We start from the raw sequence: 56,340 nt of genomic DNA on the forward strand, positions 1-56,340 counted from the left end.
TCCTGCCGCCCGTGCTGGCGAGCAGCCGGGATTTCATCGTGCGCGGCTATGGAGAGAACGATCGCATTGTCTACGGAACCGGCGCCGTGACGCCGACCGGCGATATCGCAGCCTATGCGGCTTCGCTGCTGGAACGTCCCGACATCGCCTATATCCACGTCCGCTCGGCGCGCAATAATTGCTATCAATGCAGGATCGACAAGGTGGAGGTGCCGGCACATGCCGATGCTGGCGCCTCCACTTGATTGATATTACGCGACGTTGAGGACGCTTTCGGGTGCTGCGGCCTCATAGCCGAGCGCTTCGGCCACCGGCTTGTTGGTAACGCGGCCCTTGTGAACATTGAGGCCATTGCGGAGGTGCTTGTCTTCCGCGATGGCGCGCAGGCCGCGATCAGCCAGGGCAAGGCCATGATAAATCGTGGCGTTGTTCAGAGCATGTGCCGAAGTGACGGGAACGGCACCCGGCATGTTGGCGACACAGTAATGCACGACGCCTTCGACGACGTAGGTCGGATCGGAATGCGTCGTCGCATGCGAGGTCTCGAAGCAACCACCCTGGTCGATGGCGACGTCGACGATGACCGAGCCCTTCTTCATGCCGGACAGCATTTCGCGCGTCACCAGCTTCGGCGCTGCCGCACCGGGGATCAGAACGGCGCCGATGACGAGATCTGCGGAGAAGACCTCTTCTTCCAGCGCCTGAATGCTGGAATAGCGCGTGTGGACGCGGCCGTTGAAGATATCATCGAGCTGGCGCAGACGCGGCAGCGAGCGATCGAGGATGCTGACGTCGGCGCCGAGGCCGGCCGCCATCTTGGCAGCATGCAGGCCGACGACGCCGCCGCCGATGATCGTCACCTTGGCCGGCAGCACGCCCGGCACGCCGCCGAGGAGGATGCCGAGGCCGCCATTGGCCTTCTGCAGCGCCGTTGCACCGGCCTGGATCGACAGACGACCGGCGACCTCAGACATCGGCGCCAGCAGCGGCAGGCCGCCGCGCTCGTCGGTCACGGTCTCATAGGCGATGGCGGTCACGCCGGAAGCGAGCAGGCCCTTGGTCTGCTCCGGATCGGGCGCGAGATGCAGATAGGTGTAGAGAAGCTGGCCTTCGCGGAGCTGCGTCCATTCGGAGGGCTGCGGCTCCTTGACCTTTACGATCATGTCGCACTTCTCGAAAATATCCTTGGCGCTTGCCGCGATCTTGGCGCCGGCGGCCACGTAGGCATGATCGTCGGCACCGATGCCGGCACCGGCTTTCGTTTCCACCCAGACCTCGTGGCCGTGGGCGATATATTCACGAACGGACGCCGGTGTCAGGCCGACGCGATATTCATGGTTCTTGATTTCCTTGGGGCAACCAACGCGCATTTCACTCCTCCTCGAACGCTTGTGCGTCTCATATTTTCTCCGCCTGAGATCAGACCACCACAGCCCCGCAATGTCCTTGCAAAGACAAATTGCGCTGCAGTCATTTTTCGTGATTTATTGCGTGGATAGGAGTTTTTTCGAAAGATCTTCGAATGTCCGACCTTGATGCCATAGATCATTCGATTCTGCGGATGCTGCAGCAGAACGCGCGGATCACCAATGCGGAACTGGCCGAAAAGGTCGGCCTATCGCCCTCGGCCTGCTCCCGCCGGCTCGATATCCTCGAAAAGAGCGGCGTCATCGCCGGCTATCACGCGCATCTGTCGCAGAAGGCGCTGGACTACAAGATGATCGCCATCGTGCACATCTCGCTATCCGGCCAGTTCGCCAAGACGCTTTCGGAATTCGAGGTGGCGGTAAAGCGCTGCCCGAACGTGCTGGCCTGCTACCTGATGTCTGGGGAATACGACTACATATTGCGCGTCGCCGCCCGGGATCTTGAGGACTACGAGCGCATTCACCGCGACTGGCTCTCGGCGCTGCCGCATGTCGTGAAGATCAATTCGAGCTTTGCCCTGCGCGAAGTCATAGAGAGGCCGAATGTCGGCCTCTGATCATTTTCAACGCAGATCCAGCAGCAGCGCGCGGTGATCTGAGACTTCGGGCTCGGCGACGGGATCGAAGCCGATCACCTCGACATTCGAGGTCACCAGCATGTAGTCGGCAAAGCGCGGCTGCTTTCGGTAATGAGACGTGCGCGTGTCGTCATGTCCCAGTGAGGTGACCAGATCGACGAGCCCGAGGCTGCCGAGGATTTCGAAGGTTTCGCTATCAGGAAGCACGTAGAAATCGCCGCAGACGACCAGCCGGTCGCCGTCCTGTTTCACCTGCCGGATGAGTTCGACAAACGCATTTGCCTGATGGCGGCGTGCAGCCGTGTCGCCCTTGCCTTCCAAGTCACGCAGGCCATGCATATGGGCGATGGTGACGGGATAGCCGTGTTCATAGTCGAAAAGGCGGATGCAATGAGCGTTGCGCGAGCGCGGATGCGGCCCGTAGCCATCGCCCGAAAATTCGCCATGGATGAAGCCGGCTGCTTGGCCGATGATCGGATAGGTCTTGCGCACGAAGGTCGCCAAGCCGAATTCGGAATGAAACCGTCGGTCCCCATCGAAAAGGTCGCCCCGTGCTACGGGGAGGAAGAAGGCATCGTAAGCCGGCAAAGCAACCTTCAGCTCCTCGAAGAGATTGGCGCGCTGCGGAAGCTCCACGCCGTGATCGCGATAGACCAGCCATCCGGTGTCCGCATCCTGCGTGCGAACCACTTCCTGCAGGCACAGAACATCCGCATCAACGTCGACAAGATAGGGCATCAGCGGCCCATACAGCCTGCCGCCCCACGCATTTAACGACACGATACGCATGTTCTGCACCTCTCAATAGTCACATCGCGGGTCGCGTTCAGGCACCTGGGTGCCGGTACCGATTCGGGACGACCGCCTACAATTTTAGCGACTATGCTAAGCATCCCTCAATGCACGCCTGCTATCCAGAAGGGGAAAAAGATGTATGAGCCGGGATAACATCATGCAGTTCTCTTCGAAATCTCTCGTCCAAGGCAATCTGAAAATCAAGACACGAGGTTCGCCGCGCCAACACGCCCGGCTGATGGGTCAGGTTCGCTATTTCACCAAGCTCGTCGCCGGTCGCGTCGTCGATATTTCCACCAGCGGGATCGCACTCGATCTGCAGTCGCCGCTCTATGCCGCGGCAGGCAGCAAGGTTCGCGTCGAATGCGACGATATCGGCCTGCTCGATGGTTTCGTGCGCTGGGCCCATAATGGCCGCATCGGCATCGAGTTCGATCGCTCGTCCAATGCCGCGGCAAAGGTCGCTTCCTATTTTCGCTTTTTCCACAAGGACATAAAGCCGGTTCTGAAACGCTGAACAAATGTTGGCACCGACTGGCATATAACCACAATAAGCCTGTCACATTCCTGGTGCACACCTTCGAAAATAGTCCTAGTCTCCCTTCACCCGAGAGATGATCGACGGACAATAGCCCTATCGTTGAAGGAGTGTTTCATGTCTTCCATTCTGGATTTGCCCAGCATGTCGCGCCGCTCACTGCTGCAAGGCCTCAGCGCCACGGCGGCGCTGATCGTGCTGCATCCTTTCGCCGCGCGCGCAGCCGGCAACCAGGCGCATCTGCGTCTCATGGAAACGACCGACATCCACGTCAACGTCTTCCCTTATGACTATTATGCCGACAAGCCGAACGACACGATGGGTCTGACGCGTACGGCAACGATCATCGACAATATCCGCGCCGAAGCCACCAACTCGCTCCTCATCGACAACGGCGACGTGCTGCAGGGCAACCCGATGGGCGACTACATGGCCTATCAGCACGGCATGAAGGACGGCGACGTCCATCCCGTCATCAAGGCGATGAACACGCTCGGCTATTCTGTGGGAACGCTCGGCAACCACGAATTCAACTACGGCCTCGACTTCATGTTCAAGGTCTTGGGTGGTGCAAACTTCCCGTTCGTGTGCGCCAACCTGACCAAGGGTCAGCTTGCCTCCGACCCGACGAAAGACGACTTGTTCTTCAAGCCCTATCTGATCCTCGAAAAGAAGATCAAGGACGGCTCCGGCAATGAAAGCCCGATCAAGATCGGCTTCATCGGCTTCGTGCCGCCGCAGATCATGCTCTGGGACATCAAGAACCTCGAAGGCAAGGCGCAGACCCGCGATATCGTCGAAGCCGCCAAGGCCTGGGTCCCGGTCATGAAGGCCGAAGGTGCCGATATCGTCATCGCCCTTTCGCATTCGGGCATTGACGGCAGCGGCCCGAGCGAGAAAATGGAAAACGCCTCGCTCTACGTGGCCGCGGTCGATGGCATCGATGCCGTCTTCACCGGCCACCAGCATCTCGTCTTCCCCGGCCCGAAGACCTGGGACGGCATCAAGGATGCCGATCCGGTGAAGGGCACGCTGCACGGCAAGCCCACCGTCATGGCCGGCTTCTGGGGCTCGCATCTTGGCTTGATCGATCTTCTGCTGGAGAAGGACGGCAAGAGCTGGAAGATCGTCGACTTCACCTCTGAAGCACGGCCGATCTATCATCGCGACGACAAGAAGAAGGTCGTCGCCGACGTCGCCGACAAGAAGGAAGTGGTCGAAGCCGCTAAGGCCGAGCATGAGGCGACGCTGACCTATGTCCGCACGCCCGTCGGCAAGACCTCCGCGCCGCTCTACTCCTACTTCGCGCTGGTCGCCGACGATCCGTCGGTGCAGATCGTCAGCCAGGCGCAGGTCTGGTATATCAAGGAGATGCTGAAGGAGACGCAGTACAAGGACCTGCCGGTTCTTTCGGCTGCAGCACCCTTCAAGTGCGGCGGCCGCAACGGCGCCGACTATTATACGGACGTTCCCGCCGGCAATATCGCCATCAAGAACGTCGCAGACCTCTATCTTTATCCGAATACGGTGCAGGCCGTCGTCATCAACGGCGCGCAGGTCAAGAACTGGCTGGAAATGTCGGCTGCGATGTTCAACCAGGTCAAGCCGGGCGCCAAGGACGCGGATATCATCAACGGCAGCTTCCCGTCCTACAACTTCGACGTCATCGACGGCGTCACCTACCAGATCGATGTCTCGCAGCCGCGCCGCTTCGGCGATGACGGCAAGCTCCTGAATGCCGATTCGAACCGCATCGAGAACCTGCAGTTCAATGGCAAACCGATCGACCCCGCGCAGAAGTTCGTTGTTGTCACCAACAATTACCGCGCCGGCGGCGGCGGCAACTTCCCGGAAATCCGGGCCGACAAGGTCATCTACCAGGCGCCCGACACCAACCGCGACGTCATCGTGCGCTATGTCCACGATCAGGGCACGATCAACCCGACCGCCGACGGCAACTGGACCTTCAAGCCGCTGCCGGGCACGACCGTCCTGTTCCAGAGCTCGCCAAAGGCCAAGGATTTCCTCGCTCAGGTCAAGAGCGTGAAGATCGAGGACGCCGGCGAAGGCACGGACGGCTTCCGCAACTACCGTCTGGTGCTGTAAGTCCCAACAATATGGTCCTCTCCTCCTTGCGGGGAGAGGACTTTCATTCAGCGGCCAGCCGCTTGTCTCCCGGATGGAACATCTCGACCGCCGCCTTGAAATCCGCCTGGTTCGGACATTGAGACAGGCGTGAACGGAAGGCTTCGATCATCCAGGCCGCCGCCGGGCCGGGCGGATTGTCGAGCTTGCGGATCGCATAGATCGGGTATTCGCTCTGATCGTAGGCGTCGAGAGGCAGCGGCACGAGCCGCCCTTTCTGCAAATCTTCCATGATAAAGGATGCCGGCAACCCACCCCAACCGAGGCCACCTCGGATCAGCTGATGCTTGGTGGCGATATCGCTGACGCGCCATGTCTTGTAAGACAGGACATTGAAATCCTTGCCATTCGTCAGGCTTGAGGCGTCGGTGACGACCAGTTGGACCTCCTCGCGGACATCGGCAAGCGTCAGCGGCCCTCCGATCTGTGCCAGCGGGTGCGTCGGTGCTGCGACGGGCATCATGAAGGAATGGCCGATACGCTCGATCATCAACGCATCGTCCTGCCTGATCACCGCCCCGCCAATGCCGATCGTCGACTTGCCGCTCGCGACAAGTTCCAACATCGTGCCGAGTTCGCCGGTGTCGAGACGCAGCGAAACGTAAGGAAAGCGATCGCGGAATTCGCGTAGCACCTCGACCGTGGCATGGACGGGCACCATGACGCTGATGGCGACAGCCACTTCTGCCTCCAGCCCGGTCTTCAAACCCTTCACTCTGGCGCGCATCACCTGAAGATCGGAGAGGATGCGGCGCGCATCCTCCAGCATCGCCCTGCCCGCATCCGTCAGCTTCGGCTGGCGGGAGCCAGAACGCTCGAAAAGCGGCATTTCCAGCTGAGCCTCCAGATTGGCGATCGTGTAGCTGATGACCGATTGGGCACGATTGAGCGCACGCGAAGCCGCGGAAAAACTGCCGGACTCTGCGACGGTCAGGAACACCTGCAATTGGTCAAGGGTGGGATTGGGAAGCATCGGCCATCCATTCTATCGATAATTACAATCCATATTATCACAGTTTCTCTCGATAGCACTGAGGACTTATCTATTGAATCGAACGTGATCGGATTCTCCCAGCCGATTTTCGCAACCCATTGAAAAGGAAAACGGATATGTCCTCCATTCTGCTTCTGACCTCCAGCCCCCGCTCGGATTCGCTCTCCAGCAAGATCGCCGTCGAGCTTGCAGAGAAGATCAAGGCCAATAACCCGGGCAAGACGCTTGTTCGTCGCGATCTCGCCGCCGACAACCTGCCACATATCGACGGCCCCTTCACGGCCGCTATCCGCACGCCGGCCGACGCCCGCACGCCCGAGCAGAACGAAGCCATCAAGGTTTCCGAAGCGCTCGTTGACGAGCTGCTCGCCGCCGACACGCTGGTCATCGGCACCGGCCTCATCAACTTCAACATCTACTCTTCGCTGAAGACCTGGATCGACAACATCGCCCGCGCCGGCCGCACCTTCACCTACACGGAAACCGGCCCGAAGGGCCTGGCGACCGGCAAAAAGGCCTACATCGTGCTCGCCTCCGGCGGCGTTTACTCCGAAGGCCCGGCTGCTCCGCTGAACCATGCCGTTCCCTATCTGAAGTCGGTTCTCGCCTTCATCGGCATCACCGATGTCGAGACCGTCTATGTCGAAGGCGTCGCTTTTGGTCCGGAAGCCGCCGAAAAGGCTGTCGGCGCCGCTCAGGCCCGCGCTTCCGAGCTGGCTCTCGCCGCTTAATCGACAGCATTATTCTGATGATGACAGGCGGCCGGCTCCAACCGGCCGCTTTGCTATTTTGCCTGTGGCAGCTCCTTCACGAACTGCTTCACGGTCTCCAGAATTTCACTGGAAAGCGCTTCGTCGTTCGCCACGCGCGCAAGGCCGAGCGCGCCGGTCATGAGGCAGGAGGCGATGATTGCCTTCCGTCTGGCTTCGGCGGTTTCGGGCTGTGGCATGCGCGCCGTCATGGTCTCGAAATTTCTTTGTAAGCCCTCAGTCGCCACGGTGCGGACCGCATCGTTGCTGCGCGCCATATCTGCCGTCAATGCCGCATAGGCGCAGCCCTCGCCGCAATGATCCCGGTGACGTTCGCTGAGATAGCTGTCGACATAGTCGTTCAGCGAGATGCTCGCGGGGTCAATCCCCTGTTCCTCCTGCTGCCGTCGCCATGACCCGATGGCCGATTCCATAGCTTCCGCCACGAGTTCGTCGCGGGAGGCGAAATGCTTGTAAAAGCCCCCGACGGTCAAACCGGCTTCCTTCATGAGATCGGCGACGCCGATTCCCTCCAATCCCTCCTCGCGCAGACGTTTGGCGGCAAGCGTCACGATGCGTTCGTGCGTCTTCTGCTTTTCGAGTTGTGAGCGGCCCATCGAAAATCCTTTCGCACCCGGCTTGACAAAATGGATTACGATCATAATCCTTATAGATAACGACCATAATCCAGATCGTGACAAAAGCCAACAGGAGCTACGAACATGCGTCTCAAGAACAAGGTTGCCCTCATCACTGGCGGAAACAGCGGTATCGGCTTCGCCACCGCCCGCCTCTTCCTCGCTGAAGGCGCCAAGGTCGCCATCACCGGCCGCAATGCCAAGACGCTTGCTGCGGCAGCCGAGGAGCTCGGCGGCGACGTGCTGGCGTTACAGGCCGACACGACAGACATCCCGGCCATGGAGAAGGCGTTTGCCGAGGCTGCAGAGAAGCTTGGAAAATTCGATGTCGTCTTCGCCAATGCCGGAATTGCCGGCGAAACCGCACTCGGCAAAACCACGCTTGAGCAATTCGAGACCATCGTACGGGTCAACTTCACCGGCGTCTTCTTCACCGTGCAGGCGGCGCTGCCGCATCTGAACGACGGCGGTTCGGTGGTCCTGAACGGGTCGGTGCACGCCGTCCTCGGCATTCCCGGCTATTCCGCCTATGCGGGCACGAAGAGCGCCGTTCGCGCCATGACCCGCAATCTCGCCTCTGAACTCGCCCCCCGCGGCATCCGCGTCAACCAGGTGACGCCGGGCGCCACCAAGACGCCAATCTGGGGTACGCGCGCTGCCACACCGGAGGCCATGGATGCGCTGGAGGCGCGCTTCGGCAGTCTTAGCCCGCTCGGCCGCATGAGCGAAGCCGACGAAATCGCCAAGGCCGCGCTCTATCTGGCCTCCGACGATTCCGCCAACGTTACGGCCATCGAAATCACGGTCGACGGCGGCGCCGTCAATGCGCCCTCCGGCGCAAAGCTGTTCCGCACGGCCTAAGCCTGAGAAAATCCAACAGCCATCGATTTCAGTAGGTGTTATGGGCCGCCAAAAGCAGATGCGGGAGGCGGCCCCTGCATCAGAGGCACAATAAAGGAATCCGCCTGCTATTAAACCTGGCGGGTCTTTTCGCCATCGCCGAACAGCGAGGCGCCGTTCTGGTCGATGATCTGCTGCGCCTTGCGGAACGCCGATTCCACAGCATCGTCCGACGAGGTAAAAACATCGGCGCGAATGAACGTGCGCACCAGCATCTCGCCGTTCACATCCTTCTCGATCCGGCCCATGAGGCGGAACTGATTGCCCTCGCGCTGCGGCGTCGCATAGATCGTGCAGCCGGCATGCAACTGCGGTTCGGCGCTGACGGCCGGAGCGGTAGACTTTTCAGTGCCCGGCTGCGCTGCGCCGCCGGTGAAGATCGAGATGATATTTGAAAAGAACGAAGCCATGGATCGCCTTTAGCATGAAGGTTGCGGGGTCGCAAAGTCAAATGATCAGGTTTGCCAGGATCTCGTTTTCGGTGATGTCCTCATAGCCCATACCGGAGCTTTCGAAGTTGGCGATAAGCTGCTTGAAATTATCCGGATTCTTCGTCTCGATGCCGATCAGGATGGAGCCGAAATTGCGGGCGCTCTTCTTCAGATATTCGAAGCGGGCGATATCGTCCTCCGGGCCGAGCATGTTGAGGAAATCCCGAAGCGCGCCGGGGCGCTGCGCCAGACGCAGAATGAAGTATTTCTTCAGCCCGGCATAGCGCATGGCGCGCTCCTTGACGTCGGGCAGGCGCTCGAAGTCGAAATTGCCGCCGGAGACGACGGCGACGATGGTCTTGCCGCGGATGCTGTCGCGATCGAGCTTTTCCAACGCCGTGATCGCCAGCGCACCGGCAGGCTCCAACACGACGCCCTCAACGTTCAGCATATCGGTGATGGTGACGCAGATGGCGTTTTCCGCGATGAGCTTGACCTGATCGGCTGCAAAGCCCTTCAAGGCGGCGAAGTTCAGCTCGCCGATACGGCCGACGGCAGCGCCATCGACAAAATTGTCGACCTTAGCCAGCGTGATCACATGTCCCGCCTCGATGCTGCGGCGCAGGCTCGGCGCCCCCGCAGGTTCTGCAAAAACGAAGGCGTCGCGGGAAAGCTTGTCGGCGAAATAGCCGGTGATGCCGGCTGCAAGACCGCCACCGCCGACAGGAAGAAGGACATGGTCGGGGACAACGCCCTCGGGGAGCTGCTCTGCGATCTCGGCTGCAACGGTCGCCTGCCCCTCGATGATATCGACATGATCGAAGGGTGGCACCATGACGCCGTCGATGCGCTCAACATGTTCGCGCGCGGCCTGATAGCATTGGTCGAAGAAATCGCCGAAGAGCTTGATGGTGATGAACTCGCCGCCGAAGATGCGGGTCTTGTCGATCTTCTGCTGCGGCGTCGTCACCGGCATATAGACCACGCCCGGCACGCCGAAATGGCGGCAGACGAAGGCAAAACCCTGGGCATGGTTGCCGGCGGATGCGCAGACGAAGGTCTTTTCCGTACCGCCTTCGGCGATCACCTTGCGGAGGAAATTAAAGGCGCCGCGGATCTTGTAGGAACGCACCGGCGTCAGATCCTCGCGCTTCAGCCAGATATCAGCGCCATAGCGGGCGGAAAGATGCTCGTTCAGCTGTAGCGGCGTTGCGGGAAAAAGGCCACGCATGGCCTCGGTTGCGTCGAGAACAGTCTGTTTGTCCAAGGCTTATCCGTCCTTCTTCAATCCATCCCTGCTATGACACAGGAAACATGAGCAAAGAAAGCCTGTTTGTCGCGCTTTCAGACCTGCCGTCGCGATATCATTGCCGCAAACGGGCAGTTAACCATTTATGCCTCTGATAGAGGAATTCCCAAAATCTGCGAGTTGACAGCAAAGCTCCCCCTGCGTCCAATATGACACAGCCATCATGACGATGGTTAGAGGCCCGCCCAACACCGATCCGTCGGCGCCGGCGGGCTTCGCCTGACTCACTTCGCATGCGTGCGATGCTTCCAATCGCCTGATTGCTCCATTTCCGGTGAGTCCGCTGTCTCGAAGACAGCCTTTGACCGTTGCGCAGCCAGCGAGATGACCTCGTTTTGCTGACATGTGTCTTGCAAGGCCCTGATCAATTCCGGGCGCAAACCGTCTCCACGCTTTGCCGCGATCTCATGCAGATGAAGGAAGATGGACATGGCATACTCCGATCCGGTTGATTGGATCAGATTCGCCATCGGCCAAAGCGGCAGCCACCCGTTTCCTGATAAGCCGATGGTGCGGACGACGGGGGTCGAACCCGTACAGCCAAAGGCCGAGGGATTTTAAGTCCCTTGCGTCTACCAGTTTCGCCACGTCCGCGCTGGGCGATTTCAATATCTTGCGTTGTGTGATTTGGAAAGCGTCGCGCAATCGTTTTTTGAATTGGACTGCAGCTTTCTGAGATACGCGCCTCTGGCGCCTTCAACCCGGCTGGTGAGCGCGGTCAAGTCGATGCAAGTGCCGCAGATCGCCGGCTGCTATCGCTCAAACAAAAGGCGCGGCTTTCGCCGCGCCCCGTCCGGATTTCCGTTAGATCAGATCAAGCAGTGAGCTTGGCAGCGATCTTGGCGACGTGGGCGCCCTGATACTTTGCTGCTTCCAGCTCGATTTCGGACGGCTGGCGCGAGCCGTCGCCGTTGGTGATGGTGGAAGCGCCGTAGGGCGAGCCGCCCTTGACTTCTTCCGTGCCCATCTGGCCCTGGAAAGCATAGGGAAGGCCGACAACGGCCATACCCTGATGCAAAAAGGTTGGGATGAAGCCAAGAATGGTCGATTCCTGGCCGCCGTGCTGGGTCGCGGACGATGTGAAGACCGAGCCGACCTTGCCGACGAGCTTGCCAGCGAACCAGAGGCCACCCGTCTGATCCCAGAAATTGCGCATCTGCGAGGCGACGGTGCCGAAACGGGTGCCGGAGCCGACGATGATCGCATCGTACTCGGCCAGTTCGTCCGGCGTTGCAATCGGAGCTTCCTGATCGAGCTTGAAGTAAGAGGCTTTCGCAACTTCTTCCGGCACGAGTTCCGGCACGCGCTTGACGGTGACTTCGGCACCTGCGGACTTTGCGCCTTCTGCGACGGCATAGGCCATCTTCTCGATGTGACCGTAAGCGGAATAGTAGAGAACCAGAACCTTAGCCATAAGAACGTCTCCTGTTTGCTGGACGCGTTAAGTGTTGCACTAGGTTTTATCAGCGATACGACAGCCGAGCAGCCCCCATGCTCAGAACGCACTGTTCATTCTGCGTAGACGAGAATTCATTTGCAACATCTTGCGATCACTGATGGCGATGTGAAAACGAGCGTTTGCATTCGCAGTAAACAGCGCTACCTATTTCGAACTTTTTGCGAACGCGCCAATGCGCATTTTCCTGGATGTCTTCATGTCAAACGAAACCATTGTCACAGCCGCCATGCTGGCCATCGGCGACGAATTGCTCTCCGGCCGGACCAAGGACAAGAATATCGGCCATCTCGCCGACGTACTGCTACTGGCTGGCATCGACCTGAAGGAAGTTCGCATCGTTGCCGACGACGAGGATGCCATCGTGTCAGCTCTGAACGCCTTGCGCAGCCAATATGACTATGTCTTCACCTCAGGCGGCATCGGCCCGACGCATGACGATATTACCGCTGATGCCATTGCCAAGGCTTTCGGCGTGCCCTGCGAGCACGATGCCGAGGCGATGCGGCTGATGGGCGAAATGTATGCCCGGCGTGAGATGGAGTTCACCGAGGCTCGCCAGCGCATGGCTCGCATGCCTTTGGGATCGAAGCATATCGCCAATCCGGTCTCGACGGCCCCCGGCTTCAACATCGGCAACGTCTATGTCATGGCCGGCGTGCCGCAGGTTTTCCAGGCGATGCTCGACAATGTTATCCCGACGCTTAAGACCGGCGCGCGGGTGTTGTCGACCGCCATTTCCTGCCCCTATGGCGAGGGCGAGATCGGCACGCCGCTCGGCCTCATCCAGAAGGCGCATCCCGATACCAGCATCGGCTCCTACCCGCGCTACGTCGGTCAATTCTTCTCGACCGAGATCGTCGTGAGGGGCCGCTCGGCCGAGCTGGTTGAAAATGTCGCGGCGGAAGTGCGCGCAATGATCGAAACCATCCGGCAATCGAAAGCCAAGGAAAATCAGTCGGCTGAAGCGTGACATTCAACGACGGCGTGCATGTTGCGGGGAACCAGGAACGTATTCTGGGCATTATCTTGTAGCGGAATGCTGATATCATGATCCGATCCAACCCTTCCGCGTGGGAGATCTCTTCATGTCCTACAAAACGATAGTGACCGTTCTCGATAATCCCAACAATACGCGGGTCGCTGCCGAGTTTGCGGCGGCGCTCGCCAAGGAGCATGGCGCCCATGTCGTCGGCCTCCATGCGGAAATCGTCTCGACCGTGCCGCTCGTGGCACCGATGGAGATCCCCGATCCCGTCGCAGTTCAGGCATTGCAGGATGTTGCGCACAATCAGGCGGTCGAAATCGAGCGCCTGTTCCGCAGGAAAATGGAGAGCGCGGGTCTCGACTATGATTGGTATAGTTTTGCCAGCACGATCGGTTACGGCACAGAGCCCTTGGTCGAGACCGCCCGCAGCGCAGATCTGCTGGTTGCCGTGCAGCCCGACCCGTCGAAATATGCCGACTCCCAGGTCGATGTCGAAACCTTCCTGTTCGACAGCGGTCGGCCTGTGTTGCTGATCCCCTATATACTGAAGGAGCCGAAGCCTATCCGCCGTGTCCTGATCGCCTGGAACGGCTCCAAGGAAGCGGCGCGCGCCACCTTCGATGCCATGCCCTTCCTCAAGTCAGCCGATTCCGTCGAGATCCTTTCGGTCAGCACGCATGAAAAGGACCCGCATCCGTCCAAGGAAACCGGTGCCCAGATTGCAGCTGCGCTGACGCGCCATGGTGTTCGCGCCAGGTTCGAGATGGCAGCTTGCAGCGGCAAGTCGACGCCATCACAAGTCATCGAAAACCGCCTTGCCGATGACAGTATCGACCTGCTGGTCATGGGCGCCTACACGCACTCCTGGCTATGGCAGATGATCTTCGGCGGCACGACACGCACATTGCTGCAGTCTATGACCGCAATGACGCTGCTGGCGCGCTGATCGACTTAAAGATCGAAACGGGCGGCTGCCGGTCCGGATGTGCACCGGTTCGCTGCACTGCAGCTATTGCCTTTTGCCGGTAAATCCAGCAGAAAGCAGCGACCGATGACAGAACTCCCGCCAGGGAACCGATCACGCGGTCGAAGGAGCATGATCCCGAAAGGCCTGTGGCTTTTCCCGGATGAGATCCTGTTCAAGTAGACAGTCGGCGATCGCGTTCCGGACTTGGATCAAGGTCCGCGCCCTTCGCGGGGTCTGCTCAGGGTCGCCGGTGTTGCCGGTGCGTCATTATTCCATGCCCCGGAGCTTCTGCCATGTCCCTGCCCGATAAAGCCTTTCCCGTATCCTGGGATCAGTTCCATCGAGACGCCCGCGCGCTTGCCTGGCGGCTTGCCGGCCTCAACCGAGACTTCAAGGCGATCGTCTGCATAACGCGCGGCGGCCTCGTGCCCGCAGCCATCATCTCGCGCGAACTCAATATCCGCCTGATCGATACCGTCTGTATCGCCTCCTACCACGACTATTCCAGCCAGGGCGAAATGAACCTGCTCAAGGGCATCGCCCCGGAACTGTCTGCCAATGGCGGCGAAGGCGTGCTCGTTGTCGACGATCTCACCGATACCGGCAAAACGGCTCTCGAAGTCCGCGCCATGCTGCCGAAGGCGCATTTCGCCTGCGTCTACGCCAAGCCGACGGGTGTGCCAACCATCGACACCTTTATCACGGAAGTCAGCCAGGACACCTGGATCTACTTCCCGTGGGACATGGGCTTCACCTATCAAGAGCCGATCGCCAAAGGTCATCGCGGCTGATCCTGAAGGCTCGCGCCGCGAATCAGTTGTGATTCCGTTCGCGTTGCCGGAGCATGGCTCTATAACGTTAATAGACATGGGCGCTGCGGCGCCCACTACATTTAGTGGGCCTCGCACCCGCTGGAATGCACGGGATTCAAGGGTTTCCGCGCGAATCATCATGCGTGACAGCATGATTTTGCCAAGCTGCCAATGGTATTGAGGCCACGGTCACAATTTTGTCGTTTTTGACACCGGCGGTGAAGGCGCATGCTTCATTCGCGGTCGCACGAAGGGCGAGAATCCCTCCTCAACCTCTTGAATCTCTTACCCTACTGGCGTTTCCCCAGTTTCCACAGGCAAGCCCACAAGATATTGTGGTTAGCAATCCATTACAAACCACCCCTTGACGGAATCGGGTCTTTCAAAGTTAATGGACGACGTTGCGGCGGCGACTGAACCAGGCGGGTTTACAAGGGCTGGTTCTCAATTCGAAATCGGATTTGGATTCAAGGCGTTTCACTATTGCTGGTGACCGCCTCGGGGGTTTTTGTGCCGATATCGATGCTGCCGAAAAAACAGATGCGGGGACTGGCGGCAATAAGCTGTTAATACTATATTTAGTGTTTGCAGCCACCATCACCACAAGATACAGGATGGCCATCTCCGGATGACACCTCCTGTCACAGAACGGATTGAAAGCTGGCTGCGCGTTGACATCGCCTTGCCGGAATGAGAGTTTTTGCGCCTTGCTTTCACCTTGGCGCGTACCAACGAATGAGGATTGGGACTATGCGCATCGAACGTCGTTTTACGAAGGCCGGGCAATCACCCTACGCGGATATCGAATTCCGCAAGGCGACCAGCGAGATCAAGAATCCCGATGGTTCGATCGTCTTCCGTCTCGAAAACATCGACGTTCCCGCGCAGTTCTCGCAGGTCGCCGCTGACATTCTGGCGCAGAAGTATTTTCGCAAGGCCGGCGTGCCCGCCAAGTTGAAGAAGGTCGAGGAAAACGACGTTCCTTCCTTCCTGTGGCGTTCCGTGCCCGACGATGCGGCTATGAAAAACCTGCCCAAGGATCAGCAGACCGGCTCTGAAACCGATGCGCGCCAGGTTTTCGATCGCCTGGCCGGCACCTGGACCTACTGGGGCTGGAAGGGCGGCTATTTCTCGTCCGAAGAAGACGCTTCAGCCTTCTGTGACGAACTTGCCTATATGCTCGCCACCCAGCGCGTCGCTCCGAACTCGCCGCAGTGGTTCAACACCGGCATGCATTGGGCCTACGGCATCGACGGCCCCGGCCAGGGCCATTTCTATGTCGATCCCTTCACCGGCAAGCTCACCAAGTCCAAGTCGGCCTATGAGCATCCGCAGCCGCATGCCTGCTTCATCCAGTCGGTCGAGGACGACCTCGTCAATGAAGGCGGCATCATGGACCTCTGGGTTCGCGAAGCTCGCCTGTTCAAATACGGCTCGGGCACGGGCTCCAACTTCTCGATGCTGCGCGGCGAAGGCGAAAAGCTTTCCGGCGGCGGCCGCTCCTCTGGCCTGATGAGCTTCCTGAAGATCGGCGACCGCGCTGCCGGCGCCATCAAGTCGGGCGGCACGACGCGCCGCGCCGCCAAGATGGTCGTCGTCGACATCGACCATCCGGATATCGAGGAATACATCAACTGGAAGGTCAAGGAAGAGCAGAAGGTCGCGGCCCTCGTCACCGGCTCGAAGATCGTCGCCAAGCATCTGAAGGCGATCATGAAGGCGACGGTCAACTGCGAAGGCGACAATGACGATTGCTTCGACCCGGCCAAGAACCCTGCCCTGAAGCGCGAAATCCGCGCTGCCAAGAAGGATCAGGTTCCGGAAAACTACGTCCAGCGCGTCATTCAGTTCGCCCGCCAGGGCTACAAGGATCTAGAGTTCAAGACCTACGACACGGACTGGGATTCGGAAGCCTATCTCACCGTATCGGGCCAGAACTCCAACAACTCGGTCTCCATCAAGGACGACTTCCTGCGCGCCGTCGAGGCCGATGGCGACTGGAACCTGACTGCCCGCAAGGACGGCAAGGTCATCAAGACGCTGAAGGCCCGTGACCTTTGGGAATCCATCTCCTATGCCGCATGGGCATCGGCCGATCCGGGCCTGCACTTCAACACGACGATGAACGACTGGCACACCAGCCCGGCTGCCGGCCCGATCCGCGCATCCAACCCGTGCTCGGAATACATGTTCCTCGACGACACGGCCTGCAACCTCGCTTCGCTGAACCTGATGACCTTCAAGGATGCAGCGACGAAGCGCATCAACATCGCCGACTACGAGCACGCCGTGCGCCTCTGGACCGTGGTTCTCGAAGTCTCCGTGATGATGGCGCAGTTCCCCTCGCGCCGCATCGCCGAGCTTTCCTACGAATACCGCACGCTCGGCCTCGGCTACGCCAATATCGGCGGCCTGCTGATGTCGTCGGGCATTCCCTATGACAGCGACGAAGCTCGCGCCATCGCCGGCTCGCTGACCGCTATCATGACCGGCGTCGCCTATGCGACTTCGGCCGAGATGGCATCCGAACTCGGAACCTTCCCGATGTTCAAGCCGAACCGCGAGAATATGCTGCGCGTCATCCGCAACCACCGCCGCGCCGCTTATGGCGAGACCTCCGGCTATGAAGGCTTGTCGGTCAATCCGGTGGCGCTGATCCACTCCGAAAACCCGGATCAGGATCTCGTTGCTCATGCCAAGGCTGCCTGGGACAAGGCGCTGGAGCTCGGCGAAAAGCACGGCTACCGCAATGCCCAGGCCACTGTTATCGCACCGACCGGCACGATCGGCCTCGTCATGGATTGCGACACGACCGGCATCGAACCGGACTTCGCTCTGGTGAAGTTCAAGAAGCTCGCTGGCGGCGGCTACTTCAAGATCATCAACCGCGCCGTTCCGGAAGCGTTGCGCACGCTCGGCTATTCCGAAAGCCAGATTGCCGAGATCGAGGCTTACGCCGTCGGCCATGGCAACCTGAACCAAGCTCCTGCCATCAACCCGTCGACGCTGAAGGCCAAGGGCTTTACTGCCGAGAAGGTCGATGCCGTCAACGCCGCTCTGAAGAGCGCCTTCGACATCAAGTTCGTCTTCAACCAGTGGACGCTCGGCGCCGACTTCCTGAAGGGCACGCTGAAGGTTTCCGACGAGCAGCTCGCCGATATGAGCTTCAACCTGCTCGACCATCTCGGCTTCTCCAAGAAGGACATCGAAGCCGCCAACATTCATGTCTGCGGTGCGATGACGCTGGAAGGCGCTCCCTTCCTGAGACAAGAGCATCTCGCCGTCTTCGATTGCGCCAACCCCTGCGGCAAGATCGGCAAGCGCTACCTTTCGGTCGAAAGCCACATCCGCATGATGGCCGCTGCCCAGCCCTTCATCTCGGGCGCCATCTCCAAGACGATCAACATGGCGAACGAGGCAACCGTCGAGGACTGCAAGAACGCCTACATGCTCTCCTGGAAGCTTGGCCTCAAGGCCAACGCGCTCTACCGCGACGGCTCCAAGCTCAGCCAGCCGCTGAACGCCTCGCTGATCGAGGACGACAGCGACGAGGATGCGCTGGAGGAATTCCTGCAGGCTCCGGCAGCCGCACAGGCCGTCACCATCACTGAGAAGATCGTCGAGCGCGTGATCGAAAAGGTTATCCGCACGCAGGAGAAACTGCCGGGCCGCCGCAAGGGCTACACCCAGAAGGCCAAGATCGGCGGGCACACCATCTTCCTGCGCACCGGCGAATATGACGACGGCCGCCTCGGCGAAATCTTCCTTGATATGAATAAGGAAGGCTCGGCTCTGCGCGCCTTCATCAACAACTTCGCGATCTCCGTCTCGCTCGGCCTGCAATATGGCGTGCCGCTCGAGGAATATGTCGACGCCTTCACCTTCACCAAGTTCGAGCCGGCCGGCATCGTCACCGGCAACGACGCGATCAAGAACGCAACATCGATCCTCGATTACGTGTTCCGCGAACTGGCTATCTCCTATCTCGGCCGTCACGATCTTGCCCATGTCGACACCTCGGACTTCAGCAACACGGCGCTCGGCCGCGGTGTTTCCGAAGGCAAGGCCGATGTCGTCTCCAAGGGCCTGACCCGCGGCTACAAGCCGACGCTGGTTCCGACATCCGGCGAGCGCCCGGCCGCCGACGTCAAGGGTTCGGCAACGGCCGCCCCGGCACGCGCTGCATCGCTTGCAACCGTCACCGCCTTTGCCGGCAACACGGTCCGCAAGCTGGAGCCGACGAGTGCCGTCTCGACCTCCGAAGTCGTCGCCTTCAAGCGCGATTATGAAGAGCGCGCCAAGGAACTGGCCGAAGAGATCGCCGAAGAACTGGCGGACGAAACCGCCACCGGCCTCTTCACCGACAAAGCCGCAAGCGACGCGGTAACGGCCAAAACGGAAGCCAAGAAGCTGGAATCCGAACGCCGTGCCCGCTCGATCATGCAGGGCTACACCGGCAACATGTGCACCGAGTGCCAGAACTTCACGATGGTGCGCAATGGCACCTGCGAGAAGTGCGACACTTGCGGCGCAACGAGCGGCTGCTCTTGAGCACAAAACAATCACATGTGTCGATCCAATCAAGGTATTGCGCAAAACCAATCGCTTCTGCGCAAAATGAGAGGTGTGGCGTCCAAGCCAACTGAGAAACTGATCGAGGTAGTGGCCAAACTCCCCTAAAACTGGCCAACGATTATTTCGAAGCTCGGCAATTGATTTCCAGGCGGCTCTGCCGCCTGGAAATGCCCACTAGAACAAAGAGTGAAACAAACGGGATAGCTGCAATTAGTTTCAAACCTCCACCGATCAAAACGCAAGCCAGTCTCCATGAAAAATGTAGTCGAAAAGTCGCATGTTAAGCCATACCGCGTTCTCTGCATCGATGGCGGCGGCATGCGCGGCATCTACACCGCCGCTTTACTGGACAAGCTCGCTGGGTACTATTCCCGGCTCCGGAACGCAGAAGCTCTGGACATCGGCAAAGGCTTCGACCTCATCGCCGGGACCAGCACAGGGGCGATCCTCGGATGCGCCGCCGCCATCGGACGTCCGATGTCCTCCATCGTTGCGATGTATGAAGAACATGCTGCTGCAATCTTCCCCCATCGCATCAAGGACGGCGTCTTAAGTCCACTCTGGCGGGCTGTGACACAAGGTGGGCGAATTGTGCGCGCTGGCGACGCAGCGTTACAGTCAGCTTTGCGAAGTGAATTGCAAGACATCACTATGAAGCAAGTTCTCGACAAACGCGGTATCGGCCTTTCGATCCCAGCCGTGTCAATGGAGAAGCACCGCTCATGGGTCTTCAAGAAAACGCCAAAGAGCGGTGTGCGTGACGATAACTATCGCCTAGCCGATGTCTGCTTGGCATCAAGCGCAGCACCGATTTATCGCTCCCTGGCCGCAATACGCGATCCGGATAACAATTCCAACAACTTCCGCATATTTGCGGACGGTGGCCTGTGGGCGAACAACCCAGTCCTCGTCGCTATGATCGACGCGCTATCCTGCGCCGCGCCGGACCAGCCGATTGAGATTTTCTCCATAGGAAACGTCTCGCGACCCGCTGGATCACAGATACAGCCAAAGAAGGTTCATCGTTCGATGCTCTCGTGGAAGCTCGGTGCCGAAATCGGACCGCTGGCCATAGACGTACAGGAGTTCGCCTACGACCAAATGGCACGTTTCTTCGCGGGACACATCTCCAAGCTCGGCCGCCCCATCACGCATGTACGTATTCCGCAGCAGGAAGCCGCAGCGACGATGCTCCAATATCTCAGCTTGGATGAATCTCGACCCAAGGCGCTGAAGGCATTGATCGCACATGGATATGATGATGCCGATATGGTGAAGAGCCTTTGTGACCGGCCCGATCACCCGGAAGGCCAGATGATCCATACACTTTTCAACGAAGTCCCGCCTATGCCGAAAGCGGGTATTCCCATAGAGGTATTTCAATGAAGAACTGCCATCTACAGGTGCTGAAGTACCAGCGTAGTGAGGTTAAGCTTTCCGACGACGATCGTCAGGACATCAAGGACAAGGCCGACACCAACCGCAAGCGCCTGAGGGACGGCTTGGCTACGAACGGGGACCCCAAGCCGATTGGCATGCATACCCAGGGCTCGTATTCGATGAAGACGATGATCCAGGAGGACGACGGCGACTACGACATCGATGATGGTGTGTACTTCGAAAAAGACGACCTTGTCGGGCCTCAGGGCGGCGAGATGTCAGCGCTTGCGGTCCGCAAGATGGTCTGCAACGCTGTCCAGGACAATCGGTTCAAAAAGGCTCCGGAGGTCCGAAAGAACTGCGTGCGCGTATACTACGACGACGGCTATCACGTCGACGTGCCGTCCTACCGCAAGATCAAGGTGAAGGACCCGATCTCGGGGGAACTAAAGCCAGCCTGGGAACTTGCAGGTGCCGATTGGAAGCGCTCCGACGCCCGCGCGGTCACTAACTGGTTCAAGAATGCCAACGAGACGAAATGCTCGGACGCCAGCAAAGATGGCAACAGTGGGCAGTTCGTCCGCCTCACCCGCCTGATGAAGAAGTTCGCCAAGAGCCGGGCGTCATGGAAATCGCAGACAATCTCGGGCTTCGCGATCTCACGCCTCATCGACTACTGCTATCTGGAGGACAAGCTGCGCGACGACCAGGCGTTCCGTCGGCTGATGAAGGAAATCCATACTCGGCTTGGCTATGACGACGCCATCGAACATCCCACACTGAGTGGCGAGAACATAGTTGATTCCGGCAATGCTAAGGTCGCCTTCTTCCGCGACTGCCTCGAAGAGAATCTGAAACATCTGGATATCCTCGATGATCCCGACTGCACGCATGACCAAGCGATGAAGGCCTGGGACAAGGTCTTCAACACTGATTGGTTCCGAGGTCAGCCTGATCCGGACGCGGAAAAGAAGATCGACAAGCTGACGAGCGGCCCGTTTATCAAGCAGGGAGAAACGCGCTACGCAGCCGGGGGGCGGTTCGCATAGGTCTGTCACATGGCATATTCCGACGTTGAAATCGACATGTGGTTCGAGGGCTTCGAAGAGGCCTTCGAGGGGAAGCTGACCGACGACCATCAGCTCATCCGCCATTATGGAGGACAGGGTTGGCGTGTGAAGACCATGGGCGTGGGTCTCGTCGTGCTGGCGGACCGCAACTTTCCGTATTCGAAGCCGAAGGCCTTCCTCGAGAACTATGACAGGTCGCGACCCAGGCCGCACATTGAACCTATTCCCTTTCTCGGCGGTACGGCGAAAATCTGTCTGCGGACCCCAGCGGTTCCGGAGCAGCCGTTGCTGGCGGTACAGTCTGCGGTCCACGACGCCCGCCAGCTCTTGAAGGCAAACGAGGACGGCGAGGAGGACGAGGATTTTGAGAAAGATTTCCCCGCCTACTGGATGCACTACCTGCCCAAGGGCGCCCGCAGGGCCCGTCTTTCGGGGCTCTCGGGAACGCGTGCAGAAATCGGCGCGTTCCACTATGAAGGTGGCAGCTACTTCTGCTTTCCCGATAAGGCTCATCTTCAGCGCTGGGCGAAGCATGTGGCGGCAGCCTTCATCAAGCGACCACGGCAGTTTCCCATCGTTGAGCTGAAGCGGCTTCCACGTCCCGACCGCTTTCCCTCGGACGCCGATACACTACTTAAGCTGCTGCGGCGTTATTCAGCCGATGGCCTCAAGGCGGTTGCGGATCACCTGCGCTCCTCCCCTGTCCGCTTGCCCGTCCTTTTGACGGGCCGGACGTCGGAAGACCGCACCTTCGAGGTGGCTGTGGAACTTGTCGTGCGGGCAGATGCAAAGGGCCAACGGTCGGTGAAGGCCCGCCAGCAGAGGAAGCTCGCCGACGAAGACGTCGTCCAGCTATACGACGTGTTTCCGTTGAATACGAAAAGTATCGACGCCGCTCTAACGCGCCTGCCAGACAGAGACATGGCTTCCCTTACCAAGAAGGTCGTGATTGTCGGTTGCGGTGCTCTAGGGTCGTCGATCGCGGTCACGCTCGCAAAGTCGGGCGTCTCCCGCTTAATCCTGATAGATCCTGAAACACTCGACTGGGAAAACGTGCGGCGTCATGAACTCGGGGCAGAATGGATAGGCAGGAGTAAGGCGATAGGCCTAAAGCACAAGATCGAGCGCTCAATTCCGGATATCATCGAGGTCGTCGCCTACGACGGATTAGTTGAGGATGCAGTTGCGAACGTGCCTGACCTTCTTGCAGACGCCGATCTCGTCGTCGTTGCGACCGGCGACTGGGGAAGCGACGTGTTCGTCAGCCAGGCTGCGCGGAACCGCACCCCCTTGATTCCGGCAATCTTCACGTGGACGGAAGCCTATGCGCTCGCGACTCACGCGATTCTTCTATCAAGTGCTGCGGGATATCTCGCGGATGGCTTCGACATGACTGGGAACTTCAAGGGACAGACCTCACATGCTGATCGTAAGCCGCCGCCGGAATGCGGGAACCTGACATCGCCCTTTGGTGCGGTTGAAGTCGCCCAGTCGCAGAGCCTCGCCGCAAAGCTTGCACTGGAATTCCTCTCCGGTCGCCACTCGGACGCCGATATATGGCGCACGTGGACTGCGGAGCATTCGGCCCTACCCGGCGCCGGTGGCAGATGGTCGGGCTACTGGCTGAAGAATCGAGGCGAGCCACCGGCCCTAGGTGGGATCTCCGAAGCTGCTTGGAAATTCTGATGAGGCCGCTGGTCTATATCTTCGACGGTCTTGAGGTCGAACTGACACCCCATGCCTTGTCGATGATGATTTCCCATCGTCAGACCGGATTCTTCTCCAAGGAATCAGGTGGACAGATGTTCGCTACGCTGTCGGCAGACCGCTGGCGGATCGAAGCAGTGACAGGCCCCAGAGTCGGTGACCGTCGTGGCTATAACTACTTCCGGCCCGACCGGAAGGCAGAGCAGGAAGAAATCTACAGGTTCTACGACAAGGGGCTGGAATTCGTTGGCGACTGGCACACGCATCCGGAGAACACGCCGCGCCCCTCCGGTAACGACGTCACTAGCATAAGGAACGTTGTTCGGGAATCCCTACATAATCTTCCAGGGATATTGATGTGCATCGTCGGGCGGAAGAGTCCGCCCGACGGTCTATGGCTCTCGCTCCACCGACGCGACGGCGCGATGGTCGAACCGCTGGATACGAACGGCAAACCCGCCAACGCCAGCCGCCGGAGGAAGGTCGTCTGGATCTGACGACGAGTGCCAACAGCTGTTGCCGGAGACGCATCACAGCGGGCTCTGGCTGATAGCCGTATTTTTTCTTGGGTGGCATTTGGCATCTGGTCGTTGCAATTCAACTTGCAAGTGTATTTTCTTTTGCTTCCAAATTGTATTCGTAGAAGGAGGAGCAAATCCTTGTCGGATGTATTCAACATTGATCTTGTGCGAGCAGTCAGCGACTGGCAGCGCGGATCATCAGAAATGGCGAAGATCGCGCGTGGGCTAGCTTTGAAGGACGTTATGAGCAAGCTGCCGGAATACTTCCGTCAATGCGATGAGCTTTGTTTCAGACAGGAATGCCACCAAAAGGATAGAACCTTTCAGGTGCTGATCGATGACAAGCTACCTGAGACGATCGCTTCTTGGACAACGAGCCTCGACGTCGCCAAGAACTTCAAAGGCGGTGTCGTCTGGGGCGACGAGGACCGCTCCATTATCCTCGCCATAAAGCCGCCTTCGGGCTCTGTGGTAGCAAATCTTGACCGCCTGTACGGCACCCCTGAGTTTCAGAGGGCGGTCGCAACGCATGGACCGAAGGTCGATTTTTTCCATAACGGCGCTGGCAAATATGGAAACACGCAGAAAGAAATTGTCCTGGAACTTGGATCGCTGCGTTCCACCAGTATCTATAGCTACGGTGGCTACTCCAGCGCAGCCAATAATTTAATGGTCGCATTTCGCGACCTATACGAACGAGACCCCTACGAACAAGAACTTGCTCAGGTCGTCCAACAAGCAAACCAGCCTTGGTGGCTGAGTGAAGCTGGCACGAAAAGCGTAATAAAGCGCACGCTTCCGCAATTCATTTCTCGCGTCGCGAGCCGTGAGACAGGCAAATAACACGTACCCGATTAAGGGCTCGTATCGGGGTGCCAGCGCAGCAATCGCAATGGTACGGCTTAAACAGGTCTTGCGCCGACAGACTCTGGGACTCACGATAGGTTGCAGATCCGCCTGACATCCACACACGGAAGACAGTCATACGGACACGTAGCCGACAAATGAACACTGAGGCATATCACATGAACGCGTTATCGCCAGGGCACACGTTTAATCCCCAACCATCCGTATCAGACGAGATCAATTTCACCCCAGTCGAATCAACGCTGGACGAATGGTGCTCACCAACCAGCAAACAATTGCTGCCACTCAAACCGGGTGACGATCTGTATCCCTGGGACGTGCGGATGGTGGATGGCGAGCAAGTTGTCACCATCAAAGAGTGTTGGCCGATCGAAAAAGAGGTAGCCTTACGCCTGAGGACGATTGAATATCTATTGCAGTTCCCGAGCTATCACCGCAACGCGGGGGTGGTCGCAATGATTGACGAAGATATTGCGTTTTTTTACGAGAATGCCACAAGTGAACAGCTCCAACGGTTCAATGGATTTGTTCGCTTGCGGCGCACATGGGAAGTGTGAAAATCACACCCACTATCGGCTATAGCCACGTCCGGGCCTTGGCGCTCTCGCGATAACTAGGGCACCTTCGAAATCAATGGAGGCGCCGATTGGGTTATGATCCTCATCGTACACGAGGTGCCACCCGTTATGTAGCGCAATACTGCACCCGTTCTCGACCTTCTTAATTGAGAGAGTATGGAGCGGCGGATATGTGTCAGGATTGTTAGGATCAAACCCATCGTTTCCGGCCATCGACACTGACTGGACGATCGAATGAGCTTGATAGGTGTTCGATTTGCGCAGCGGTGTACTGTTATCGCTCTTCCAAAAACCAGGCTTCGGAACGAGATTGCTTATGGGCGATCCGGAAGTGCCGTCACCGCCTTCTTCGTCATCATCGTTGTTGTCAGGATTCTTGTTCGTCATCTACGCCTCTCCTTTTCCTGGAAAGGAGGCTTACCGTCATCAAGTGGAGGCAACGTAAAGATGTATCCTTTACGCAATCCTACGGAGCATTTTCATTGAGCGCAGAGATCGAAACCGCCAGCGAACGTGGAGGTGCGGCGGCAACCACTTGATCCCAGTCCCCCGGCATGTAGGCCAGCCACGTCGAGATAAGGAGGCAACTCGGTGATGTTGCTGGCACGGGTGTGACTTGGGCCTAGCGATCCAGCGATTTGCGACAAATTGGTAGCAGGCGCAACAGGTCGATCAGCTATTATAGTTCCTCTTTCGAAACTCCAACGCCGACATTCTCCGGTCTTCGGTGACGATCACCTGATCATCAGAGATACAGTCTGGCAAAGAGGTGACGGCGGCCCTTGCAAGATTGATCTTGCCGTCAACGGTCATGGCGGCCGGTAGCTTGGATACCAAAGACCCGACGAAAAGATTGCCGTCGACGCGCAAGCCGTCCGAGAGCTGCGTGACCTGGGTGCCGCGAAGGTCGAGGTTTCCTCGAATTCGCGTATTCGGTGGCAAGGCAGCCAAAGGTGCATCACCGATGATAAGACCGCCTACATCCAGCCCCTCGCCGATTTCCGCAATTAGACTGGAGCCGATGAGCAAACAACCGCTCACGTACAGTCTCGATGGCAGGCTCCGCAGAGCGGTGTGACCAAGGTTCAATCTGCCCGGAACGCGGAGGTCTGGTGGAAGCTCGCTGAGCTTGTGCCAGACGCCCTCTTCGTCAAGCACGCGTCCTAGTTCGAACGCAGCCAAGCCTAGTTTGTAGCCCTCGCGCGAAAAGAAGGGAGCGAGAATGTTGAAATATCGATCGATGGGCTGCCGATTTCCTTTTCCTTCCATGTTGATAATGTATCGCCGGTTCACCACTGACATGGTGACATGCGGCCTTCCGAAACGGTCGCGCAGGGACAGGAAGGCGCTGCCTGGGCTCTGCAGACAGTAATCGTATCGCCCCCAGCCCAGGCAGTGGTCCATCCGTTGGCCTTCCCAATCCAAGGCTTCCGGTGTGGACAGCCTCACGATAGTATAGCCGTCGTCGAGTACCGCGATGCATTGTTCGCCCGGACACGTGGCCTGGGGTCCAAATTTTCTTCCTGATTGCCGCTCCGCCTTCGCAACTTCGACAAGCAACTGTTCAATCGAGGCGCATTTCATGATCTTCTTGGGCTTGCCTGCGTCGTCAACGTTCTGCAGCCAGTGGGCATCATGCATTACAGCGTCATGTAGCCACTCAACCACGCGTTCGATATCCTGATCGAGAAGACGTCTGGTCCTGCGGCGCAAAATGCCTCTGACGATGACAGGCTTGACACAGTTGCGCATCAGCCCAAACACCCGGTGGTGGCGATCCCAGTAAAGTTGGAGCCGGTTTTGCACACGAATGGTCAATCGCTCGCGAACTTGTTCTCGCGTTGGCATAGTTCACCCGCTGATGTTAATTAAGCTAAGCTGCCAAGTCGGCGACAGATTCCGTTAGCGGCCGCAGCCGCCGCGCAACCGCTATTCAGCGGCTATGCTGGAGCTGATCTCAGGCTTCGAGGAGACCGTGCCGGTACGAAACGATACTGCATATGCGTCAACCAATTCGCCGACCTGCAGTGCGTCCAGCTTACTCATTTCCGCCAGGGCATCACACATCGCGTCAAACAGCGCACGTTCCTCGACAATGATGGCTTTGGCGCGCTGAAGCTCTTTCTGCAGACCAGCTTCGACCGCCTCTGCCAGTCGAGGATCGAAGCGTCGCAGTCGATCCGCCTCGTTGGCATCGCTTGCCGCCGAGAATACCAGCCGGTGCCCCATCCCTCCGGCCGCCTCCATATCGGTGAGAAGATCGGAGGCTTTCTGCAAATCAGAGCCTACGATCATGCCACCGCCTGCGCTGTGACTGCCGAAAACCACGATCTCCGCTGCAATTCCACCGAGAGTCATCGCCACCTGCCGTTCAAAGAAATCGCGATCTCGCCGCTCCAGGACAGAATGCGTGAAATGCGCGCCTCCCAGCTCATGCACTTTGGCAGAAGGATTCAGCCAATCCGCGATCTCGACCTCGACAAACTTACCGACGCCGAGCGCAAGGCCAACGAGGGTGTGGCCGATTTCATGGATACTCGTGAACCGGCGATGTTCTCGTGAAATGATCATTCGCGGCGGTAGGTGCAACATGACGTCATCAATCGAAACCGCGCGGCAGTCACGTCTGGCAGATCGACGGGCGTCTCTTGCCAATTGTTCCAGGTGCGCGCCCGTCATTCCGCGTAAGCGATCCGAAGCAGGAGCCAGGTCGTCTTGGGACAGTGTATAGTCCAGGTATTGCTCCAAGATGCGCAGTCTATCGGTTGGACTCGGCAACGGAATTTGAATGAAGCGATCTAAGCGGCCAGGGCGCCGGAGAGCGGGATCGATCCGGCTTGCGTTATTGCAAGCGCCGACCACGATAAGGCCCTCATTAGCCTCTGACCCATCGATCTCTTCCAATAGTGCGTTCACGACCTGAATGCTGTAGTCGCGATTATCATCATCAAGCTTTTGTCGATCGCCAAAGGAGTCAATTTCATCGATGAAGAGGATCGCGGGTGACCGGCTTTTTGCGTGTTGAAAATCGCGATGCATCGCCTTCAGAAGATCATCCAGATGCCCCTTCCGTTGCCACGTGTTCAAGGACGCCGTGACGAGATGAGCGTTTGTCGTCTTTGCAAGAGCACGAGCGAAGGTGGTCTTGCCTACTCCTGGCTCACCCTGAAGCAGGACGCCCTTGTCGACGTCGGCCCAGGCAATTCTTCCGGCCTGCCAATCGTCCAAGTCCTTCGCGAGCTGCAGTCCCCACGTCGCCGCTTCGGCGTATCCCGCCAAGTCTTCTAAGCCCTTCTGCTTCGGCGCGGATTTCCCCCGCACGGAGGCTGGCTCTGCGGCGGGAAGTGACCTCAATCGCCTTAAGCTTTCTTTGAAGGATCGTCCTCGCGCAATCGCTTTCCACATCAGGTCGGGGGCGATTTTAAGCGCCTCAGCAATCTGTTCATCTGTCGCAATTAGATCGTAAGCGTTTAGGAGTGCGCATCGCACCTGTCTGACGGTCACGTTCTCGATGTCGCCGATAAAATTCGCTGCCAGTTGCCAGTCAGGAGGGATTTCGAAGTCCCGAGCGACCACAACCAGGGAATGCTTGAATGAGTATACGTGGTCCCTCTCCGACACTTTTTGAAATGGCGAAGCGTCATCGATGACAATCAGGCATTGCTCCTTTTCGTTGTAAGCCGGTTTCTTACCCGCAAAGAGCACAGCCTCCGCCGCTTCGCGGTATAGCTCAGCAATTTGTCCGTCCGGGACCCTGAGGATTGTGATCCCGCAAAGCCAAGGGTTCGTCTTGCGCTGCGGTCTCAGGGCTTTCTGGATCGCGCAATAATGGGCGAAGGTCTCAGCGGACTTTGTAGCCGCGCGAAAACTATCCTGCTTACGAGTCATCACGAACCTACCTTTCATCGGTGGCTGCACCAGGGTTTCAATTTTTGGATATGAAGATCAGCGGCGTCGGATGCGGCTGTCCGGTCCGAGCGGAAGCTCGTCTATGTCGTCGAAGACAATGAAGCGATGGAGGAAGAGGCTCGCAACCAGCGGCACCGCCCTTCCCGTCATGTTGATTGACTGGCAATCCGCCAGGCTCAGGCTTCCTTGCTCGTCGAGAGCGGACAGCAGACGAACTCGATCAGAAAGCGACACGGTGACCCTGGCGTATCGCAAGAGATCTTTGGCGTTTTGCAAACGGACCGGCGGGATCGCGGACCGATCTACGTGGCGATAACCATGCCGAAGATCGTGGATCCGCTGCGGCAACCAGGAAGGCACTCGCTGCGTGTGGTTCTCGATCGTAACGATCTCGATGGAGTTGCCGTACATGACCTGAAAGTCGGCGGTGAATTGCTCGCCTTCCGCGTTGCCGAAAATCGGACCACAAGTCCAGCTTTGGAGCTGGTCGTCTAGGTCAAGCAGAGACGCGTAATCACGGGCCAGCTCACTTTTGAACGCGAGCGGACCGGCTGATCGGACGGTGTTCAAACCCGATGGAAGAGAAGCGCGGCTTTCCGCGCGATGGGACAGCAGTTCGCCCATTTTTGCCACTCCGATACAATAAACGAGAAAGCATGACCACGCTGAGGTGGATCATATGGCTTCGCGAGTACGTATGAGGCGGCCAAGGTTTGTCATGGACGGAACAAATACAGAACGAACCCCCTTATTGTCAAGTGGCTTTTGAGTTAGGGCTGCCGGTTTGCCCGTCTGTTAGGATGGCCCTGGATCAGAGCGAGGAACTTCTCGCCCCTCGATTTGCGTCCCATCGATAACAGCTATAAATTGTACTGATCCGAGACTCGACTTCCTTCACACCCAGCCGAGAAGAAGCATGCCCGTATCAAGTGCCCCGGAGCCCTTTCCTGAAATCGGAACGGTCGAAAACCCCGCGACCTTCTATGACGGCAATAATGCGTTCTTGTGCTACGAAGCATCAGTGCGTGCGGGAGGCGGCAATGTCGTTCTCAAGTTCGGGCGAGCGATCGATTTCCGAATAGCCCCTATCAATATTGAGGGGCTGGGGGAGTGCAGATACCCGGTCAGTCCGTGGGCCTTCAATGAGGTGATTGGCGGCGAGGAAACGGGCAAATGGCGCTCTCTCAAACCACGGCTTTGGCTTATCTCTTTCAACGACATCATGGTTGACGTTCTCTTCGAGACAGTTGCGATGATTTATCATGATGCAGCGCAAGCACCGCCAAGCAAAACGCTGATAAAGGCGTTAAAGGAGCTGAAGCCTCGCGGCATCTAATCATAAGCGGTGTAATGGGCGTTTTCGGCAACAGCCAACAACGCATCGCGCAAGCCAGCAGACGTCAGAGCCTTCACGTGTTCTCTACTATATATGAGTGCGCTGCCGTCAATTTCGAATGCTCTGTTCGCGCCAACGCGTTGCCGCAGTTCCAGCCCGCTCAACTTCGTACCAGTTGCGGGAGTAGAGAAGCAGAGGCCGACAATTCCGGCCTGTATAGCTTTTCGAATTGGGTCGCTCACGGTGTTTGCCCGTTGCTCGGCGCGTGCGATGTCACTGTAGCCTGCAAAAGGTGCGAAGCTGCTATTGAATTTTGTCTTGATTGGGCCACTCCTTCCACCTGGCGGTTAAGTTTCTCTCCAAACTCACCCTGCTACTCACAAGTTGGGTTCTCCGGCCAATTCGGCGCGGATCAGTCCGTTACCAATCATTCCTTTTAAGGAATCGCGCATAGTCGGATTGCAATGGCTTCGCTCTGTTGTCCGTTTCTGGATAAAGACCATGCGACGTCGATATGTTTCCGTTCGACGTTTGCGCCACTTCCTGCTTCTTGGTCCAGGGGAGCAATTTATCGATCCCCGTTGAAACGGGTTCGTTTGTCAGCTTCACCGAAACGCTCGTCAGACGCACGTTTTCCCCGACCAGAGTTTGAAGATTGTCCTGGTTCGCTATGACTGCGCTGCCGGGATTCGTCAGATCGTCGAGGTAGATGATTGTGGGAATATATTCAGGCGGCACGCTCACGGGGGTGTGGGGAAGTTCGCTTATCTTCTTATAAGGCGGAAGCGCCCTAAATGCTTGGAATGGCATGTTTCCGGCTCTGAACGAGTGATCGTCCACGCCGAGGAGAACAAACACATATTTTCCGTTGGAAAGCTTGACGGGAATTGCCTGTCCTTGAACTACAATGGTGTACCCGCACATCCCAACGCAGGGGATGTTTCGGCGCACCGTAATGTGAACGACATTGGAACCGACGATTGGGGTCCCATTCTCGTCGAAAGTAGCCTCGACGCGATAGCTGAATTCATCTTCCCAGGACGCGAATCTTTGCCAGACTGCGAGGCCCGCGATCACAGCAATGATCAAGCCCACAAAAATAAGTAATTTTGACAGCCATTTCACGCGCCAACGCCCTTTCAACCGAACCCGTCTTCGAATCATTGCAACGAAACGAGTGTAGCTGACAGCAGACCCGTTTCCCGACCTCGATCACTCAGCTTTAAGGAAAAGATTAACAATGCTGAGATCATTATCCGGCTGTCAGGCTCCGAGAGGTAGGCCTCCTCCTCGCCTATCTGACTTTATCCATGAGGAGAGATTGCGCTGACTTCCGGGTATGTATAAGGCTTGGCCATGACAAAGCAGCAGTTTCGCTTTCACCCACGCTGGAAAGAAGAATTGGTGGTTTCTGGAAGCGGCGGCTCCTTCGTCCTCGAACTCACGATCGGCGTGTTGTCTGCATATCTTCCTACCGAAGCCGAATGGGAACGACGTGGGCCAGAATGGGCGCGATTCCTTTGGCCGACGTTAAAGCGGGAGCTGGAAGATTGGTGCGGCGAGCACAATGCCCGGTTTTATATCGATCCTTCGGCGGAAGTCTTCCCGATTTGATTGCAATGGCTACTCACGCGCGGATCGGAATGTGATCCAGGCTCTTTCATGAGCCGATTTAACCGATCCGACTTCGGACGGGGCGTGATCGAGCCGCCACCGCCTAACAATCAGCCAGACGTTCTGCATGCCGCCGATCGTCGAGTGGAGTACTGCATCGGCGATCTTGTGCCAGTCGCGACCGCCCATGCCAGGAATTCTGAGAGTTTCCGCAACGCTTAGGTGGACCATATCACCCGGCGTCTCGTAACCAAGCTGGCGCAGTTCAGCTAGGAGCCAAGGCCTCAGTTTCATATCAGCAAGCTTTCTATCCATGCGCGAGATGAGATCACCGGCAGCGAGACATTTCAACTGTCGAATCTTGCAGTGGGGGAAATAGGACTTCAGAGCCTCCTCTCTCGCCGCCAACCCTTTGGCTTGACTCTCCTCCAAAATGAGAACATTTATAGAACAAATTTAGGAAGACGCGATGAGCACCGCCGAGAAATTCATCATCCTCCCATACCGTATGAATCGCGGGAATCTTGTGCCTGCCGAGATGCGCCAAGCGTCTAACGCCGTAAGCGCTGAGAAGATTGCTTCGGCCATGTCTGACCGATTTGTCGGTGTCGCAGCCTATGCGGTCATGGTAGATGACGAAACCGGCGACATGACATCCCCTCGCCTGCTGGTGAAGCATGGCGAAATAGCTGACCTGAACGCGGCCTAACAGCAACCGAAAACTCGAAGGATGGAACCCGCTGGCAAACGGCGGGAACGGGAACATGCACCATGCAAACGACCGGCTACACAATCACGCCCCACGATGCGGAGGTCTTTCGGGATCTCGTCGCTTTCCTGGGCGAAGATGTTTTTGATCAACGTCAGAAAGATGGCGCTATTGCCAAATCGGACGCGTTCCAGCGTCGCATCAGTGAAGCCCGCACCGTGCTTAGGGTTATCGGTGCTTACAACGAAGCAAACTTGAACGGGAAAACCCTCCGTTAACCACGGCATCCCTACCCTGTCTCGGTGATTCCAGAGTGGCCACTTGGTTCCTGGGGTCGGTTGCGTTCACCTTTGAAGGATTCCCTGATGGCTGACGATACCGCAAAAATCGCACGCTCTGCAGACGAGATGACGCTCGCAGATCACTTCTGCGAATTTCCAGGATGTGTAAAATGGGGCGGGCTCGGATACGACGTGGGGCACGGCGAAGCTCAATGGTTTTGTTTCGAGCACAAATGGGATGACTATCGATTGGGGAGCGCACGGCGTTCTTTCTTCGACGATGAGGCATCGGGGATTGAGGCGATCATGGTCGAGCCCCGCAATGTTGTTTTTGGATGACCTCGGCTTAGTCATCTGAGTTGTAATCATCGCGGTCCTCCTATCGGAGCCGCCAATTCAGAATAGAGTCTCAACGATAATGTGCTGATCAGCTCACATTTATTGCGCCACGGACACGCGTCGGTGGCACCTCTCGATAGTTGGCCGCTACTTCTTCATGTAGCCTGATAACGTCATCGACCACAATGTCAGCGAGCCGACAATGGGTTTTGACCTCAAAGATAAATGGTTCTTGGTCACCAGTCGCAGCTGGATAGTATCGTTCGTAGATGACTTCGGCATAAGGTTCGCCGGTTTGAGAGCGCAAGCCAAGCGATAAGCGCGAGCGACCCTCCAGGATATCTGAAGAGCTGCTTTTGAATTCTCCGATCCAAAACTCACCGCCGGATGCACGCGCTTCCGGTAGCAAGAGGTCGCAGGCGTCCCCCACGGTCATCCCTTGCCAAGGCTTGGCACTGCGGGCCTGCGCGTGCACGCGATCTGCATCTTGTAAACCTATACGTATGACATCGGTCTCAAAATTGCGTTCCGCGCGGATTTCCAATGGAGCGGTGCCGAAACGCAGAAGTCCTTTATGATTTTTCTGAAACGCGCCAGCAAGATAATAGAGATATTCGCCCCATGGTTCGATCTCCCAGAAAACTCCGTCATAAGTGACAGGTTTGCTGTGATGCGACGGAAAATCAAACCAGACGGGAAGCGCCACCGGAGCTTCAACGACGAACTTTGGTTGGAGATTGCCTTCAGGGTGTGCAGCGAGGTTAGCCACCGCATCACCGGACGGCCCAACAGCTTTCGCCTTCGATGAAGGGCCACGAAAGAACCTCTGTATCCACAACCTGTGCCCCCCGCAAATAAGACACTCGTCTTCTAACTACTCCAAATGACATTACCGCAAAGTTGATCTGCCACGAGATCCACGGACAATTTGCCCGGGCACAGAGATGAACTTGAGTGCCAAATATGGCGGTTAGCGGCGTGCCGCCCGCACCTTGACCGAAGTCATTGGTAGATTTGCTGATCGCCTCATGAGTTGCGCGGTAGCATGGCGGCGCAAGCTGACATTGCGACTTCCACTAAAACCACTACTGTTTGGGCAGGCGACTGCTCAACGGAGTGTCCGATATGGATGAAGAAGTTTCGGATCGTGTGATTGAACAACGATTGCGAAATCGAGTGATCGACGCCATCGAGGTTCTTGCTCGGGGAAGCAAAGGCCTGGTTGAGGTCAATTACAGAGAGTTCTTTTTAGCGTTTTACGACTACTGGGATAATGGACGGTTGATCAGGTGGCCAAATAGCGCGTTCACGGACGAGGAAGAACAGGCCGTCAACGACTTGGGGCGAATGTTGGAGGGCATCACAATAGAAGCACTGCACTTCCAAAGCGAGGCGGAATACATCCAGTCAGGATGCGCTGAACGGATCAAACCAGTGGCGCAGGAAGCTCTGAAGTTGTTTCTGACGCGAGGCCGATTTAGCGAGGATTACAATGAGCTAACTCCAGCTCTCAATACATCCCAAACATAAGCCGACACTTCTGCTTCCGGGATGACTGCGGTATTTGGCAAGCGTTACCCGATCTGCTGGCGGGACGAGTACGCGGTGAAGCGGCTTGCCGAAGTTCGAACGCTCTGAGTGATTGCCGTTGTCGGAGCGTTTAGGACACCGCGCCATCGTCAAGGCTGCTCCAGTTCCACGACGTTTCCCTCGGGATCACGTGTGTAAGCAATTAGAAATGGCTTGTCCGACGTTCCAAAGTCCGTGATTTCGCCGATCTGCGAGCCTCCAGCATTGGTGATTGCTGAGAGGACAATGCCAATATCTTCCATCTGAAAAGACAAGTGGCCAAAGCCAAGTTCATTGACCCTCGGTAGGCTCCGATCATGCGTGACGTTGTGCTGGTGGATCTCCAGGAACGGAACATCGATCCCGGGGAATTTCAGCCAGATCGAATAAATTTCGGAGTTCGAAACCCCATTGCCTCGCGATACTTTTTCTCCCGACAATATCCTGGGTTCACGAAGATGCTCGCACTGGAAGACATTTACGTAGAATGCCGCGAGCGCTTCAGCATCTCGGGCGACCAGATTGATGTGGGCTAGTTTCATGGCGTTGACGACCTCGTTGATGGGGTGATCTTATCGGTTGCAGAAAACGAGAAAAGGACGCCGTTACGCGTATTCGATCCTGAGGCATTTTGGTTTCGAATTGCCCAACTTTCGATCCAGCGACCTTTGAATTGACACGTCGCATACAGCCGTATCCGACGATTTGAAGCCGTTCGATCTTGTTTTAGTGAATGATGAGCCGAAAAGCTTCGGTGCACATGTGGGTCTTTCTTTGGGGCAAGGATTGGTTCTGCATCTGTCGAAAAGAACAGGTGCGCCAGCTATTGAAAAGCTCAAGCAGATGCAGAGCCGGGACGAATACCGCTGTTTGATCGGTTTTAAAACTGTTCTCTTTCGCAGGTAACCTAATGACTGCAACGGGCGCGCTTCGGAAGACGTGGTGTTCAGCTTCGCGCCAATTTGCGGTCGACGCCGTTCCCGCGCATCGTCTTGCCAGTGATGGTCTCCCACTTAGCAAGGCCGCTTGCCCTTCACATGGTTGTAGCCGTGACCGCCTACTCTTGCGCAATGGCCCAACAATGTCTCCTCATAATCGATTTCTTGAATGACTACCTTGACCGCTGGGATCCGAAAAAGGTCGTTCAGCTCATCACCCAGACAAACAAGGTCGTGGCATCTTTTCGCGAGCGAGGCTTGCCCGTTATCTGGGTAAGAACCGAGTTCCGTGCCGACTTGAGCGACGCGTTTCTGGAAATGCGCGATGGAGCAATTTCCATCGTGATCGAGGGCGGGCGCGGCTCCGCATTGCACGAACAACTCGACTGGCAGGCAACGGACAAAACAATCGTCAAAAAGCGATATAGCGCCTTCTTTGGAACTGACCTGCACGATTATCTAACCGAGCGCGGCATCGAAAAAATCCTGATCTGCGGGATTAATACCCACGCCTGTATCCGTATGGCCGCCATCGATGCCTACCAGCGCGACCTCCGCGTGGTCTTGCTGAGCGACTGCATCGGTTCATATGATGACGAACATTCCCGTGTGAGCGTGAATTATATGCGCGATAAGATCGCTGCCGTGACTACCAGCAACGAGGTGATCGCATCCGCAACCATGGCCATGTAGTCCGAAGTTGTGAGATGCCCGGTTCCTGTCGACGACAGCCAAACTGACGGCAGGAACGCGCCGATACCGTTGAAAAAGGCTCGTCTCGATCGTGCGACGGCGTTTCCGAGTTGGCGGCTTGGCGAGATAAAGTTCCCTTTACGCCGGATTTAACACTGGTGCGGGGACCAGCTCCCGCGAGATTGCAGACGTGTTAGGAATAGCACGCAGTACCGTGCAGGATAATCTGAGGCGAGCGGCCGAGATCGGGCTGAGCAGACCGTTGCCGGGCGACCTGATCGACGATGCCCGGGGAACAAGCTTTTCGCCCGCAACGGGATCAAGCAAGGCACCCGACGACGGACTGAACCGATCTGGGCCGAACTTGCCATTAAGCTCAAGAGGCGAATTCTCGATAGTAGCTTTGGAATGCTTCGACTATCCTGGCTTCGCTCATTCCGGAAAATCCCCATGGGACCACAGTGACGACGATGCAGTCCTTCCGAAAATTCAGCCATTGCTTTCTCGCGACCTCGCTCCTCAGTTCGGCGGGGAGGTCGTCCCGAAGCAAAAGCTCCACGACCTGCCCGTTCCGTTTCCCGACGGATCGCAAGCCGATGTCTTTGACAAGTGTCCAGGGGATGAGCTGTGAGGTGAATCGGGGAAAGACTACGCCCTCCTTGCTGATGACGAGAGCGGGATTTCTCTTCATCTTTTGTAGAAGCTGGTAATAGGCAAAAATTAGGCACCCTGCAATGAACACAAAGGCAATCGACGCTCCAGTCGGGGTAATTGAATGGGGCCCGGTTTCGACAGGGTGGCCGCTTGCGTCAAAACCGAGGGCGATCAGAACAAGGATAAGGACCACGATCCAAGCTCCGGTCTTGTAGAGGCTGTATTTCAGTTTTATCGTCGGATACTTATCGTTTGTCATGGCAACTTGTCCGGTAGGGAGGGTAAACCGTCGGCGTTCGCGTCTCTCAAGTCGTCTTCTCTAGATCGCCCAGACGGCATTAGAGTTCCTCCCGCCAAACCATCAGCGATAAGTGACCTAGCCGTTTCAGCAGCTTTAGGACAAGAGACATCTCCATCCCGCTGTTTCCGCCTTCGAAGATATCGAACTCGCGACCACCCCGAGAGATAACGGTTGGCTTGCCAGTGGGAAGGAGCATTTGTCTTCCCACAGCCGACGTCGAGCTGTTCCGACAGGTAGCCATCCTGTCAGGAGAATTGGATGGATGAGCGGAGGGCTGGCGTGCTTATTGTCCAGAAGCACGCAAGGTCTTTCCAACTGACAGGTCACATCACCTGCCACGGGGTCTGTTCCGTCGAATAGCGTTCCGAAGTGAACGGGCACGGTTTGGAGCGCAGCGCCTTCAGCCACCGTTTCGAACAACGGCAAGGTTGCGAGCGAAACTATAGTGGCAACGACCTGCATGCGGCCAATCAATTCGGCACACCTTTTCCCGGAGTGTAGCCCACAGTCATCGATGGTCGCGGCCGTTCGCGGAATATGCGGGTTGCCCGCTTAGTCTTAGTCGTTCGATTTCTCGCGCCGCGTTGCCGACATCCTCGATTCCAATGAAAGCCATTTTGAGCGTACCGTCTCCATCCGAGCTTTTGGTGATTTCGTGACGGAAAACGACGGTCCCCGAACCGCCCGAATTCTCGCTGACGTCGACTGCATTGATCGCGCTGGGGCCGAAGGACAGCACGCGCTTCCGAATGAGGTTCGAGATAATGAGAACCCGCCTGTCCGTCACGGCGTAAGCTGTCCACCGTGTCGCCACCGTATCGACGAGTGCCTTGGCGATGATCAAGCAACCGATAGCAAAAAACACGGCCGAGAATAGCGCTGGCCAGATGCCTTCGGGGCTTTCACCAGCAATGATCGCCTTGGCGACTGGTATCACGGGACCACCTCCGAACGCCGCAAAGATAATTCCAAAGACAAAACTCATGAGATGAGTGAGAAACATCGGGAAAAATGTCGGCCTTCCTGTCCATCGAACTGTCTCCCCCGGTTGCAGTTCGGCGCTGATGGCAATTGCTGGATTCCAAGGCTGATTGGCCATCGCGTTCTCTGAGAGCCGTGTTCTTTTACAAAATATCAGTACACGGTCTGCGTTCAAAATAACACTAATGCAGTAAGGTCGTTGTCCGGAATTGAAGGATATCGTTGAAAAAGTCCACAATCGGGGCTCGTGGAAAAGTCTGTCATTTCGCGATTGGGCGAATGTTGCCGTTAGTGCTGTCTCAGTTCGGCTACGCGTCCGACGCGCCGCTCGACTGCAAGAGTAAGAGGGTCTCCACGTCAAGTTTCAGTGCGCGCCTCTACGGCACGCCAAAAATCAGACGTTATAGAAAACCGACTTTTTCAACAGTATCCGCCAAAAGCTGCCGTTCCAACTCCCACGTTATTTGTCTGAGTGTGATTTCCGAAGCGAGGCGTGTAAGTTGGCAGCCTTCAAGACACACGGAGGATGTGCCGATGCCCCGCTTTCTTGCCGTTTGCACCATGAAGCCCGACGACCTGGCGTCCTTTCGAAACCTGCCTAAAGCCGAGCAGGATGCAGTCGACGCCGTCGGCATCAAAGAGTGGGCAGCGTGGGAAGAAAGGAATGCTTCGTCCATCCTTGATCGTGGCGGAATGGTGGGCAAGACGACACGCATAACGAAGGACGGGGTCGTCAATGCTGTGAATTCTTTCTGCGGCTACCTGGTGGTCGAAGCGGAGAGCGCTGACGCCGCCGCCCGCCTGTTCGAGAACCACCCGCACATCACCATTTTTCCCGGCGACGGGGTGGATGTAATGCCTTTCTTGACGTGACCAGTCGTCCGGCCCGAAGTCAAACAGTGGCCATCAAAACCAAGGCTGGAACTCAAGGAGTGGGCTGAGAAATGGAAATGAGGTCGAAGGTTATCGCAGGTTTGATGCTTCTCACGATTTCGACACCTGTGCAGGCGTCGCAGGTGATCTGCTTTCTGGAAGTGAACGGCCAAATCTTTATGCAAGGGCGCTGTAATTATTCTCCCGATAGTGATGGGTCGTTCTCGATCGGCACCGACGATCCAAAGGCGAAGTATTTTGCCTACGTTACCACCAGCGCACCAAACGAAGCGACTGGATATTGGAATGGCGTTGCAGCTGCCTCTCACGCCCACGAGAACTTGGGCAACCTGCACCGTGACGGCGGCTGCTGGATTAATGACAGCGCCAAGGTTTGCGCCTGGCGCTGAAGCATATTGCGGCAGCGTTTACAAAATGCCGCACCGGTACTTTTTCAATTACGAAGAGTTAGTCACGATAATGAAGATGCATCTCCCTCCCCACGATACACCCAAAGGCCTGTTGATTTATCCGATGTAGAGCGGGCCGGAGGAGGCGGCCTTAAATAATCCAGCCTTTGGTGCATTTTGTATCGCCGGAGGCCCAACGGTACATAGAGTCGACATATTTCTGTTTCGCCCAATTATTGCCAGTATAGACCGTAACCTTCGAACCTGTGCCTGCTTTTTCGATTTTCACCCAATAGATATAGTCGTGGTTCAGATCGGAAGTGTTGAACGCAACTCCAACACCTTGATCGGCATAAAGATCACTTGCTCCATTGAAACAACGGTCGGCTTGACCTGCGACACGCTTATACATCACATCGAAGCTCTCTGGAAACGAGCGGGTGGCTGTCAGTGTCTTCGGATCGGACTTGAATTTTGCAAGGTCTGAACTGTCGACGGACGCGCTCGGGGCCGGGCCGGAGAGTTTGGCAGGCGCGGTAGCAGTGGTAGAAGTACAGCCCGACAAGATGGAAAGTGCGACAAGCGACTTGAAGATGCGTTTCAAAGGGAGTTGTCCTTTCAGATCTGATTTCGTTGGCATCTTCCTCCGACCAGTGTCGCGAGAAGATGTTGAGGTCATGGTCGTACCATTTCAACCACCAGTATGGTTCGGACTACAGTCCCACCCTGAAAGTCAAGGCCCTCAGGCAACAAGATTCGTAAAAATTCAATCGGAACGCCACTTGCAGGCTTCCGGTGTCATTTCGCCCCCTACCGGAGCCGACCTCTTCTATGAGATTATCGGAATATGGACAGCCTTTCTCGGTTCCATCTCAGTCAGCACGAAAACGGTTCCTGGCATGTGATAGATGCTGAAACCGGGGGACCGGTCGAGGTCGAGTATGAGGACCGCTTTATGCTGCTTTGGAAACTGCCAAAGCCCCAGGCTGAAGCTTGGTCGATCCGGCTTAATGAAATGATCAGGGCTGGACAGATCTCTCTCAAATTGTAGGTGACCCGATTACTCGCGCAAGTCCGCACGAAACAAAGTATTCATCGCTTCCCCTTTGGCAGGATACCCTCACTAGAGTGCGACTTTGCCAATCGGTATTCGATAGGTTTGGAAATGTCGCCCTTCCACCGCCGTCGGAGTCCGAAGGCAGCTTCTTTACGATCTCAATGAAAATTCCGGCTCTTCACCTTCAGCGTGTCGATATGAAGGTCCGAAGTATCCATGCCCTTTGGCTTGACCTCGCGTTTCGGATTCTCCCTTGGATCAGGACCGCCGCCATGCGTGAAGTGGTCCGCCTTGGTAAAGGGTAGCGCAAATGACTGATCGCGGTCGGCCAATCCTGAGAGGTCGCTGGAAAGGTCGAATAGCTGCTGTGCGACCAAGTGGACGACCTCCCCTTCTCTCTGAATGCGCCCATTGATCGCCATCAACGAAGATCCCAGGAGAACGCGCCTACTGCGTTCGAAAAGCGTCGGCCAGACGACCACGTTGGCCGGTCCGGTCTCGTCTTCGATCGTCAGGAACATAACGCCCTTGGCCGAACCCGGCCTTTGTCGTACGAGGACGAGACCTGCAGTCATCAGCCAGCGCCCGTCGCGGGCATTCATGGCTTCCGTACAGGTGACGATGTTCCGTTTGGTCAGGTCCCGACGCAGGAAAGCAATCGGGTGCTCGCGAAGTGTCAGCCCCGTATGACCGTAGTCCTCGACCACATTGTGCCCTTCGGTCATCTGCCGGAGAGCGACCTCCGGCTCCTGCTGTTCCGCAATAGCGCGTGCCTCCCGTTCGGATGTGGCGGCAAAGAGCGGTAGCGGCTCGTCCCGAAGTGCCTTGATCGCCCAGAGCGCGTCACGACGCTGGAGGTTGAGCGATGGGAGGAAGGCATCCGCCTCGGCAAGCTCGACCAAGGAGGCGGCAGGCACACCGGACCGTCGCCACATGTCGTCGACGCTCTCAAAAGGTAGGTTCATCCGTGCGGCTGTGATCCTCGCAACATCGGCAGCTGCCAGTCCGCGTACCATCCGCATGCCGAGGCGGACTGCATGACGGTCACGGCCTTCGACGGGTTCAAGCGTACAATCCCAACGAGACCGATTGACGCAAACAGGTCGGACCTCGACACCGTGTCGCCTGGCATCCTGAACAATCTGCGCAGGGGCATAAAAGCCCATCGGTTGCGAGTTCAGCAAGGCAGCACAGAAGGCGTCGGGATGATACCACTTTACGAAGCTGGATGCATAGGCGATCAGGGCGAAAGAGGCAGCATGACTTTCCGGGAAGCCATAAGAGCCGAAACCTTCGAGCTGACTGAAGGTTTTTTCTGCGAACTCTGTCGTATAACCGTTGGTCACCATGCCGGAGATGAGCTTGTCCTTGAACTTCGACACGCCCCCAGTGTGCTTGAAAGTCGCCATCGATTTACGGAGCTGGTCGGCCTCGCCACCGGTAAATCCCGCGCACACCATCGCAACCTTCATGGCACTCTCCTGGAATAGCGGCACTCCGAGCGTTTTGCCCAGGACCGCCTCCAGTTCGGGTGTTGGATACTCTACTTTTTCCTTGTCTTCACGCCTGCGCAGATACGGATGCACCATGTCGCCCTGGATCGGGCCGGGTCGGACGATGGCGACCTGAATGACAAGGTCATAGAAGGTCCGAGGCTTCAACCTGGGCAGCATCGACATCTGAGCACGGGACTCGATCTGGAAGGTGCCGAGCGTGTCAGCCTTGCGGATCATGGCGTAGGTCGCCGGATCCTCCTGCTCGATATTCGCCAAATTCAGATCGATGTTCTTATGTTGGCGAATGAGTTCAAAGGCCTTCGACATGCAGGTGAGCATGCCGAGCGCCAGAACGTCGACCTTCATCATCTTCAACGCTTCGACATCGTCCTTGTCCCATTCGATGACCTGGCGATCCTTCATGGTGGCTGGCTCGATGGGGACCAGGTCGTCCAATCTGTCATGGGTGAGCACGAAGCCGCCGGGATGCTGACCAAGGTGCCTTGGTGCGCCCATGAGCTGCTGCGCCAGTTTCAGCGTCAGGACAAGACGACGGTCATCCGGATTGAGGTTCAGTTCCCGGACATTTTTCTCGCTGATTTCGTCCGACCAGGACCACATGCCAGACGACAAGGACTTGATGACATCCTCCGGCAGCCCCAGGGCCTTGCCGACATCCCGGATTGCTCCTTTCGCCCGGTATCGGGCAACGGTGGCGCATAAGGCCGCCTTGTCATGGCCATAGGTCTTGTAGATCCACTGAATAACCTCTTCTCGCCGCTCGTGCTCGAAATCGACGTCGATGTCGGGCGGCTCGTCGCGCTCCTGGCTGACGAAGCGCTCGAAGAGCAGGTTGTTGGTTTCCGGATCAATGGAGGTGATGCCAAGGATGTAGCAGACGGCAGAGTTCGCCGCCGAACCGCGTCCCTGACAGAGAATGCCCTGGCTGCGGGCATAGCGGACAATCGAAAACACCGTCAGGAAGTACGGTGCGTATTTCATGGTGCGGATGAGATCGAGTTCATGCCTGACCACCTTCAGCACCGATTGCGGCAACCCTTCCGGATAGCGGTTCGGCATGCACTCCCAGACATAGTGTTCCAGGGATTCCTGGGCGGTCTTGCCCGGTACGATCGCTTCCTCCGGATACTGATAGGTCAGCTCCTCCAGAGAGAACTTGCAGCGGTCGACGATCTCCATCGTCCGCTGGAGAGCCTCCGGATACCGTGGAAACAGGCGTTCCATCTCTTCCGGCGGCTTTAGGAAACGGTCCGCATGCCTCTCGCGATCGAACCCAACCTCATCGATCGTCACTTTGTTGCGGATGCAGGTGACGACGTCCTGAAGCTGGCGGCGCGATGGCTCATGGAACAGCACATCATTCGTCACCACGGTCCGCACCTTGAAACGAGCAGCAAGATTGGACAGCTCGTACAGCCTCATCTGGTCGTTCGGCCGTCGACGGAGACAGAGCGAAAGATAGGCCCGATCACCGAAAATCTCGGCCAGTTTCCTTAACTGGAAGGCGCATGTCTCGTCGGCCAGGTCGGGCACAAGGATTCCGATCAAGCCTTCGGCGTAGAGAGCGACGTCTTCGATATGGAGAATGCTGTTGTCCTTCCCTCCTCTGGCTTTACCGAGGGTCAACAGCCGGGTCAGGCGGGAATAGGCTGCACGGTCGATCGGGTAGACCAGGATGGACATGCCGTCCTGCAGATCGAGACGGCAACCGACGACCAGACGAAGCCCCGTGGCTCTCGATGCTTCGAGGGCACGAACGATCCCAGCTAAACTGTTGCGATCAACGATGCCCAGCGCTTCGATCCCAAGCATCTTCGCCGTCGCAAACAATTCGTCGGCAGATGATGCTCCGCGAAGGAAGGAGAAACGGGTCGTGACCTGCAACTCGGCGTATCTCATGCGAAGATCCCATGCAGAAACCAGCGATGCGATCCCGTTTCCGGATCGATGCCGTCACCGCTGCGATAGATCCAGAAGCGCTCACCGCCTTCGTCCTCGACGACGAAATAGTCGCGAACAGCTACCAACTCGCTATCGCGCTTCCACCACTCGCCAAAAATCCGCTCCGGTCCGTCGGCACGCTTCACTCTCCGTCGTTTGCCGCGCCAGGTGATGCTGGCAGGTGGATGGTCCGGGAGCAACGCAATGGCCTCGATGCGGTCGGGTTGTGCGAGCAGACGCACCGGCCGTGGCCAATGATGAACCCATGCTTCCGCAACGTCTTCGGAAGCCGCCGGTATCCTTCGGATACTGCGTTCGGGAACGTCGGACGCGACCGGCGCTATCCGGTAGACGCGCTGCCCGCGATTGCCGAAGGTATCGATCAACGGCGTGATGTCTTCGTCGGTGTCATCGACCAATGACGACGACCGCTGCTCGTCGCCAAGCGGCTCCGTCATGATCGCAACGAGCGTCAGCTTCTCGATGCCGAAACCCGGTTCGATCTTTTCAGTGCGATCCCGGAACAGTTTCGTCAGCCAGGCGACATCACGGGCTGGCTTGGCCGTTCCCGCTCGGATTGCCTGCCTGACACCATCGACCTTCTCGACAATGAGGTCGGTCCGCCGTACCCCCAGCCCTTTACGCTGCAGCTCGGCGACAAGCAGTACTATCAGGCGTCCGACGTACTTGTTGATGGTTTCCGCAGCGCCGATGGGCTCGGCAAAAGATCGGCTGACCTCGATCAGTTCGGGCGTTCGGATGGGATCGATTGGCTCCGATACCCGACCGAACATCTGATCCAGCCGTCTGCCGATTTCGGGACCGAACCGAAGAGTCAACGGTGCACGCGGCGTTGCCGACAGCTCACCGATGGTTTTAAAACCCAGCGTCCGTAAATCTCCGATGATTTTGTCCGGCAGCCGCAAACGTGACACCGGCAAGTGGTCAACGGCACGAGCAGTCTCTCCAGGCGGGATGATGACGATCTGGCGGTTGATCGCACGTGCGCAGGCATGGGCCGCACCCCAGGTGTCTGCAATCGCCACATGGGTCGTCAGCCCCTTCGCCCGAAACCGATTGGCAATCCCGGTCAACATGGGCAGTTCTCCGCCCTGCAGATGATCCGCGCATTCCGTGTCCATGACGATCCCATCGACCCCGTCCATGGCCACGATGGGAGAATACTGGGTGAGTGCCCACAGCGTGATGCGTTCGAGCGCCATCATATCGGCGGAGGGATCAGCGTCGATCATAAGAAGGCCGCCGAACAGGGCCTGTGCCTCGGCCGCTTTCATGCCGACGCGGACGCCCACCTTCCGTGCCATGGCGTCTGCCGCCGACACCCAGCGTTTGGAGCCGCTTCTTGAGATGACGACGACCGGCTGTTCAGGCGATATGGCGGGATCTACCCGCCTGATCCTGTCGGTCGGAAGGTCCGGTAGACATATCGATACGACCCGAGGCATCACACGCTCCAACGATAAACTCGGCGCATTCGCCTGCTTTCACTCTCATCAATTCCAGGAACCACCTGGCGCGACCAACGCCTGGGACCGGAAGTTCTTCCGACGGCAGCAGGCTCACCCGCCAGCGTGTCGTCGATGCCGTCGGTTGGCCAAAGTCACTGGCCTCCGTCTGCCTGCGCCAGCGCCTGACCGCCAGCCCCATGGTCCCGGTCTTTTCGGCGGCTAACTGCAGACGGCGGGAGGCCACCATCGGCAATCGGACGATCTCACCCACGACGGCTCCAAGCCCGCCAAACGCCAAGGCTTCTTCCATCGATGCCAAAACATCCTCCTCCTTGTCGGCCTCGACGAAGACGACCCGATCAGGATGAAGGCCAGCCTGTGCCAGCGCCGGAAAAAACAGGTCCGGGCGGGTCAGACACCAGACGATCTTGCCCTTGGTTCGGGCGGCAATTCCGGCCACGAACAAGGCAGCGGCGGCACCATCGACGACGCCCGCCCCGCCACCGGCAAACTCGTGCAATGCGCCATAAGCCAAGCCACCGCCAGGAAGAACCGCGTCGATCTCCGGAACTCCAAACGGCAAATAGTCTGCTTTCCGTTCGGCATTCCGCTCCAGTGCAGCAATGCGGGTACGGAGGTCCGATATGACGTGCTCGCGGGCAGCCGCCATTATTCACTGAATCCTTTCGGTTCGTGGGGGTAGAAGCACGACCTGATGTCGTCATAAATGATGTATGTTCCCGTTCTGTTCCCAATCGAGGGCCGAGTCAAGATGGGTCGCAACGTGAATTTATTCCCTTAGTTTTAGGGGATTTGAAATTACCGAGATGAATCAGGCCAGTAGGAGAAGGAAGCAACCAAGCATTGCCGTAGAAATATTTTGCGCTTCTTAATTCTGAGCGGCTATTATGTTGAGGACAACCAACATAAGCCAGCAGCCCTTCACCGGAAAGTCCGCCACCCGCCAATGCAACGATGATAACATTCATACAACAACATCTGTGGGCTTATCGACTTGTCTTGGTGGGTTCGACATCCCTTGGACTATATTTCTATCCCGACGTCTTCACGATCATACCGTTTGCGCTTCTCCCAGCTCTCATTGGCGCACTCTACAGCTCATCACGCGAGAGATATAAAAATAATTCGCGGGCGAAGGCCGCGATAGATTGGTACGACGGTGTTGTCTGGATTTGGCGTGGCTTTCCGTCAAACACAATTCAATGATCAGCGCCAGGCGACCGAATTCTTGCTCCTGCGGGAAGTTATAGTTGGCGGTGTGGGATCTGAACCCATCGCATGAGTCCGGTTAGCATCGGCACGGGCCGCATTCCCGGTATCATTCCTCCGGGCTTATTCGTTTTGCCTATCCGCACCGCCATTTTCCTTCTGCCAAGCGTCCTTATGGCATCCAGGCGCAAGACTAGAATGTTAGCTTAACAAACTCTCGCCGAGACCGGACTTCAGCGTCATCATAGACTACCGACCATCCGAAAGATGCAGACAGCGCATTGTTTTCGGAAGCCTGGGCAACACCAAACATCCCCGCCACAAGCCTCAAATTCGTTTCGCGTTCATCACGAACATCGATGAACCGCAGCGGGGCACTTGCCAATGATTGCGGGAGTGATCCGAGCCCCGGCCCCTCCGTTTCCATCATCCAATCGCCAATAGGGCCGCCACGTTCCAACGACCGTTCGAGACGTTCGCGCCACGCCAACAGATATTTGTTCGGACCTAGCGCTCCCGTGCGCCAGTCAATAATCAGGTAAGGAAACAAGGTGACGATCCAGCCCGTCAGTTCGGCGGGACCGGAGCCTGCCAGATAGCGGAAGAACGACAACCAGAATTTGCGATCTATATTGCCTGCCGCCGAATCGGCAATTTTCTCCAGAACGGGAATCAGGGTCGTACACCACTCTTCTAATCCGTATTGCGCCATCTGCTGCAGACGAGGAATCATTGACCGCCAATCTTCGGCTGTTCCATGCAGGATGATCTGAGGGATGCCGCAACCGGCACGCATCTCGTATTCGAAATAGTCCTTGAAAGCATCCATCCAGCACAGATCAAACGCGGCCGCCTCCATGGCTGTCGTCGTCGAAAAACGGACTCCCAGGACATCTTTCAGCTGTGGAATATTTTGAGCGATCTGCTCCGAGAACGCCGAGAACATTTCTGGCCATGGATTGTCCTGACCGAGAAAGAAATCCGGACGCGAAACCTGAAGCTTTTTTCGACCTTCGTGCGCGACAAACTGGGAACGTAGCGCCTCGCTATTCAGCGAGACGTGCGTTGCAAGGCCCTGAGCGATGCAGAACCAGATATCATCCGGGCGTATGATCAAAGGATGATGATCATAAAAGGCACGGCGAGCAGCTTCGGCAAATGCATGATTGGGTTCGCAGCAAACCAATGTCGATGTGGCGCAGCCGACTGCCTCCACGCGTTTGGTGCTGAGACCCCGCATGGCTTCGTGCGCATCGAACTGCTTGTACGGGCTGCCGGGAGAAACGTCAGATAAGTCCAAAACTCGCATAAATTCAACGCTCTCCTCAAGCAACGGACAGTGACAACACTCAAACGACGACTAAATCACAAGGTCGCGGCAGAGGCCAGAACGCCCGCCCGTTCAGGTAGCTAAAATAAACCTCTGGTAGATTATAGGTCAATTCTACCGCTTCGCACGCCACTCCAACCGGGAAGCACAGGGTCCGATGGCCGCTCTTAAAAGCACGCTGTCGGGCCCTGTTGAACTCCCTACTAAGTTCACCCCAATTGCCGTTTTGCGATGACACATAGTTGGTTCAAAATAACGAAGCATTTCATAGGTCTGTCTCCGCCCGGCCGGGTAACTGCCAGGCGGAAAGAAGGTGCAAATCGGGACGGAGTTCAACGCTCCCAGGGGACAGTGGTGACAAGTTGACCACTGCCTCAGACGAAGTTACTTAACCGGCTTGATCGAGGCGACGATTGCCTTGACTTCAGCATCGTGCTTGTCTTCTTTCCCCTTGTCTCCCCAGTACGTCACCACGAGAGCATTGTCAGCGCTCACCTGTACGATGAGCAAGCCGACGCTAATTGGACCGTCCTCATCCTTTCCATCCCACTCCAAGGTGCCCATCTGCAAGCCGTTGACCTCGGTAGTGGGTGTCTCCTTTTTAGTAGAGGGGTCGATCGTTACTTTGTTCTTTGCGAGAAAATCGATCGCATCGGTAACAACTTTATCGATGGATTTGTTGTTGGCAACGTCGGCTGAAAGATAGACCGCAGAATCGTCAGAGGTTCCCTGGACACCGCTGTCGGTTTCCTCTGGCTTCCAGCTGTCTGGAATGGTGATACTTGCGACAGGCTTTTCCTCAGGAAATTTGAAGGTCGCAGCGTGCACCGCAAGAGGAGACGTGAATGCAAGCAAGGCCAATACGATAATCTTCTTCATGACAGAATCCTTAGAGCTTAACGCCGATATTCAGGGCGGCCATCAGACTTCTAAATATAACATCTTAAGATCGTGACCACTTGGCGAACAATGGAGCAGATTAAAGGGAACGAGCTCAGCTAGGATATACTATTCTTACTTGCTAACAAAGTCTGGCATATATCGCTGATTGCGTACCATGTCTGTTGATTTCCGAATATTATTCCTTCTTCAACCGCTGCGAGGACAGGACTCCAGCGCCATCATAGATATGCGAGAGTTCGCGCACGAGTTTTGCGGGTCCTTCATGAGGCCGCTTCGACGGATCTCAAACGTGCTACCAATGAGACTTGGGTGAACGTTTCCAGCTACGCCATCCGGTGATATGCCTCGTCCAACAACACGCAATTGCGCGTTGTATCCATGATCTGATACCCAACCCGCATGAGATTTCTTTTCGTTGCCCTCGCTTTTTCCGTTTCAGCATCACAGACGCTTGCGGAACAACACCTAAACGCTATCGTCTCCGTGTGCTTCACTCCAGCCGAACGGTGCGACGCCCGCATCGTTGACGCCATCGACAAGGCGCAGTCTTCGATCCGCGTACAAGCCTATGGCTTCACCTCGCTTCCGATCATCCATGCCTTGCAGCGGGCTGCCCGGCGGGAGGTTGAGGTCCTGGCAATCCTGGATAAGGTGAATGACCGCAAATATTCGGGAGCAACCCTACTTGAGGCTGCCGGTATCCCGGTCTGGATAGATTTCGAGCCCGCAATCGCACACAACAAGATCCTCGTCATCGATAGCCGTCTGGTGATCGGTGGCTCCTATAACTTCACGCAGGCGGCGCAAAAGCGAAACGCGGAGAATGTCACCTTCATCGAAAGCCCCCAGATCGCCCGGCAGTTCCTCGACTACTGGGAAGCGCGGCTCAAGGTCTCGCGTGTATTCGACGGTTCGAGCCAGGAAATAACCGATGAATAGAAATCGCGAGGTTCTATCGCCCGAGACGCGCGCCCTACTCAGATCGCTGCATCAGGGCGTTGAACTGGAAACCGAAATCGAGGCAATCCTCCAGCAATTCAAGAGGATTCCGCCCGCATCGATCGCAACTGTGTCTGTTCAAATCCGCCACGACAGCGACCTCCATGCGGTGCCGACCAGCTCCTTCTGGACCAGACTCTCGAAACCGCAGGCGTCCTTGAGGCTTCTCAAAAAAACGCCCGGCCTGGAGTTCATTTACATCTTCCATGGCGATGGCTACCTGCGTGAAGCTTCCCTCAACAAGATTACGGGCGGCCTCCAATCTCCCTTTCTTGCCGCAGCGGTCATGTGGCGAATGAATGACTGGGTCGCACCGGTTCGCACGGCAGCATACTTCTGTGCGCAGCGCGTGTTTCCGCTCACTCCACCCGATATTATCGCTCGCGCTGCGCTGGATCTACTGAGGCGGCAGCGTGTTTGGGAGCGATGGGGCGAGCCTGAACGATCCATGATCGGGGAACTCTACGCCCGACCAGACGTTACGGGTGAACTCGCGAAGCTTCTGATCCAGCAAACGACAGGCCCAACGCCGTCGACGCTTCGCCACGCGCTGCGCATGCCCTTGCTCGATGCCCACCTAAGGGACATCTCTACCAAATCGGTGAATCCGGTGGTGCGAGCGATCGCGACCGAGGCGCTCATCGACCGGACGGCAAAATGGCGGTCCGGTTTTCGTTGGGACTGGATCGACAAGCGCTATAATCTCAAGCGCCGGATCCCGACCTATAGCTACCGAGAGCTTGTTTGCACAGTTTCACCAGCGGAAGTCGCAGACAGAGCAATCCTGGATCGATCGCCGCTGGTAAGGCGCGTCGTCCTGGACAGTGTCGGCCGGAACTCGCTGCCGATAGATGCTGGGCAGCACTATGCGCGGCAGGTTGAATTCGATCAGTCTGCGGCGGTCAGGGAAGCAGCGGCATTTATCCTGCGCTAATATTGCAGGCACCGGCTAAACCCCGAAATGGTTGGCCTGTTACCAACAACCGGAACAACACGACAGCGCTACGTCTATCACCCAAAGCTATGGAGCCGCGTTGTGAAAGCTGGTTGCATAGATGCCAAAACTGGTTCCGTGGCCTTCCACGATGATCCGAGTTCCGGGTCTAAGCGTTCCTCGCAGTTCATTGGAAACACCACAGAGTTGGTTGAAGAAGATCGGTAGGTCTCGAAGCGCCACGGGCAAACTGCAGGCTTTCTCACTGTGCCCTGCGGCGTCTTCGACGATAAACGAAAGCTCAACGTGGTGACCTGCAACGATCGAAAGAAGCACAGGAATGGTCATAACGCACGTTGTTCTTCCTAAAACGAATCCGAATAGGGGAGAAAACAAGATAGTAACGGTCTTTTTCAGGTCGCCTCCCTGGATTGTGTCAGAGCGAGAGAACATGAAGCCGCACAGGAAAATTCCGGAGACGAGCCCCGCAGCTATTCCAAAACCATTGATCTGTGAAATCCACTCGGCAGAAGGCACAAACCCGTAGCCGTACACTTTGGTAGCGATGAAGAGCGGAACTGCCAGTAAGTACCAGAAGACGATCAGAAGCACGACGGCCGCAAGAAGCGGACGCTGTCGTCTGACCAAGCTCTGCTCATTCGTCATTGCTGATCTTCTTGTAAAGGTTGCCGCCGGTTATCCCACCTGCAAAAACAACTTACAAGGGCGGTCTACAACAACAAGGTGGCGTCCTCTGCACCCGACGCCTTTTTCTTCACCCACAAATCACTCGTCCGCTCCATCGCCATCAGTTGAGGTGGATAAACGCGCTGTTGGAACGCAAGCAGATCGTCGAGTGTGCCGTTCATCCACCTCTCGTAGTCGTCCGGATGCAATATCACCGGCATCCGGTCGTGAACTGGCGACACCGCCTCATTCGCCGCCGTCATGGCACCTGAATAGACCGGTCCCCACTCGTCAGACATACGCCAAAGTCCACCCCAGGCGAAAATTGGTTCACCAGGAAGACTGAACCAGGTGCGGGTTTTCTTCCCCTTCGGTCCCTCGGGCTCGGCAAAATGCGTGAGAGGTACCAGGCACCGCCATTGGGGTTTGCGGGCAACTCCGACCCACATAGCTTTGCTAAGGTCCGCGATGTTGTTGACAGGTATCGGTTTCGCATCGGGCTTCATGGTCTTGAGACGCAGCGGGAAACCCCAGGTCATCGACCGCATCTCCCGCGCACCGTCCTGCTCGATGACAGCAATGCCAGGCGTGCCGGGATAGACCTCTTCTGGTGCGTTCGATTTAACCGGGTTGGCTACCCCAAAATAGCGGGCCACTTCTTCAGCGGATTTCCGAACCGTGTACAAATTGCACATCCTGGAGCGCTCCTTTCGAACAGATCAAACCGGTCCCGACCGACAGCGAAAATCATAACTAAGGAATATTACATCGCTCGAATAAAAGACCCATTGGCTTCGACAGCACGTGACCTAAACCGCAGCGAGAGATTTCTCTCCAAAACAGTCTGTGGTAAAGGAGAAGTCCGTACCTCTGTTACCCCATCCCCACGTCCCAAATCGAGCGCACCCAATGTCAAGCAAGTTCCTGAGCCGTGGCGCGATTATTGATACAATCAAAAGTGCCGAACGCATGAACGCATTGCAAAAGCGGAACGGCAGTAATCGTTACCACGTTGATACTATTCCATGCGGATGTCCTGATCCAGACTGCGGCGCTTTTCACACACTTCGTCTCGAACGCCCCCTCCCGACGGTAGAAGAGGCGGAAGCCACTTTGCGCATACACAGCAAAACGCACAAGCGCTTGTGAAGCTGTCATACTAGCCTCGGACCGCCGCCTCAGATAGCGGCGTCAGGTGGACTTAGATTGACATGGCCTTACTACCGAGGAAAGATTTCTGACGTGGAGGCAATCCGCTCCGCCAGAGATCGCGAGTCTGGAGCATCTCAAATTCATCTGACGGCAACGGCTCGCGAAACTGGAACGCGATGACGTCCTTTATGCTTCCGTGGAGCCAGAGATCCCATTCTGCCTTCTTGAGCAGAACCGGCATCCGGTCATTGAACGGCCGCACCAGCTCATTGGCCGTCATCGTCATGCCAGCAAAAACGGGACCGAATTCCAGCGTGTTCCGACAGAACCCGGCCCAGGCGATCAGTGGCTCCTTCGTATTGGAAAACCATACCCTGGTTTTTCGCCCCTTCGGGCCGTCAGGGTTGGCGAAATGAGTTATCGGGATGAGGCAGCGATAGCGCGGGTCTACGACGATCCGGACCCAGAGAGGATTGGTCAGATCGGCAACCAAGCCAATGCGGCCCGGCGGCTCACCGTTCAACTGCATCTCCCGCGTCTGCCGGGAAAAGCCCCACGACACGGATTTCAGCAGTCGAAGACCGTCCTTTTCGACTACGATCAAACCTGGTGATCCCTCGACAGTTTCGCTTGGCACGGAGACAGACGAAGACACATCGACGGCGAAATGCTTTGCCATCTCCTCGACCGTGCGTGTCACGGCAAATAGCCTGGACATGGTACCAGCCTCATTGCTTCAACTTTGCTTCCAATAACATATGAACAAAAAGAGAACAATGGATTTGAAACGCTGAGGCGATACGCCAGTTACAGCAGAGCTTCAAAAGAAATTCGAATGACAGGTTGAGTAGGCTTGCTACGGACGTGAATGGTTACAGTTGCAGAAACAGCCGCGCTTGTTAAAAAAGCCTGACAACATGAGTAGAGGGGAAATGTCTTGGGGAAGAGGCTAGTTGCAGTGATTGCTGTGCTTCTCACGGCTTCTGCCGCACAACCAGTGGAAATCAAAACCTTCTTCGGCCATGAAATAAGCATTACGGGAGAAGATCCAGACCTAATGCTTCAGATAGATGGCAGAACCGTTCTGAAAGACGCCATCATAACCTTCTCTGAGGTTACCACGGTGGCTGGTGTGCCAACGATTGTTGGTGAGCGCTCATCCGGTGGCAACGCGTGCGATGGTTCGCCATTCGTGATCTCTTTTCCCGACGGCGGTGCACCAAAGGTTGATGGGCCAATAGACTCGTGCGCTCCTGTGGCGATGGAAAACAAACAAGATCGGTTGGAATTTCATACAACACCGCTTCCTGGGCGGGATGGAGAGACCTGGTCATGGACGCCGTCCGATGGTTTGAAAGCTTTGCCAAGCGTTGCCTTCGCCCCCGACGCGAGCAAGGGCTGGGCCAATATTCGTGAACGCACGCTTCAGCACCCCGCCGACATCTTCAAATACCGAGAGATTGCGCAGCAACTCGATGATCTCCTTGGAACTGATAAGCCGGTTTTTGAAAGCATTATCGTCGGCGTCGGTGGTGGGACGTTTCAAGGAGATGATTACGTCGGAACAAGCTGCACACCACACATGTGCGATTCAACGGGCGCAATTGTCTACCTTTCGACGGCAGATCGAAAAGTCTTTGTCGCCTGGAAGGCAGATGGAAAGAAGATTGTTGTCAGGCCGGAGGTCAAGCAATGGCCTGAGAAGCCGCGCCGCGAGCTGAAGCAATGGGCCGAAAAGTGGAAGTGAGTGCCGTCGGCATCTGCCTGAATAGCGCCCCTAATGTTCAATATGTGCTCTGGATAGAGGGTGACTGACAAATGCGGTACATGCTTTTGGTCAGCTTTTTTCTTATAGGATTTCCTCTCGGGGCTGCAGAGATAACCCGAAACGTTGGCCAAGATGGTCTCGATATCATTTTGGTAAGCGGAGTTCTCAATGTTGGTGACGATGCAGTCTTCCGAAAATTGGCCGCGTCTTCGGACAAGGCCATCGTTGTCTTGAACAGCGAAGGCGGCAATGTGCTTGCAGGGATCGAAATCGGTCGCGCGATCCGCCTCCGTGGTTTTGCAACCGCCGTTTCTGCGGAGGCCTTATGCGCGTCGGCATGCGCCCTTACCTGGCTGGCTGGATCCCCACGCTTTCTGGACAGCACGTCAAAGGTCGGCTTTCATGCCGCTTACCGGGTCATTGGTGGCAGAGCCAGTGAGAGCGGCGTCGGAAACGCGCTCGTCGGAGCCTATCTCAACCAGATCGGACTTCCTGACAACGCGATAATCTATGTGACGTCCGCACCACCAGAGGGCATCAAGTGGCTCACTGCCGAAAGCGCACCCAGGGTTGGTATCTCTTACGAACCATTCCCATCCCAGGCTGCCTCGTCGGGCATTAACCCTAGCACAGTCGTTATTCACGATCCGTTGGCAACCGTCACAGCCTTTTATTCCGCACTTGCGGCGGCCGATGGTGAAAGCGCGTCGGCTTTGGTCGTTCCTGAAAAGCGAGGCAAAGGCCCATTTAACGAAAACTCGATACACATGTTCTACGGCTCGATGTCGAAGCCACTCAGACTTACTGGGACCGTATTAGGCGACAACGACGACGTCAGGGTCTCATATGAATATGAAACCAATCAAGGCAAGCGATGTCGCGGCCATGCCGACGTTCAGACCGTTTATACGTATGGCAAAACCTTAATATCGAGGATCAAGGCTCTGGATGGGTGTTGATATCGTGAGGCCTATGGCGAGAATTGGCTGAAGCCGTCTGTAATTCCAAGTTTCTATCGCAGGTCAGCCGCCTTAAATTCGTAATCGGGCCCCGACGAGGTGCTCTGGGTGATGGATATGGAAACGAAAATAAAATTTCGAATTGATGGAAAGAAAATACAAAATCTAGACGACTTCTTTGGCGAGATTTCGCGACAGCTTTTTCCTGATATCATTGATTGGAAATATCACTTTGACGGGCTGGACGACATGCTTGGCGGCGGATTCGGAACACCAGAGGAAGGTTGCGTGCTTCTATGGGATCATCACCAAACATCGAGGTTTCTGCTCGGATACGAAGAAACAATCCGCACGTTGGAGGC

Annotated in this window: 57 protein-coding genes and 1 tRNA gene (2 of these 58 only partly in view); 30 read left to right on the forward strand and 28 right to left on the reverse strand. The window is 56.8% G+C overall.

Going from position 1 to position 56,340, the window contains the following annotated elements:
- Positions 1-245, forward strand: the final stretch of a protein-coding gene (locus QD409_RS07185) for a DUF1203 domain-containing protein (protein ID WP_430762322.1). The gene continues 265 nt to the left of window position 1, outside the view; the window shows 245 of its 510 coding nt (coding positions 266-510); the start codon falls outside the window, past its left edge; it ends in the stop codon at positions 243-245.
- Positions 246-251: 6 nt separating this feature from the next.
- Here QD409_RS07185 and ald read toward each other — a convergent pair whose 3' ends face one another.
- The gene (ald, locus tag QD409_RS07190; RefSeq protein WP_092845010.1) at positions 252-1,370 is read right to left on the reverse strand and encodes an alanine dehydrogenase; all 1,119 of its coding nucleotides are present in this window, start codon (positions 1,368-1,370) and stop codon (positions 252-254) included.
- A gap of 152 nt (positions 1,371-1,522) precedes the next feature.
- Here ald and QD409_RS07195 point away from each other — a divergent pair, with 152 nt between their 5' ends.
- Entirely contained in the window at positions 1,523-1,984 is a 462-nt protein-coding gene (locus tag QD409_RS07195) for an Lrp/AsnC family transcriptional regulator (RefSeq protein ID WP_092845008.1), read from the forward strand.
- Positions 1,985-1,990: 6 nt separating this feature from the next.
- On the opposite strand, the gene QD409_RS07200 is transcribed toward QD409_RS07195, so the two are convergent.
- A complete protein-coding gene (locus QD409_RS07200) occupies positions 1,991-2,794 on the reverse strand; it encodes an endonuclease/exonuclease/phosphatase family protein (protein ID WP_430762221.1) in 804 nt (267 codons plus the stop codon).
- A gap of 145 nt (positions 2,795-2,939) precedes the next feature.
- On the opposite strand from QD409_RS07200, the gene QD409_RS07205 reads away from it, so the two are divergent.
- Positions 2,940-3,317 (forward strand): PilZ domain-containing protein, encoded by a 378-nt coding sequence (locus tag QD409_RS07205; protein WP_245297936.1) that lies wholly within the window; start codon positions 2,940-2,942, stop codon positions 3,315-3,317.
- Between the two features lie 138 nt (positions 3,318-3,455).
- Positions 3,456-5,444: a bifunctional 2',3'-cyclic-nucleotide 2'-phosphodiesterase/3'-nucleotidase gene (locus tag QD409_RS07210; protein WP_430762222.1), complete on the forward strand. Its 1,989-nt coding sequence runs from the start codon at positions 3,456-3,458 to the stop codon at positions 5,442-5,444.
- Positions 5,445-5,487: 43 nt separating this feature from the next.
- On the opposite strand, the gene QD409_RS07215 is transcribed toward QD409_RS07210, so the two are convergent.
- Positions 5,488-6,456: a LysR family transcriptional regulator gene (locus QD409_RS07215; protein WP_430762223.1), complete on the reverse strand. Its 969-nt coding sequence runs from the start codon at positions 6,454-6,456 to the stop codon at positions 5,488-5,490.
- Between the two features lie 137 nt (positions 6,457-6,593).
- On the opposite strand from QD409_RS07215, the gene QD409_RS07220 reads away from it, so the two are divergent.
- Complete coding sequence (locus QD409_RS07220; protein ID WP_430762224.1) at positions 6,594-7,208, forward strand: FMN-dependent NADH-azoreductase; 615 nt, start codon at positions 6,594-6,596, stop codon at positions 7,206-7,208.
- A gap of 53 nt (positions 7,209-7,261) precedes the next feature.
- On the opposite strand, the gene QD409_RS07225 is transcribed toward QD409_RS07220, so the two are convergent.
- The gene (locus QD409_RS07225) at positions 7,262-7,843 is read right to left on the reverse strand and encodes a TetR/AcrR family transcriptional regulator (protein WP_430762225.1); all 582 of its coding nucleotides are present in this window, start codon (positions 7,841-7,843) and stop codon (positions 7,262-7,264) included.
- 105 nt (positions 7,844-7,948) lie between these two features.
- Here QD409_RS07225 and QD409_RS07230 point away from each other — a divergent pair, with 105 nt between their 5' ends.
- Positions 7,949-8,725, forward strand: coding sequence for an SDR family NAD(P)-dependent oxidoreductase (locus QD409_RS07230; protein WP_430762226.1), 777 nt, complete (start codon positions 7,949-7,951; stop codon positions 8,723-8,725).
- Positions 8,726-8,835: 110 nt separating this feature from the next.
- Here QD409_RS07230 and QD409_RS07235 read toward each other — a convergent pair whose 3' ends face one another.
- From QD409_RS07235 to wrbA, 4 genes are all read right to left on the reverse strand, one after another.
- Positions 8,836-9,174, reverse strand: a complete 339-nt coding sequence (locus tag QD409_RS07235; protein ID WP_430762227.1) for an HlyU family transcriptional regulator — start codon at positions 9,172-9,174, stop codon at positions 8,836-8,838.
- Positions 9,175-9,211: 37 nt separating this feature from the next.
- On the reverse strand, positions 9,212-10,462 hold the full coding sequence (gene ilvA / locus QD409_RS07240) for a threonine ammonia-lyase (RefSeq protein ID WP_430762228.1): 1,251 nt from the start codon (positions 10,460-10,462) through the stop codon (positions 9,212-9,214).
- A gap of 550 nt (positions 10,463-11,012) precedes the next feature.
- Positions 11,013-11,098 (reverse strand) — tRNA-Leu (locus tag QD409_RS07245).
- 220 nt (positions 11,099-11,318) lie between these two features.
- Entirely contained in the window at positions 11,319-11,918 is a 600-nt protein-coding gene (gene wrbA / locus QD409_RS07250) for an NAD(P)H:quinone oxidoreductase type IV (protein WP_004118508.1), read from the reverse strand.
- Between the two features lie 241 nt (positions 11,919-12,159).
- Here wrbA and QD409_RS07255 point away from each other — a divergent pair, with 241 nt between their 5' ends.
- The 10 genes from QD409_RS07255 to QD409_RS07300 all read left to right on the forward strand — a co-directional run bounded on the left by QD409_RS07255 (position 12,160) and on the right by QD409_RS07300 (position 25,404).
- Complete coding sequence (locus QD409_RS07255; RefSeq protein ID WP_092845279.1) at positions 12,160-12,933, forward strand: competence/damage-inducible protein A; 774 nt, start codon at positions 12,160-12,162, stop codon at positions 12,931-12,933.
- A 115-nt stretch (positions 12,934-13,048) separates the two neighbouring features.
- On the forward strand, positions 13,049-13,894 hold the full coding sequence (locus QD409_RS07260) for a universal stress protein (protein WP_092844991.1): 846 nt from the start codon (positions 13,049-13,051) through the stop codon (positions 13,892-13,894).
- Between the two features lie 314 nt (positions 13,895-14,208).
- Positions 14,209-14,706: a xanthine phosphoribosyltransferase gene (gpt, locus tag QD409_RS07265; protein WP_430762229.1), complete on the forward strand. Its 498-nt coding sequence runs from the start codon at positions 14,209-14,211 to the stop codon at positions 14,704-14,706.
- Between the two features lie 771 nt (positions 14,707-15,477).
- On the forward strand, positions 15,478-19,278 hold the full coding sequence (locus QD409_RS07270; RefSeq protein ID WP_430762230.1) for a vitamin B12-dependent ribonucleotide reductase: 3,801 nt from the start codon (positions 15,478-15,480) through the stop codon (positions 19,276-19,278).
- 276 nt (positions 19,279-19,554) lie between these two features.
- Entirely contained in the window at positions 19,555-20,688 is a 1,134-nt protein-coding gene (locus QD409_RS07275) for a patatin-like phospholipase family protein (protein WP_430762231.1), read from the forward strand.
- Positions 20,685-21,731 carry a cyclic GMP-AMP synthase DncV-like nucleotidyltransferase gene (locus QD409_RS07280; RefSeq protein WP_430762232.1) on the forward strand — a complete coding sequence of 349 codons (1,047 nt, stop codon included), beginning with the start codon at positions 20,685-20,687 and terminating at the stop codon, positions 21,729-21,731. The genes QD409_RS07275 and QD409_RS07280 overlap by 4 nt, the downstream gene beginning before the upstream one ends.
- A 9-nt stretch (positions 21,732-21,740) precedes the next feature.
- Positions 21,741-23,438 (forward strand): HesA/MoeB/ThiF family protein, encoded by a 1,698-nt coding sequence (locus QD409_RS07285; RefSeq protein WP_430762233.1) that lies wholly within the window; start codon positions 21,741-21,743, stop codon positions 23,436-23,438.
- The gene (locus QD409_RS07290; protein ID WP_430762234.1) at positions 23,438-23,956 is read left to right on the forward strand and encodes a Mov34/MPN/PAD-1 family protein; all 519 of its coding nucleotides are present in this window, start codon (positions 23,438-23,440) and stop codon (positions 23,954-23,956) included. Before QD409_RS07285 ends, QD409_RS07290 begins: the two co-directional genes overlap by 1 nt.
- A gap of 162 nt (positions 23,957-24,118) precedes the next feature.
- Positions 24,119-24,823: a hypothetical protein gene (locus QD409_RS07295; protein WP_430762235.1), complete on the forward strand. Its 705-nt coding sequence runs from the start codon at positions 24,119-24,121 to the stop codon at positions 24,821-24,823.
- A gap of 182 nt (positions 24,824-25,005) precedes the next feature.
- Entirely contained in the window at positions 25,006-25,404 is a 399-nt protein-coding gene (locus QD409_RS07300) for a hypothetical protein (protein WP_430762236.1), read from the forward strand.
- A gap of 12 nt (positions 25,405-25,416) precedes the next feature.
- Here the strand turns inward: QD409_RS07300 and QD409_RS07305 are convergent, their stop codons facing one another.
- The 4 genes from QD409_RS07305 to QD409_RS07320 all read right to left on the reverse strand — a co-directional run bounded on the left by QD409_RS07305 (position 25,417) and on the right by QD409_RS07320 (position 29,958).
- Positions 25,417-25,812 (reverse strand): hypothetical protein, encoded by a 396-nt coding sequence (locus QD409_RS07305; RefSeq protein ID WP_430762237.1) that lies wholly within the window; start codon positions 25,810-25,812, stop codon positions 25,417-25,419.
- Between the two features lie 285 nt (positions 25,813-26,097).
- Positions 26,098-27,243 carry a hypothetical protein gene (locus QD409_RS07310; protein WP_430762238.1) on the reverse strand — a complete coding sequence of 382 codons (1,146 nt, stop codon included), beginning with the start codon at positions 27,241-27,243 and terminating at the stop codon, positions 26,098-26,100.
- Between the two features lie 111 nt (positions 27,244-27,354).
- Complete coding sequence (locus QD409_RS07315) at positions 27,355-29,331, reverse strand: AAA family ATPase (RefSeq protein WP_430762239.1); 1,977 nt, start codon at positions 29,329-29,331, stop codon at positions 27,355-27,357.
- Between the two features lie 39 nt (positions 29,332-29,370).
- A complete protein-coding gene (locus QD409_RS07320) occupies positions 29,371-29,958 on the reverse strand; it encodes a hypothetical protein (RefSeq protein ID WP_430762240.1) in 588 nt (195 codons plus the stop codon).
- Positions 29,959-30,250: 292 nt separating this feature from the next.
- Between QD409_RS07320 and QD409_RS07325 the strand changes: the two genes are divergently transcribed.
- Entirely contained in the window at positions 30,251-30,670 is a 420-nt protein-coding gene (locus QD409_RS07325; RefSeq protein ID WP_430762241.1) for a hypothetical protein, read from the forward strand.
- A gap of 420 nt (positions 30,671-31,090) precedes the next feature.
- Here the strand turns inward: QD409_RS07325 and QD409_RS07330 are convergent, their stop codons facing one another.
- Positions 31,091-31,795 (reverse strand): hypothetical protein, encoded by a 705-nt coding sequence (locus QD409_RS07330; protein WP_430762242.1) that lies wholly within the window; start codon positions 31,793-31,795, stop codon positions 31,091-31,093.
- A 231-nt stretch (positions 31,796-32,026) separates the two neighbouring features.
- Between QD409_RS07330 and QD409_RS07335 the strand changes: the two genes are divergently transcribed.
- From QD409_RS07335 to QD409_RS07350, 4 genes are all read left to right on the forward strand, one after another.
- Positions 32,027-32,284 carry a hypothetical protein gene (locus tag QD409_RS07335; protein ID WP_430762243.1) on the forward strand — a complete coding sequence of 86 codons (258 nt, stop codon included), beginning with the start codon at positions 32,027-32,029 and terminating at the stop codon, positions 32,282-32,284.
- Between the two features lie 469 nt (positions 32,285-32,753).
- Positions 32,754-32,993: a hypothetical protein gene (locus QD409_RS07340; RefSeq protein WP_430762244.1), complete on the forward strand. Its 240-nt coding sequence runs from the start codon at positions 32,754-32,756 to the stop codon at positions 32,991-32,993.
- 62 nt (positions 32,994-33,055) lie between these two features.
- A complete protein-coding gene (locus tag QD409_RS07345; protein ID WP_430762245.1) occupies positions 33,056-33,271 on the forward strand; it encodes a hypothetical protein in 216 nt (71 codons plus the stop codon).
- Between the two features lie 87 nt (positions 33,272-33,358).
- A complete protein-coding gene (locus tag QD409_RS07350) occupies positions 33,359-33,613 on the forward strand; it encodes a hypothetical protein (RefSeq protein WP_430762246.1) in 255 nt (84 codons plus the stop codon).
- A gap of 88 nt (positions 33,614-33,701) precedes the next feature.
- Here the strand turns inward: QD409_RS07350 and QD409_RS07355 are convergent, their stop codons facing one another.
- Positions 33,702-34,382 carry a hypothetical protein gene (locus tag QD409_RS07355; RefSeq protein WP_430762247.1) on the reverse strand — a complete coding sequence of 227 codons (681 nt, stop codon included), beginning with the start codon at positions 34,380-34,382 and terminating at the stop codon, positions 33,702-33,704.
- A gap of 356 nt (positions 34,383-34,738) precedes the next feature.
- On the opposite strand from QD409_RS07355, the gene QD409_RS07360 reads away from it, so the two are divergent.
- A complete protein-coding gene (locus QD409_RS07360) occupies positions 34,739-35,143 on the forward strand; it encodes a hypothetical protein (protein ID WP_430762248.1) in 405 nt (134 codons plus the stop codon).
- A gap of 149 nt (positions 35,144-35,292) precedes the next feature.
- Here QD409_RS07360 and QD409_RS07365 read toward each other — a convergent pair whose 3' ends face one another.
- Positions 35,293-35,724: a VOC family protein gene (locus QD409_RS07365; protein WP_430762249.1), complete on the reverse strand. Its 432-nt coding sequence runs from the start codon at positions 35,722-35,724 to the stop codon at positions 35,293-35,295.
- A 528-nt stretch (positions 35,725-36,252) separates the two neighbouring features.
- On the opposite strand from QD409_RS07365, the gene QD409_RS07370 reads away from it, so the two are divergent.
- Positions 36,253-36,813 carry a cysteine hydrolase family protein gene (locus QD409_RS07370; protein WP_430762323.1) on the forward strand — a complete coding sequence of 187 codons (561 nt, stop codon included), beginning with the start codon at positions 36,253-36,255 and terminating at the stop codon, positions 36,811-36,813.
- A 376-nt stretch (positions 36,814-37,189) separates the two neighbouring features.
- On the opposite strand, the gene QD409_RS07375 is transcribed toward QD409_RS07370, so the two are convergent.
- Entirely contained in the window at positions 37,190-37,726 is a 537-nt protein-coding gene (locus tag QD409_RS07375; RefSeq protein ID WP_430762250.1) for a hypothetical protein, read from the reverse strand.
- A 550-nt stretch (positions 37,727-38,276) separates the two neighbouring features.
- Positions 38,277-38,867 carry a hypothetical protein gene (locus QD409_RS07380; RefSeq protein WP_430762251.1) on the reverse strand — a complete coding sequence of 197 codons (591 nt, stop codon included), beginning with the start codon at positions 38,865-38,867 and terminating at the stop codon, positions 38,277-38,279.
- Between the two features lie 416 nt (positions 38,868-39,283).
- Here QD409_RS07380 and QD409_RS07385 point away from each other — a divergent pair, with 416 nt between their 5' ends.
- Together QD409_RS07385 and QD409_RS07390 are read left to right on the forward strand one after the other, a co-directional pair.
- Positions 39,284-39,622, forward strand: a complete 339-nt coding sequence (locus tag QD409_RS07385) for a hypothetical protein (RefSeq protein ID WP_430762252.1) — start codon at positions 39,284-39,286, stop codon at positions 39,620-39,622.
- 71 nt (positions 39,623-39,693) lie between these two features.
- Positions 39,694-40,032, forward strand: coding sequence for a hypothetical protein (locus tag QD409_RS07390; RefSeq protein WP_430762253.1), 339 nt, complete (start codon positions 39,694-39,696; stop codon positions 40,030-40,032).
- Positions 40,033-40,183: 151 nt separating this feature from the next.
- Here the strand turns inward: QD409_RS07390 and QD409_RS07395 are convergent, their stop codons facing one another.
- From QD409_RS07395 to QD409_RS07425, 7 genes are all read right to left on the reverse strand, one after another.
- The gene (locus QD409_RS07395; RefSeq protein ID WP_430762254.1) at positions 40,184-40,636 is read right to left on the reverse strand and encodes a hypothetical protein; all 453 of its coding nucleotides are present in this window, start codon (positions 40,634-40,636) and stop codon (positions 40,184-40,186) included.
- A 611-nt stretch (positions 40,637-41,247) separates the two neighbouring features.
- A complete protein-coding gene (locus QD409_RS07400) occupies positions 41,248-44,505 on the reverse strand; it encodes an error-prone DNA polymerase (protein ID WP_430762255.1) in 3,258 nt (1,085 codons plus the stop codon).
- Entirely contained in the window at positions 44,502-46,013 is a 1,512-nt protein-coding gene (locus QD409_RS07405; RefSeq protein ID WP_430762256.1) for a Y-family DNA polymerase, read from the reverse strand. The genes QD409_RS07400 and QD409_RS07405 overlap by 4 nt, the downstream gene beginning before the upstream one ends.
- Complete coding sequence (locus tag QD409_RS07410) at positions 45,934-46,686, reverse strand: ImuA family protein (protein WP_430762257.1); 753 nt, start codon at positions 46,684-46,686, stop codon at positions 45,934-45,936. Before QD409_RS07410 ends, QD409_RS07405 begins: the two co-directional genes overlap by 80 nt.
- A 97-nt stretch (positions 46,687-46,783) precedes the next feature.
- Positions 46,784-47,005: a hypothetical protein gene (locus QD409_RS07415; RefSeq protein ID WP_430762258.1), complete on the reverse strand. Its 222-nt coding sequence runs from the start codon at positions 47,003-47,005 to the stop codon at positions 46,784-46,786.
- A gap of 434 nt (positions 47,006-47,439) precedes the next feature.
- Positions 47,440-48,555 carry a DUF4419 domain-containing protein gene (locus tag QD409_RS07420; RefSeq protein WP_430762259.1) on the reverse strand — a complete coding sequence of 372 codons (1,116 nt, stop codon included), beginning with the start codon at positions 48,553-48,555 and terminating at the stop codon, positions 47,440-47,442.
- A gap of 405 nt (positions 48,556-48,960) precedes the next feature.
- A complete protein-coding gene (locus tag QD409_RS07425; protein ID WP_430762260.1) occupies positions 48,961-49,455 on the reverse strand; it encodes a histidine kinase in 495 nt (164 codons plus the stop codon).
- Between the two features lie 423 nt (positions 49,456-49,878).
- Between QD409_RS07425 and QD409_RS07430 the strand changes: the two genes are divergently transcribed.
- Positions 49,879-50,418, forward strand: coding sequence for a phospholipase D family protein (locus QD409_RS07430; RefSeq protein ID WP_430762261.1), 540 nt, complete (start codon positions 49,879-49,881; stop codon positions 50,416-50,418).
- Complete coding sequence (locus QD409_RS07435; protein WP_430762262.1) at positions 50,411-51,412, forward strand: hypothetical protein; 1,002 nt, start codon at positions 50,411-50,413, stop codon at positions 51,410-51,412. Before QD409_RS07430 ends, QD409_RS07435 begins: the two co-directional genes overlap by 8 nt.
- Positions 51,413-51,499: 87 nt before the next feature.
- Here the strand turns inward: QD409_RS07435 and QD409_RS07440 are convergent, their stop codons facing one another.
- From QD409_RS07440 to QD409_RS07455, 4 genes are all read right to left on the reverse strand, one after another.
- Positions 51,500-52,078, reverse strand: a complete 579-nt coding sequence (locus tag QD409_RS07440) for a hypothetical protein (protein WP_430762263.1) — start codon at positions 52,076-52,078, stop codon at positions 51,500-51,502.
- 65 nt (positions 52,079-52,143) lie between these two features.
- The gene (locus tag QD409_RS07445) at positions 52,144-52,794 is read right to left on the reverse strand and encodes an SOS response-associated peptidase (protein ID WP_430762264.1); all 651 of its coding nucleotides are present in this window, start codon (positions 52,792-52,794) and stop codon (positions 52,144-52,146) included.
- Between the two features lie 217 nt (positions 52,795-53,011).
- Positions 53,012-53,257, reverse strand: coding sequence for a hypothetical protein (locus QD409_RS07450; protein WP_430762265.1), 246 nt, complete (start codon positions 53,255-53,257; stop codon positions 53,012-53,014).
- 43 nt (positions 53,258-53,300) lie between these two features.
- Entirely contained in the window at positions 53,301-53,969 is a 669-nt protein-coding gene (locus QD409_RS07455) for an SOS response-associated peptidase family protein (RefSeq protein WP_430762266.1), read from the reverse strand.
- Positions 53,970-54,209: 240 nt separating this feature from the next.
- Here QD409_RS07455 and QD409_RS07460 point away from each other — a divergent pair, with 240 nt between their 5' ends.
- The 3 genes from QD409_RS07460 to QD409_RS07470 form a co-directional block, all read left to right on the forward strand.
- Complete coding sequence (locus QD409_RS07460; protein ID WP_430762267.1) at positions 54,210-54,998, forward strand: hypothetical protein; 789 nt, start codon at positions 54,210-54,212, stop codon at positions 54,996-54,998.
- A 71-nt stretch (positions 54,999-55,069) separates the two neighbouring features.
- A complete protein-coding gene (locus QD409_RS07465) occupies positions 55,070-55,978 on the forward strand; it encodes a hypothetical protein (RefSeq protein ID WP_430762268.1) in 909 nt (302 codons plus the stop codon).
- A gap of 111 nt (positions 55,979-56,089) precedes the next feature.
- Positions 56,090-56,340, forward strand: partial view of a hypothetical protein gene (locus QD409_RS07470; RefSeq protein ID WP_430762269.1) — the 5' portion only. It continues 166 nt past the right edge of the window; only the first 251 of its 417 coding nucleotides appear in the window; its start codon is at positions 56,090-56,092; the stop codon falls past the right edge of the window.

The organism is Rhizobium sp. BR 315 (assembly GCF_050577975.1).
Classification (GTDB): Bacteria; Pseudomonadota; Alphaproteobacteria; order Rhizobiales; family Rhizobiaceae; genus Rhizobium; species Rhizobium miluonense.

Excerpts from the sequence above, each read along its gene's own strand:
- ald (WP_092845010.1), bottom strand. The coding sequence starts at position 1,370 with ATGCGCGTTGGTTGCCCCAAGGAAATCAAGAACCATGAATATCGCGTC.
- QD409_RS07195 (WP_092845008.1), top strand. The coding sequence starts at position 1,523 with ATGTCCGACCTTGATGCCATAGATCATTCGATTCTGCGGATGCTGCAG.
- QD409_RS07200 (WP_430762221.1), bottom strand. The coding sequence starts at position 2,794 with ATGCGTATCGTGTCGTTAAATGCGTGGGGCGGCAGGCTGTATGGGCCG.
- QD409_RS07205 (WP_245297936.1), top strand. The coding sequence starts at position 2,940 with ATGAGCCGGGATAACATCATGCAGTTCTCTTCGAAATCTCTCGTCCAA.
- QD409_RS07210 (WP_430762222.1), top strand. The coding sequence starts at position 3,456 with ATGTCTTCCATTCTGGATTTGCCCAGCATGTCGCGCCGCTCACTGCTG.
- QD409_RS07215 (WP_430762223.1), bottom strand. The coding sequence starts at position 6,456 with ATGCTTCCCAATCCCACCCTTGACCAATTGCAGGTGTTCCTGACCGTC.
- QD409_RS07220 (WP_430762224.1), top strand. The coding sequence starts at position 6,594 with ATGTCCTCCATTCTGCTTCTGACCTCCAGCCCCCGCTCGGATTCGCTC.
- QD409_RS07225 (WP_430762225.1), bottom strand. The coding sequence starts at position 7,843 with ATGGGCCGCTCACAACTCGAAAAGCAGAAGACGCACGAACGCATCGTG.
- QD409_RS07230 (WP_430762226.1), top strand. The coding sequence starts at position 7,949 with ATGCGTCTCAAGAACAAGGTTGCCCTCATCACTGGCGGAAACAGCGGT.
- QD409_RS07235 (WP_430762227.1), bottom strand. The coding sequence starts at position 9,174 with ATGGCTTCGTTCTTTTCAAATATCATCTCGATCTTCACCGGCGGCGCA.
- wrbA (WP_004118508.1), bottom strand. The coding sequence starts at position 11,918 with ATGGCTAAGGTTCTGGTTCTCTACTATTCCGCTTACGGTCACATCGAG.
- QD409_RS07255 (WP_092845279.1), top strand. The coding sequence starts at position 12,160 with ATGTCAAACGAAACCATTGTCACAGCCGCCATGCTGGCCATCGGCGAC.
- QD409_RS07260 (WP_092844991.1), top strand. The coding sequence starts at position 13,049 with ATGTCCTACAAAACGATAGTGACCGTTCTCGATAATCCCAACAATACG.
- gpt (WP_430762229.1), top strand. The coding sequence starts at position 14,209 with ATGTCCCTGCCCGATAAAGCCTTTCCCGTATCCTGGGATCAGTTCCAT.
- QD409_RS07270 (WP_430762230.1), top strand. The coding sequence starts at position 15,478 with ATGCGCATCGAACGTCGTTTTACGAAGGCCGGGCAATCACCCTACGCG.
- QD409_RS07275 (WP_430762231.1), top strand. The coding sequence starts at position 19,555 with ATGAAAAATGTAGTCGAAAAGTCGCATGTTAAGCCATACCGCGTTCTC.
- QD409_RS07280 (WP_430762232.1), top strand. The coding sequence starts at position 20,685 with ATGAAGAACTGCCATCTACAGGTGCTGAAGTACCAGCGTAGTGAGGTT.
- QD409_RS07285 (WP_430762233.1), top strand. The coding sequence starts at position 21,741 with ATGGCATATTCCGACGTTGAAATCGACATGTGGTTCGAGGGCTTCGAA.
- QD409_RS07290 (WP_430762234.1), top strand. The coding sequence starts at position 23,438 with ATGAGGCCGCTGGTCTATATCTTCGACGGTCTTGAGGTCGAACTGACA.
- QD409_RS07300 (WP_430762236.1), top strand. The coding sequence starts at position 25,006 with ATGAACGCGTTATCGCCAGGGCACACGTTTAATCCCCAACCATCCGTA.
- QD409_RS07305 (WP_430762237.1), bottom strand. The coding sequence starts at position 25,812 with ATGACGAACAAGAATCCTGACAACAACGATGATGACGAAGAAGGCGGT.
- QD409_RS07315 (WP_430762239.1), bottom strand. The coding sequence starts at position 29,331 with ATGAAAGGTAGGTTCGTGATGACTCGTAAGCAGGATAGTTTTCGCGCG.
- QD409_RS07320 (WP_430762240.1), bottom strand. The coding sequence starts at position 29,958 with ATGGGCGAACTGCTGTCCCATCGCGCGGAAAGCCGCGCTTCTCTTCCA.
- QD409_RS07325 (WP_430762241.1), top strand. The coding sequence starts at position 30,251 with ATGCCCGTATCAAGTGCCCCGGAGCCCTTTCCTGAAATCGGAACGGTC.
- QD409_RS07335 (WP_430762243.1), top strand. The coding sequence starts at position 32,027 with ATGACAAAGCAGCAGTTTCGCTTTCACCCACGCTGGAAAGAAGAATTG.
- QD409_RS07340 (WP_430762244.1), top strand. The coding sequence starts at position 32,754 with ATGAGCACCGCCGAGAAATTCATCATCCTCCCATACCGTATGAATCGC.
- QD409_RS07345 (WP_430762245.1), top strand. The coding sequence starts at position 33,056 with ATGCAAACGACCGGCTACACAATCACGCCCCACGATGCGGAGGTCTTT.
- QD409_RS07350 (WP_430762246.1), top strand. The coding sequence starts at position 33,359 with ATGGCTGACGATACCGCAAAAATCGCACGCTCTGCAGACGAGATGACG.
- QD409_RS07360 (WP_430762248.1), top strand. The coding sequence starts at position 34,739 with ATGGATGAAGAAGTTTCGGATCGTGTGATTGAACAACGATTGCGAAAT.
- QD409_RS07365 (WP_430762249.1), bottom strand. The coding sequence starts at position 35,724 with ATGAAACTAGCCCACATCAATCTGGTCGCCCGAGATGCTGAAGCGCTC.
- QD409_RS07370 (WP_430762323.1), top strand. The coding sequence starts at position 36,253 with ATGGCCCAACAATGTCTCCTCATAATCGATTTCTTGAATGACTACCTT.
- QD409_RS07375 (WP_430762250.1), bottom strand. The coding sequence starts at position 37,726 with ATGACAAACGATAAGTATCCGACGATAAAACTGAAATACAGCCTCTAC.
- QD409_RS07380 (WP_430762251.1), bottom strand. The coding sequence starts at position 38,867 with ATGGCCAATCAGCCTTGGAATCCAGCAATTGCCATCAGCGCCGAACTG.
- QD409_RS07385 (WP_430762252.1), top strand. The coding sequence starts at position 39,284 with ATGCCCCGCTTTCTTGCCGTTTGCACCATGAAGCCCGACGACCTGGCG.
- QD409_RS07390 (WP_430762253.1), top strand. The coding sequence starts at position 39,694 with ATGGAAATGAGGTCGAAGGTTATCGCAGGTTTGATGCTTCTCACGATT.
- QD409_RS07400 (WP_430762255.1), bottom strand. The coding sequence starts at position 44,505 with ATGAGATACGCCGAGTTGCAGGTCACGACCCGTTTCTCCTTCCTTCGC.
- QD409_RS07405 (WP_430762256.1), bottom strand. The coding sequence starts at position 46,013 with ATGCCTCGGGTCGTATCGATATGTCTACCGGACCTTCCGACCGACAGG.
- QD409_RS07410 (WP_430762257.1), bottom strand. The coding sequence starts at position 46,686 with ATGGCGGCTGCCCGCGAGCACGTCATATCGGACCTCCGTACCCGCATT.
- QD409_RS07415 (WP_430762258.1), bottom strand. The coding sequence starts at position 47,005 with ATGAATGTTATCATCGTTGCATTGGCGGGTGGCGGACTTTCCGGTGAA.
- QD409_RS07420 (WP_430762259.1), bottom strand. The coding sequence starts at position 48,555 with ATGCGAGTTTTGGACTTATCTGACGTTTCTCCCGGCAGCCCGTACAAG.
- QD409_RS07425 (WP_430762260.1), bottom strand. The coding sequence starts at position 49,455 with ATGAAGAAGATTATCGTATTGGCCTTGCTTGCATTCACGTCTCCTCTT.
- QD409_RS07430 (WP_430762261.1), top strand. The coding sequence starts at position 49,879 with ATGAGATTTCTTTTCGTTGCCCTCGCTTTTTCCGTTTCAGCATCACAG.
- QD409_RS07435 (WP_430762262.1), top strand. The coding sequence starts at position 50,411 with ATGAATAGAAATCGCGAGGTTCTATCGCCCGAGACGCGCGCCCTACTC.
- QD409_RS07440 (WP_430762263.1), bottom strand. The coding sequence starts at position 52,078 with ATGACGAATGAGCAGAGCTTGGTCAGACGACAGCGTCCGCTTCTTGCG.
- QD409_RS07445 (WP_430762264.1), bottom strand. The coding sequence starts at position 52,794 with ATGTGCAATTTGTACACGGTTCGGAAATCCGCTGAAGAAGTGGCCCGC.
- QD409_RS07450 (WP_430762265.1), bottom strand. The coding sequence starts at position 53,257 with ATGACAGCTTCACAAGCGCTTGTGCGTTTTGCTGTGTATGCGCAAAGT.
- QD409_RS07455 (WP_430762266.1), bottom strand. The coding sequence starts at position 53,969 with ATGTCCAGGCTATTTGCCGTGACACGCACGGTCGAGGAGATGGCAAAG.
- QD409_RS07465 (WP_430762268.1), top strand. The coding sequence starts at position 55,070 with ATGCGGTACATGCTTTTGGTCAGCTTTTTTCTTATAGGATTTCCTCTC.